This is a genomic window from Cytobacillus kochii (genome assembly GCF_020171845.1).
Lineage (GTDB): Bacteria > Bacillota > Bacilli > Bacillales > Cytobacillaceae > Cytobacillus > Cytobacillus kochii.
Genome location: NZ_JAIVAM010000007.1, coordinates 288,357 through 331,615, shown reverse-complemented (window position 1 = coordinate 331,615; position 43,259 = coordinate 288,357). Strand labels below are relative to the sequence as shown.

General features: G+C 37.6%; 43 protein-coding genes and 1 pseudogene (1 of these 44 only partly in view). 26 read left to right on the top strand and 18 right to left on the bottom strand.

Features of this window, described 5'->3' with window-relative positions; all coding sequences use genetic code 11:
- Positions 1-322 precede the first annotated feature (322 nt).
- Complete coding sequence (gene gabR / locus LCM23_RS12810) at positions 323-1,726, bottom strand: MocR-like transcriptional regulator GabR (protein ID WP_224937298.1); 1,404 nt, start codon at positions 1,724-1,726, stop codon at positions 323-325.
- Positions 1,727-1,847: 121 nt separating this feature from the next.
- On the opposite strand from gabR, the gene gabT reads away from it, so the two are divergent.
- The gene (gene gabT, locus LCM23_RS12805; RefSeq protein WP_224937297.1) at positions 1,848-3,158 is read left to right on the top strand and encodes a 4-aminobutyrate--2-oxoglutarate transaminase; all 1,311 of its coding nucleotides are present in this window, start codon (positions 1,848-1,850) and stop codon (positions 3,156-3,158) included.
- A 35-nt stretch (positions 3,159-3,193) separates the two neighbouring features.
- Positions 3,194-4,585: an NAD-dependent succinate-semialdehyde dehydrogenase gene (locus LCM23_RS12800; RefSeq protein WP_224937296.1), complete on the top strand. Its 1,392-nt coding sequence runs from the start codon at positions 3,194-3,196 to the stop codon at positions 4,583-4,585.
- Between the two features lie 384 nt (positions 4,586-4,969).
- On the opposite strand, the gene LCM23_RS12795 is transcribed toward LCM23_RS12800, so the two are convergent.
- The gene (locus tag LCM23_RS12795) at positions 4,970-6,373 is read right to left on the bottom strand and encodes a sigma-54 interaction domain-containing protein (protein ID WP_224937295.1); all 1,404 of its coding nucleotides are present in this window, start codon (positions 6,371-6,373) and stop codon (positions 4,970-4,972) included.
- 212 nt (positions 6,374-6,585) lie between these two features.
- On the opposite strand from LCM23_RS12795, the gene LCM23_RS12790 reads away from it, so the two are divergent.
- Genes LCM23_RS12790 through LCM23_RS12775 form a run of 4 tightly spaced genes read left to right on the top strand, consistent with a single transcriptional unit; the run spans position 6,586 to position 10,924 of the window.
- Positions 6,586-7,833 (top strand): M20 family metallo-hydrolase, encoded by a 1,248-nt coding sequence (locus LCM23_RS12790; protein WP_224937294.1) that lies wholly within the window; start codon positions 6,586-6,588, stop codon positions 7,831-7,833.
- A gap of 21 nt (positions 7,834-7,854) precedes the next feature.
- The gene (locus LCM23_RS12785; RefSeq protein ID WP_224937293.1) at positions 7,855-9,141 is read left to right on the top strand and encodes an ArgE/DapE family deacylase; all 1,287 of its coding nucleotides are present in this window, start codon (positions 7,855-7,857) and stop codon (positions 9,139-9,141) included.
- Positions 9,142-9,159: 18 nt separating this feature from the next.
- On the top strand, positions 9,160-9,330 hold the full coding sequence (locus LCM23_RS12780; protein WP_224937292.1) for a hypothetical protein: 171 nt from the start codon (positions 9,160-9,162) through the stop codon (positions 9,328-9,330).
- A 1-nt stretch (position 9,331) separates the two neighbouring features.
- Complete coding sequence (locus tag LCM23_RS12775) at positions 9,332-10,924, top strand: sodium:solute symporter family protein (protein WP_224937291.1); 1,593 nt, start codon at positions 9,332-9,334, stop codon at positions 10,922-10,924.
- A 91-nt stretch (positions 10,925-11,015) separates the two neighbouring features.
- Here LCM23_RS12775 and LCM23_RS12770 read toward each other — a convergent pair whose 3' ends face one another.
- The 4 genes from LCM23_RS12770 to LCM23_RS12755 all read right to left on the bottom strand — a co-directional run bounded on the left by LCM23_RS12770 (position 11,016) and on the right by LCM23_RS12755 (position 14,145).
- Positions 11,016-11,411 (bottom strand): 5-carboxymethyl-2-hydroxymuconate Delta-isomerase, encoded by a 396-nt coding sequence (locus tag LCM23_RS12770; RefSeq protein ID WP_224937290.1) that lies wholly within the window; start codon positions 11,409-11,411, stop codon positions 11,016-11,018.
- A gap of 13 nt (positions 11,412-11,424) precedes the next feature.
- The gene (locus LCM23_RS12765) at positions 11,425-12,177 is read right to left on the bottom strand and encodes a fumarylacetoacetate hydrolase family protein (protein WP_224937289.1); all 753 of its coding nucleotides are present in this window, start codon (positions 12,175-12,177) and stop codon (positions 11,425-11,427) included.
- Positions 12,174-12,962 (bottom strand): fumarylacetoacetate hydrolase family protein, encoded by a 789-nt coding sequence (locus tag LCM23_RS12760; protein ID WP_224937309.1) that lies wholly within the window; start codon positions 12,960-12,962, stop codon positions 12,174-12,176. The genes LCM23_RS12765 and LCM23_RS12760 overlap by 4 nt, the downstream gene beginning before the upstream one ends.
- Positions 12,963-13,257: 295 nt before the next feature.
- A complete protein-coding gene (locus tag LCM23_RS12755) occupies positions 13,258-14,145 on the bottom strand; it encodes a LysR family transcriptional regulator (RefSeq protein ID WP_224937288.1) in 888 nt (295 codons plus the stop codon).
- A 156-nt stretch (positions 14,146-14,301) separates the two neighbouring features.
- Here LCM23_RS12755 and hpaI point away from each other — a divergent pair, with 156 nt between their 5' ends.
- The 6 genes from hpaI (at position 14,302) to LCM23_RS12725 (ending at position 20,443) form a co-directional block, all read left to right on the top strand.
- On the top strand, positions 14,302-15,231 hold the full coding sequence (hpaI, locus tag LCM23_RS12750) for a 2,4-dihydroxyhept-2-ene-1,7-dioic acid aldolase (RefSeq protein WP_095371699.1): 930 nt from the start codon (positions 14,302-14,304) through the stop codon (positions 15,229-15,231).
- Between the two features lie 27 nt (positions 15,232-15,258).
- Complete coding sequence (gene hpaE / locus LCM23_RS12745) at positions 15,259-16,779, top strand: 5-carboxymethyl-2-hydroxymuconate semialdehyde dehydrogenase (protein WP_224937287.1); 1,521 nt, start codon at positions 15,259-15,261, stop codon at positions 16,777-16,779.
- Positions 16,780-16,791: 12 nt separating this feature from the next.
- Positions 16,792-18,264 (top strand): 4-hydroxyphenylacetate 3-monooxygenase, oxygenase component, encoded by a 1,473-nt coding sequence (hpaB, locus tag LCM23_RS12740; RefSeq protein WP_224937286.1) that lies wholly within the window; start codon positions 16,792-16,794, stop codon positions 18,262-18,264.
- Positions 18,265-18,277: 13 nt separating this feature from the next.
- Entirely contained in the window at positions 18,278-19,267 is a 990-nt protein-coding gene (gene hpaD, locus LCM23_RS12735) for a 3,4-dihydroxyphenylacetate 2,3-dioxygenase (RefSeq protein ID WP_224937285.1), read from the top strand.
- A 127-nt stretch (positions 19,268-19,394) separates the two neighbouring features.
- Entirely contained in the window at positions 19,395-19,712 is a 318-nt protein-coding gene (locus LCM23_RS12730) for a hypothetical protein (protein WP_224937284.1), read from the top strand.
- Between the two features lie 35 nt (positions 19,713-19,747).
- Entirely contained in the window at positions 19,748-20,443 is a 696-nt protein-coding gene (locus tag LCM23_RS12725) for a hypothetical protein (protein ID WP_224937283.1), read from the top strand.
- Positions 20,444-20,552: 109 nt separating this feature from the next.
- On the opposite strand, the gene LCM23_RS12720 is transcribed toward LCM23_RS12725, so the two are convergent.
- Positions 20,553-21,470, bottom strand: a complete 918-nt coding sequence (locus LCM23_RS12720; RefSeq protein WP_224937308.1) for a nuclease-related domain-containing protein — start codon at positions 21,468-21,470, stop codon at positions 20,553-20,555.
- 277 nt (positions 21,471-21,747) lie between these two features.
- Between LCM23_RS12720 and LCM23_RS12715 the strand changes: the two genes are divergently transcribed.
- Positions 21,748-23,058 carry a short-chain fatty acid transporter gene (locus LCM23_RS12715; RefSeq protein ID WP_224937282.1) on the top strand — a complete coding sequence of 437 codons (1,311 nt, stop codon included), beginning with the start codon at positions 21,748-21,750 and terminating at the stop codon, positions 23,056-23,058.
- 45 nt (positions 23,059-23,103) lie between these two features.
- Here the strand turns inward: LCM23_RS12715 and LCM23_RS26075 are convergent, their stop codons facing one another.
- Entirely contained in the window at positions 23,104-24,861 is a 1,758-nt protein-coding gene (locus LCM23_RS26075) for an ABC transporter ATP-binding protein (RefSeq protein WP_318247534.1), read from the bottom strand.
- Positions 24,862-24,981: 120 nt separating this feature from the next.
- Between LCM23_RS26075 and LCM23_RS12700 the strand changes: the two genes are divergently transcribed.
- Genes LCM23_RS12700 through LCM23_RS12690 form a run of 3 tightly spaced genes read left to right on the top strand, consistent with a single transcriptional unit; the run spans position 24,982 to position 29,785 of the window.
- Entirely contained in the window at positions 24,982-26,442 is a 1,461-nt protein-coding gene (locus LCM23_RS12700) for an ABC transporter permease subunit (protein WP_224937281.1), read from the top strand.
- Between the two features lie 13 nt (positions 26,443-26,455).
- Positions 26,456-27,955, top strand: coding sequence for an ABC transporter permease (locus LCM23_RS12695; protein ID WP_224937280.1), 1,500 nt, complete (start codon positions 26,456-26,458; stop codon positions 27,953-27,955).
- 30 nt (positions 27,956-27,985) lie between these two features.
- Entirely contained in the window at positions 27,986-29,785 is a 1,800-nt protein-coding gene (locus LCM23_RS12690) for an ABC transporter substrate-binding protein (protein ID WP_095371709.1), read from the top strand.
- 243 nt (positions 29,786-30,028) lie between these two features.
- Here LCM23_RS12690 and LCM23_RS12685 read toward each other — a convergent pair whose 3' ends face one another.
- The 3 genes from LCM23_RS12685 to LCM23_RS12675 all read right to left on the bottom strand — a co-directional run bounded on the left by LCM23_RS12685 (position 30,029) and on the right by LCM23_RS12675 (position 32,650).
- Entirely contained in the window at positions 30,029-30,697 is a 669-nt protein-coding gene (locus LCM23_RS12685; protein ID WP_224937279.1) for a DNA alkylation repair protein, read from the bottom strand.
- Between the two features lie 1,239 nt (positions 30,698-31,936).
- Positions 31,937-32,467: a ClbS/DfsB family four-helix bundle protein gene (locus tag LCM23_RS12680; protein ID WP_224937278.1), complete on the bottom strand. Its 531-nt coding sequence runs from the start codon at positions 32,465-32,467 to the stop codon at positions 31,937-31,939.
- Positions 32,468-32,494: 27 nt separating this feature from the next.
- Positions 32,495-32,650, bottom strand: coding sequence for a hypothetical protein (locus LCM23_RS12675; RefSeq protein WP_180316918.1), 156 nt, complete (start codon positions 32,648-32,650; stop codon positions 32,495-32,497).
- Between the two features lie 454 nt (positions 32,651-33,104).
- On the opposite strand from LCM23_RS12675, the gene LCM23_RS12670 reads away from it, so the two are divergent.
- The 7 genes from LCM23_RS12670 to LCM23_RS12640 all read left to right on the top strand — a co-directional run bounded on the left by LCM23_RS12670 (position 33,105) and on the right by LCM23_RS12640 (position 36,218).
- Positions 33,105-33,467, top strand: coding sequence for a PadR family transcriptional regulator (locus LCM23_RS12670; RefSeq protein ID WP_224937277.1), 363 nt, complete (start codon positions 33,105-33,107; stop codon positions 33,465-33,467).
- On the top strand, positions 33,428-34,204 hold the full coding sequence (locus LCM23_RS26070; protein WP_224937276.1) for a VanZ family protein: 777 nt from the start codon (positions 33,428-33,430) through the stop codon (positions 34,202-34,204). The genes LCM23_RS12670 and LCM23_RS26070 overlap by 40 nt, the downstream gene beginning before the upstream one ends.
- A 138-nt stretch (positions 34,205-34,342) precedes the next feature.
- Positions 34,343-34,630, top strand: a complete 288-nt coding sequence (locus LCM23_RS12660) for a hypothetical protein (protein ID WP_224937275.1) — start codon at positions 34,343-34,345, stop codon at positions 34,628-34,630.
- Between the two features lie 38 nt (positions 34,631-34,668).
- Entirely contained in the window at positions 34,669-35,118 is a 450-nt protein-coding gene (gene yiaA / locus LCM23_RS12655) for an inner membrane protein YiaA (RefSeq protein WP_373370931.1), read from the top strand.
- A 78-nt stretch (positions 35,119-35,196) separates the two neighbouring features.
- Complete coding sequence (locus tag LCM23_RS12650; protein WP_224937273.1) at positions 35,197-35,373, top strand: DUF6366 family protein; 177 nt, start codon at positions 35,197-35,199, stop codon at positions 35,371-35,373.
- A gap of 107 nt (positions 35,374-35,480) precedes the next feature.
- The gene (locus LCM23_RS12645; protein WP_224937272.1) at positions 35,481-35,813 is read left to right on the top strand and encodes a YxiJ-like family protein; all 333 of its coding nucleotides are present in this window, start codon (positions 35,481-35,483) and stop codon (positions 35,811-35,813) included.
- A 171-nt stretch (positions 35,814-35,984) separates the two neighbouring features.
- Positions 35,985-36,218: a hypothetical protein gene (locus tag LCM23_RS12640; protein ID WP_224937271.1), complete on the top strand. Its 234-nt coding sequence runs from the start codon at positions 35,985-35,987 to the stop codon at positions 36,216-36,218.
- Between the two features lie 37 nt (positions 36,219-36,255).
- Here the strand turns inward: LCM23_RS12640 and chrA are convergent, their stop codons facing one another.
- From chrA to LCM23_RS12610, 6 genes are all read right to left on the bottom strand, one after another.
- Positions 36,256-37,431: a chromate efflux transporter gene (gene chrA / locus LCM23_RS12635; protein WP_224937270.1), complete on the bottom strand. Its 1,176-nt coding sequence runs from the start codon at positions 37,429-37,431 to the stop codon at positions 36,256-36,258.
- An 11-nt stretch (positions 37,432-37,442) separates the two neighbouring features.
- The gene (locus LCM23_RS12630) at positions 37,443-37,754 is read right to left on the bottom strand and encodes a PadR family transcriptional regulator (RefSeq protein WP_180316920.1); all 312 of its coding nucleotides are present in this window, start codon (positions 37,752-37,754) and stop codon (positions 37,443-37,445) included.
- Between the two features lie 161 nt (positions 37,755-37,915).
- Entirely contained in the window at positions 37,916-38,602 is a 687-nt protein-coding gene (locus LCM23_RS12625) for an N-acetylmuramoyl-L-alanine amidase (protein ID WP_224937269.1), read from the bottom strand.
- Between the two features lie 272 nt (positions 38,603-38,874).
- Complete coding sequence (locus LCM23_RS12620) at positions 38,875-39,738, bottom strand: GAF domain-containing protein (protein ID WP_224937268.1); 864 nt, start codon at positions 39,736-39,738, stop codon at positions 38,875-38,877.
- Positions 39,739-39,813: 75 nt separating this feature from the next.
- Positions 39,814-39,990 (bottom strand): hypothetical protein, encoded by a 177-nt coding sequence (locus LCM23_RS12615; protein WP_224937267.1) that lies wholly within the window; start codon positions 39,988-39,990, stop codon positions 39,814-39,816.
- Positions 39,991-40,079: 89 nt separating this feature from the next.
- Positions 40,080-40,280: a cold-shock protein gene (locus LCM23_RS12610; RefSeq protein ID WP_095371726.1), complete on the bottom strand. Its 201-nt coding sequence runs from the start codon at positions 40,278-40,280 to the stop codon at positions 40,080-40,082.
- A 395-nt stretch (positions 40,281-40,675) separates the two neighbouring features.
- On the opposite strand from LCM23_RS12610, the gene LCM23_RS12605 reads away from it, so the two are divergent.
- The 3 genes and pseudogenes from LCM23_RS12605 to LCM23_RS12595 all read left to right on the top strand — a co-directional run bounded on the left by LCM23_RS12605 (position 40,676) and on the right by LCM23_RS12595 (position 42,668).
- Positions 40,676-41,119, top strand: a complete 444-nt coding sequence (locus LCM23_RS12605) for an SRPBCC family protein (RefSeq protein WP_224937266.1) — start codon at positions 40,676-40,678, stop codon at positions 41,117-41,119.
- A gap of 429 nt (positions 41,120-41,548) precedes the next feature.
- Positions 41,549-41,829: pseudogene (locus LCM23_RS12600) on the top strand (DUF6262 family protein); the annotation flags it as partial.
- A gap of 149 nt (positions 41,830-41,978) precedes the next feature.
- Positions 41,979-42,668 carry an alpha/beta fold hydrolase gene (locus tag LCM23_RS12595; RefSeq protein ID WP_224937265.1) on the top strand — a complete coding sequence of 230 codons (690 nt, stop codon included), beginning with the start codon at positions 41,979-41,981 and terminating at the stop codon, positions 42,666-42,668.
- A 304-nt stretch (positions 42,669-42,972) separates the two neighbouring features.
- On the opposite strand, the gene LCM23_RS12590 is transcribed toward LCM23_RS12595, so the two are convergent.
- On the bottom strand, positions 42,973-43,259 hold the end of the coding sequence (locus LCM23_RS12590; RefSeq protein WP_224937264.1) for a cysteine hydrolase family protein. It continues 289 nt past the right edge of the window; the window shows 287 of its 576 coding nt (coding positions 290-576); its start codon lies beyond the right edge, outside the window; it ends in the stop codon at positions 42,973-42,975.

Below are 43,259 nucleotides of genomic sequence, written 5' to 3'. Positions count from 1 at the left end.
GAATAACTATTAAAAGTTTGTCCTTTCTTTGCCATAGAAAAATCCCCTCCAAGTAGCATTCTTTCCTTCATGGTAACATGAAGGTTTTTTTGAATGTCTACTTAAAGGGGACATTAACAAATCCAAAGCTTTTTTGTGTACTAAATATTTTGTTACTTCACTTGATAATTGATGTGCGAAGTCATTTGCAATTTGGGTTGGGATATCAGCTCTTACTTAGAAAGGCATAGGTTCTCAACAGGTTCAGCCTCTCTCATTCTCGATTTCCATTTTAATAGGGCGCTACTGTAGTTAAAATAGTATAACGTGTCATATCTTATTCTTAATGAAAAACTTGAAATAAGCGATTGACAGCTTCTTTTATTTTATCCTCTGGCAAATTAGCAAAGCCAATTACAAGGTTAATCAACCCGCTTTTTTGTTTGTTTTCTGTTAATAGGAAACGTTTCATTGTATAGATTTCTAATCTTAGTTGTCGTGCTCTTTCCTCGATTTCCTCATAATCTTTATTACTCTTAATGTGAATGAAAATATGAAGTCCTGCTGGGATATTATCGATTTGGAGATTGTCTCCAAATCGATTGGCTAGCTCTTTTATTAATATTTTTCTCTTTGTTTCATAATAACTATTCATTCTCTTCACATGTTTTTGATATCCTCCACTTTCAATAAAATAATGCAAGGCAAATAGGTTAAGGGTGTTACTAGGCTGCATTAGATCGGCATATTTGTGGCGATAGATTCTTAAGAGTTTTGGTGGTAACACCATATAACTAATACGTAAGCCGGGTAGCATTGTTTTTGAAAATGTTCCTATATAAATTACGCGCTGATTTCTATCTAGGCTTTGTAGGGATGGGATATTATCTGTTTCATATTTGAACTCACTATCATAATCATCTTCAACGATATAACGATCCTCCCCTTCAGACGCCCAATTTAATAATTCAATTCGTCTAGAAATAGGCATGATGATACCTGTAGGGAATTGGTGGGATGGGGTGACAAAAACGAAATGAGAGGGTTGGATTTCCTTGATTTTAATTCCTTTATTATCCATGTTTACTGGAAGTACTTGAAATTTCATTCTTTCTAGTAATTTATATAATCGCTGATATCCTGGGTTTTCTATACTTATTACAGAATTTTTATTCTGAATATCCATTAATTGTCTAATTAAAGAAATTGTACCATCTCCAATCACGACCTGTTCAGGTTCACAAATAACTCCTCGGTTGAAGGCAACTAAGCGAGCAATTGTTTCTCTAACAATATAAGGACCTTGGGGATGAATAATTTCTGAAAGCTCATTTTGATGCACTAAGATGGCTTTTTGTTGACTTCTTATCCATTCTTTAAATGGAAAATCCGAAGTATTAGCTGTCATATGGGACAGTGAAATCCAACCGCTTTTATCGGTTACACTTTCTTTTAAATCTGCTAGTAAGGGGTTAAGTATTTCTTCTTGACTGACAAATGCCTGTATCCGTTCGGCAAAGTATCCCTTTCTTTCTAATGTGTATATGTATCCTTCTGCAAGTAATTGATCATAGGCGTTTATTACAGAGTTTAAGCTTACTTTTAGTTGATGAGCTAGAACTCTTTTAGGGAGCAATTTTTCATTTGGTTGAATTCGTCCGATTAGTATGTTTTTTTTTATTTCTTCATAAATCTGTTGATAGATGAACTTTTCTTTTACCTTCTTATCAATCGACAAATATATCATATGATCCTCCTTGAATATTTGGTACCATATTTTTTTCATTTTTGGTTCTTTTTATTATACCAGTAAGGTGTCAGACTATTGATATGATTTAATCAATTATTTAATAAAAAGGAGGATTTATATGAATTCGACTGATTCAATAACTAAAGAATTGCAAGATAAACGTATGAAGTATATTCCAAAAGGGGTAAGCAATGGGAACTTAAGTATTGCCCAAAAGGCCTCGAATGCCACGATTATTGATATGGATGAAAAGGAATGGATTGATTTTGCGGGGGCGATTGGCACGCTAAATGTTGGTCATTCACATCCGAAAGTGACAGCAGCGGTGAAAGAGCAAGTAGACAAATTTTTACATCCTGGTTTCAATGTTATGATGTATGAGGGATATATTCATCTTGCAGAAAAGCTCTGTAAACTCACTCCTGGAACCTTTGAAAAGCAAGCTATTTTATTTAATTCAGGTGCTGAAGCAGTTGAAAATGCAATCAAAATTTCACGTCGATATACTGGAAGGCAAGCTGTAGTGTCATTTGTTAGAGGTTATCATGGGAGAACAAACCTTACAATGGGCATGACAAGTAAAGTTAAACCCTATAAATTCGGTTTTGGACCTTTCGCACCTGAGATCTACCAAGCTCCATTTCCGTACATGTATCATAAGCCTAGTGAGATGACAGATGAAGCATATATTCAGAGGGTAATTGAAGAATTTAAAGACTTTTTCATTGCAACTGTTGCACCTGAAATGGTCGCTTGTATTGTGATGGAGCCAGTCCAAGGTGAAGGGGGATTTATTGTTCCACCAAAACAATTTGTACAAGCAGTATCTGACTTTTGTAAAGAACATGGCATCGTTTTTGTAGCAGATGAAATTCAGACGGGGTTCGGTCGTACAGGAAAATTATTTGCTATTGAACATTTTAATGTCACTCCAGATTTAATCACCGTTTCTAAATCTCTTGCAGGTGGACTCCCACTAAGTGGTGTAGTTGGTAGAAAAGAAATGCTAAATATTGCTGATCCAGGTGAATTGGGGGGGACTTATGCAGGAAGTCCGGTGGCTTGCGCAGCTGCGCTCGCTGTCATTGACATATTAGAAGAAGAGAACTTAGTTGTAAGAGCCGAAATATTAGGTCAAAAACTAGAAGCAACTAGTAGAGAGCTTGCTTTAAAGCATGAGTATATAGGAGATATCCGCCGTTTAGGAGCAATGGTTGCCATTGAAATTGTTGAGAACAGAAGGAGTAAAGTACCAAACAAAATAATAACAGCTGAAATTATAAATTATGCAAATCGAAATGGCTTATTACTTCTTTCGGCAGGATTAAAAAGCAATGTCATTCGCTTTTTAGCGCCATTAGTCATCACGGATGAAGAGTTAGAAAGAGGACTGTCTATTTTAAAAAGAGCTTTTCAATCAGTAGAGTAACGTTATATAAAAAATTTAAAATAAAGGTGAGCAAAGTGAAAAATACTTACAAAGTGAATAACCCTGCTACAGGAGAGTTCATATCAGAAATTGAAATGAATACAAAAGAAGAAATCAATCTCGCATTGAAAAAAGGACATAATGCCTTTAGAAAATGGTCACAGGTGAATGCTCATGAACGTTCAGATTTATTAAAGAAATGGATGGATAACATTCAAGCACATAAGGCGGAAATTGCAGAATTGATGACTCGTGAAAACGGTAAACCGATAAAAGAATCATTAGGTGAGGTAGATTATGCATCTAGTTACATCGCTTGGTATGCGGAGGAAGCAAAGCGCACATACGGACGTACGATTCCATCCCATAATGAATCCAAAAGAATTGTTGTGACGAAGCAGCCAGTAGGGTTAGTTGCTGCTATCACCCCTTGGAATTTCCCAGCGGCAATGATGACAAGAAAGGCGGCACCTGCTCTAGCTGCTGGGTGTACATTTATCGTCAAACCTGCAGAAGATACACCATTAACGACGATTCGACTAATCGAACTGGCTCATGAAGTTGGCATTCCTGTTGACGCTATACAATATGTCATCGGTGAAGGAAAAGAGATCGGTGAAATTTTCACAAATAGTGAATTTGTACGTAAGATTACTTTTACTGGCTCTACTCCTGTCGGGAAAACATTACTTAAAAATAGTTCGGATACAATAAAGCATGTGACGATGGAACTAGGTGGGCATGCGCCACTTATTATTGCCGAAGATGCTGATTTGGATTTTGCCGTTTCCCAAACCATCGCTTCTAAGTTTCGAAATGCTGGACAAACTTGCGTCTGTGCCAATCGAATCCTCGTGCATGAAAATGTAATGGATGAATTCGCAAATAAACTAACAACAGAAGTGACGAAGTTAAAAGTAGGTAACGGATTGGAAGAGGGCGTAGACATTGGGCCGATTATTAATGAAAAAGGCTATACAAAAATTATTGCTCAAGTGAATGATGCGATTAGTAAAGGTGCAGAGGTATTAGTGGGCAATGAATATAATGCTAATCATCAAATCAATACTTACTTTGTCTATCCAACTGTTCTCAAAAATGTACAATTAGATATGAAAATTACACAAGAAGAAACATTTGGCCCAGTAGCACCACTTATCTCGTTTAAAGAGCTTGAAGAAGCGATTGAAATCGCAAATAGTACACCATATGGTCTTGCTGCCTATTTCTTCACAAACAATTATAAAACGGGTATCTTTTTACATGAACGTTTGAACTTTGGCATCGTTGGCTGGAATGATGGTGCTCCTTCTGCAGCACATGTTCCTTTTGGTGGGATGAAAGAAAGCGGACTGGGGCGTGAAGGGGGCACTGAAGGGATTGAACCTTATTTAGAGACGAAGTATTTGTCTATCGGTGATTTATAGATTTTCTATCAGGAGAAGAAGTTGAAAGGTGTTTTTTGGCAGAATACGAAAACGAACAAAATTTTTTGAAGTGCCCCCTAAAAGTTAGAGACGGTTATTTCATTAAGGTAGCTCGGTAGAAAATGGGTTCGGTATTACACCGGACTCATTTTTCAATTGTTAGCTCAGGTATCTAACAATTGGAGTACAGTTCATTTTATTTTTGTTCGTTTTATTAGAGTGTTGGTGTGATTTTAAAAGAATCATCGTGAGGTATTTATGTCGTTTAGTTTAATTGGTTTTAGGCAATCCGTTTTCATTTGGTCAAGCCACTTCTTAATTTTGACACCCGATATAATGTCGCCGAATACCGCTCCTTTATAAACAGAATTCTCATACAAGTACCTATTTAAGTAATTTAATATTATATTTTCGTATACGTCTCATTAATAGAGATTGGGTAACACCTAATGCTTTTGCTGCTTTTCGAGTAGATTCTTCTTGATCTAATGCTTTAAGAAGGATATCTTTCTCAATCATTTCTAAATACTCAGGCATCGTTTGCCCTTTGACTGGATAAGTGAATGAAGTAGAATCTAAGGTTTTTTGCAACATTTTTCTTGGTAAATCATTCATAGTGATATTTTGTTCAGACAATACAACTAATTTTTCTATTAGGTTTTCCAATTCCCTCACGTTTCCGGGCCATTTATAGGAATGAAAAGTCTTTAAAACATCTGGCGAAAAAATCTTATTGGTATGATACTTTTCATTAAATTTCCTTAAATAATAGAAGGATAAATCTGTAATATGTTCTTTTCTACCACGGATAGGGGGGAGCTTAATTGTAAGGATATTTAGACGAAAGTATAAATCAGCTCGGAATTTTCCTTCTTCTACCATTTGGTCGAGTTTTCGATTAGTTGCAGCTATAATTCTCACATTTGCTCTTTTATATTGTCTTCCACCAATAGGTAAGTAAGTTTTGGTTTGTAAAAAATGTAATAGTTTGGCCTGGAGGTGGATGGGGAGTTCACCTATTTCGTCTAAAAATAATGTACCACCTTCTGCAGCTTGAATAAGGCCCTGTTGCCCAGTTTTGTTTGCCCCTGTAAAAGCTCCTCTCATGTACCCGAAAAGTTCTGACTCTAGCAAACTTTCAGGCATAGAAGCACAATTAATTTGTATAAATGGTTGACTATGTCGGTTACATAATAGGTGAATCCTCTCTGCTGTTACACTTTTTCCAGTCCCTGTTTCTCCAATAATTAAAGCAGTTGTATCTACTCTAGAAATTTTATTAATAATATTTTCAATCTCATTATCAATCATTTGTTCCTTTTGTTCAGGATTAGATTGTCTAGTAGATAGGTAGAGTTTCTTAATCTCTAAACTATATTTTTCTAGTAACTCTTCTGTCTCTTTTAATCGTGAGGAGGTCTTTACTGCTTCGGTTATGTCTCTGCAGTGAGCAACAACTGCAATGACTTGTCCATGCTCTTCCTTAACTAGATGTCCAGTTGCAATAAACTTTCGACCATCTCTCATCTCTTGAACAGTACTTATATTCTTTTTTGCTTCTAATGCAAGTCTGGTGACTGAAGGAGTGAAGACTTTCTCTTTCTCTAGTTCTTGTACACTTCTACCAATGAGCTTCTCTTTTGGAATATTACACATTTCTTCACTTGTAGAGTTTACCCATAAGGTCATACCGTTTTTATCTGTAATATAAACAGCGTCATTGATTGAGTTTAAAATTTCAGAGAAAAATTCAGGTCTCAATTGAGCAATTGCGTGAAGTCTCTTCAAATTGACCCTCCTTTAGTGAGTTGTATTCGAATCATCCCTTCAAAAGAAGGAATTCAAATGGTTTAAGTGAATTGAAATCAACTCAAAGCGAGTCGATATTAAAGAAATTATAACAAATATTTAAAATTTTCTCTATAAATAAAGGGTCAATTGTTACAATTACTTGGCATGCTAATTGCATCTTACTCATTAAAAGAGAAGGAGTGGCTAGGATGAGTCAGCAATTAGCAGAAATTAATATTCAGCGTTTAATGGGAACGATTGAGGAAAGTGCGGAAATTGGAAAGTTACCTAATGGAGGGATTTGTCGTTTGACTTTAACTGATGAAGATAAGGTCATGCGAGACTTATTTTATCAGTGGTTGTTAGATGCCGGTTTGGAGATCAGAATAGATGACTTCGGAAATATGTATGGGCGTCGTGAAGGAGAAAGGGATGAATTAGCGCCTGTCTTAATTGGTTCCCATTTAGATACACAGCCCAATGGTGGTAAGTTTGATGGGATATTAGGAGTTCTTGGTGCATTGGAAGTTATTCGAACTTTAAATGACCTGGAGTTAAAAACAATGAGGCCAATAGAAATTGTTAATTTTACGAATGAAGAAGGCGCACGTTTTGAGCCAGCAATGTTGGGTTCAGGTGCAATGACAAATGTTTTTCCTAAGCAAGCCGTTTTAAATAAGACCGATCAACAGGGGAAGGTTTTTGGTAGTGAATTACGGAGGATAGGTTATGAAGGGACTGAGGAAAATCGAGCTAAAGATATTTTTAGTTTTCTAGAGTTACATATTGAACAAGGTCCTATTTTGGAAGATAGTCATAAAGCAATCGGTATAGTGTCGGGTATCCAAGGCATGAACTGGATAGAAGTAACGGTGAAAGGTGAAACGGCACATACAGGCACAAGGCCGATGGTTAATCGAAAAGATGCCATTCTACATGCAGCAAAACTAATAACAAGAATCTATTCATTAGCAGCGGAGTATCCGGATTTATTAATTTCAGTAGGCCGGATAAATGCCTACCCGAATGTGATTAATTCTGTATCCAGTGAAGCTAAATTTTCAATTGATATTCGTCACCCTAATAACAAAACACGCAAACGATTTACTAACCAATTAAGAGAGACTTTAAGCATGATGACGTTAGTTGAAAATATGGAGATACAAATCACTGATATAGCTGACGTTGAAACAGAGCACTTTACTGATAGCATAATAGAAGTCATTCAAACGGCTGTTAAGAAATATGGTTACTCTTACTTAAACATGCAAAGTGGAGCTGCTCATGACGCGAAGTATTTAAACAAGGTAGCACCTACAGGAATGATATTTATCCCAAGCATTAATGGGGTAAGTCATTGTGAGGAAGAACTCAGTGAAGCAGTAGATATCGAAAGAGGTGTTCAAGTATTGCTTCATAGCGTTATCACACTCGCAAATAAAGAGAATCTAATATAAAAATTAAGGGGGCTAAGGTAAATGACTAAAAATACAAAAGATGTAGTGAACGAGGTTTTTGCAACAGTTGAAAGCTTATGGGATGAAGAAGTTGAATTTTTACAAAAATTAGGACGTTATCCTTCCACTTTAGGAAATGAGACAGCCATTCAAGAATACATCGCTACCTTTTTACAAAATGATTTACGTTTAGAGGTAGAAGAAATGATTCCTGATCCGAAGCAACTTGGTGCTCATCCAGGTTTTTCAACCCCTGAATGGTCGTATAAAGGCCGTCCAGTTGTTGTGGGTAAGTATGAAGCACCTGGTGAGAAAGATGGGAAAAGTATTATCTTACAGGGACATATTGATGTTGTAAGCCCAGAACCAATGACAAAGTGGAGTCATGACCCGTGGGGTTCTTCAATTGTTGGAAATAAAATGTATGGTCGTGGTATTGCAGATATGAAATCTGGTGTAGTTGCTATGATCTATGCCTTAAAAGCTGTACGGGAGGCAGGAATCATTCTTTCTAATGATGTCATTATAAAGACAGTAATTGAAGAGGAATGTACGGGAAATGGTGCATTGGCTGCTATAGAGGCTGGGTATCGAGCAGATGCTGCTTTAATTCCTGAACCTTTAGGGCAAAAAGGATTAATCGGTCAAGTGGGTGTAATATGGGTACGAATCAAAGTAACAGGGTTGGGAGCCCACACAGAAAGAGCAGAGCAATCAATCAATGCAATTGTTAAGTCCTATATAATGGTTCAGGCACTATTAGACTATGAAGAAGCCATTAATAGTAAAGAAAATCACCCCATATTCGCTGATCACCCTCATCCATTGAATGTAAATATAGGAAAAATACATTCAGGAGATTGGCCATCTACGGTACCGTCAGAATGTATTATAGAAGCAAGAGTAGGTTTTAATCCGGGTATCGACCCACAAGATGTGAAGGAAGAGTTGAAGACATTTTTATTAGCTGAAGCGAAGAAAGATCCTTGGTTGATGGAAAATTTGCCTGAAATTACATTCTATGGATTTCACGCAGGTGGGTTTGTCATAGACCCCGACCAGGAAATTTTTCAAATACTTGGTGAAGCACATGAAATTACTGAAAATAAAAAGCTAGAATTTAGTACATTTACGGCAACAACGGATGCTAGATTTTACAATTTGTATTATGATATCCCATCCACATGCTATGGTCCGACAGGAGGAAATTTGCATGCACCTGATGAATGGGTGGATTTAGAAAGTGTTAAAAGAGTAACCAAGACATATGCTGCTTTCTTGCTAAAGTGGTGTAAATATAAAGAATAATTTTATGGGGGGATAGTAATGTATATTGGTGCATGGCTGCTTTTCGGAAGTGCGATTTTTACAAGTGTGCTAGCTTCTGTCATTGTCATTAGAATATTAAGAAAAGAATATTTACCCGTTATTCAAAAATTAGAAAAAGAAGACGGTTCTACAACAAGTGAGAAAGATGACATAACAAAGGAGGCTTAGGATGGAAAAAATAATCTTTTTTATAGTTATAGCAGTTTACATTATTGCGGGTATTATTGTAACAAGATATGTAAAAAGTAAGGATGATTTTTATGTGATGGGTGAAAAGGGTTCAACACTTCTCATCGTAGGAACATTAGCAGCCACTTATCTAAGTGCTGTAACATTGTTAGGTCTTGCAGGAATGAATTATAGCGAAGGTCTTGTAGCACATGCAGGTTTTGGTTCTTTCGGTGCATGGTTGGGCACGTTATTTGCGGTCATTTATATAGGTAGAAAGATGAAAGCAATTGAATGCCAAACGCTTCCTGAGTTCTTTGAAAAAAGATTTAAAAATAAAACAGTTACGGTCATCTCAACAGTTATTATGATTATTGGTTTATTAGCTTACGGAGTCGTTCAGCTTATAGGTGCAGGGGTGGTCTTATCTGAAATATTAGATATTCCGTTCCCGATACTAATATTGCTATTCACTTTTGCCCTCTTAATCTTCAGCGCAATGGGTGGAATGTATGGTGTTGTTATAACAGACACATTGATGTTTTTTACAATGCTAGCTATTTCAATCATTATATCTCCGATTATTATAGGACAAGCTGGTCTCGATCAGATTAAGAACTTAGGAGAAGTAATTCCTAACTACTGGGGAGTTACTGGTGCGGAGAATCGTCCATTTGGATGGATATTCTCTCAATTTTTAATGTGGATATTATTTTTCACATGCACACCGTCACTTGTATCTAGAGTGTTCCCTGCGAAAAATGATTTTGTTATATTAAAAACAGCAGTTATTGGTGTGTTCTTTGCTCCTGTTATGCAATTACTTGTCTTTATTGCAGCAGCAGCCATGCAAGTACTTCAACCCGGAATTGAGCCTGCTGACCGTGTATTTATTGTTGGGATGATGGAATATATTCCTTCTGGTCTTGCGGGGATTGGCCTTGCAGGGTTAATGGCATCCATTATGTCTACGGCTTCAACACTTTTTGTTTTAACAGGTTTTGCATTAGCTAAAGACTTATTTGAAAATGTCTTACATAAGGAAATGAGTGATAAGCAAAGTTTAATTCTAGGGCGTGCTGCTCAAGTGTTTGTCGCTATTCTTGTTTGTATTATTGCCATTATTCAACCATCGTCAATATTCTGGATTTCCATATATGCAGGTTCGATTTTTGCTGTGGCATGGTTGCCAACAATTGTTGGGAGTCTTGAATGGAAGAGAATGAATAGTAAAGCAGCAACAGCTAGTATGACTGTGGGCATAATCTCTTATATCCTATTTGGGGAACTTATTCGCTGGAAAATAGTCTCATTCCCAACGGGTTTTGATAATTTCTATTTAGCTATTATACTTTCTATACTTACTTTGATGATGGTTGGATATTTAACCACACCATCAGAGTATGAGTTGCAATACTATCAAAAGCTAAAGAATGCAAAATTATCTACATTAACTATTCGGAATATACTTAAAAATCCGAATGGTTTAGCCCAACTCAAACGTGAATATAAGCAAACCTTTATCATTGCTATTTCTTTTATTGTGATTTCAGTTGTGCTATGGGGCTATTTCCTTGTAAAGCTAGGGATGTAATTCCTGTCTTAGCAGGCGAAGGTAATAGAAAAAGTCTCTCTCTACAAAAAACATTGATTGTGGAGAGAGATTATATAAAATATATTAATAACTAACGATTATTCTTCTTAAACCGACCATGAATATTATTCCACTTATACGTACCAGCTTCGCTAAATTCATACAGTTCCATTGATAAAGCAAAATAGCGTTGATCATATAGTTCCTTGAAGTGATCCTTCATCATAGTAAAGAGTTCGTCACATACAGCTGCCTTTACCTGCTCACTTCGTCCGGAGCCGATTTTGAGGGTTGCATGAACGAAGGCATCGTCTGCCTGACCATCTGCAATATAATAGTCTTCTAGCTCAATGGCTCTTGAACGGATTCCGCCTATCGGAAAAGTAGGCGATTTACTTATGAGGATTTTGTTCGCTTTCTCTAATAAGGCGGGAATATGTGCAGTGCTTTTGATGTTGCTCGTATATTCAATAATGAAATGTGGCATAAAAATCCTCCTTTCATTGATAGACAGGTTCGCTTATAATGGTGTTCTTGAGTCGGCCGATGCCTTCGATTTCAGTGAGGACCGTGTCTCCCACTTTCGTATCGACTGAACCTTTTGGTGTCCCAGTGAGAATGATATCGTTTTTATTGAGTGTCATGAAACTGCTTAAATAGGCGATGAGCTTTGGAATACTAAAAATCATATCTTTCGTTGTTCCTTCTTGGACGACACTGTCATTTACATAGGTGCGTAAAGTGAGATTCATTGGATTTTTTATCTCATCTGCACTGACAAACCAGGGGCCGATGGGTGTCAATGTATCACGATTTTTCACACGTAGGTTTGGGCGATAGTAGTTTTCTAAATAATCGCGGATGGCGTAATCATTGGCCACGGTATATCCAGCGACATAGTTATAAGCATCCTTTTCTTGTATATTTTTACCAGATTGACCAATGACTACTGCTAATTCACATTCATAATGCATATAGGTAACATCGGCAGGGCGGAAAGTTTCCCCGTTATGACCGATAAGTGTATTAGGTCCTTTTAAAAAAACGAGGGGCTCTTTCGGTGCGTTAAAAGAAAGCTCTGCCGCATGATCGGCGTAGTTGAGTCCTAATGCAAAAATCGTTTGTGGCACAATAGGAGGGAGCCAAACGACATCATCTTCTGAAACGATGGCGCCAGTATCTAATTGTAGCTTACCGTACCATTCTATTGCCTCGTGGATATTCCCTTTATAGGCGACACGTGCGGTTTTCATATCGTATTCTCCTTTACTGGTTGTTTTGTGATAATAAATTGGTTTTCAAGTGAGCCGATGCCAGCAATCGTTATTTTGACAACATCCCCATTACGGGCAAGCGGAGGGTTTTCTGGTACACCGACTAGTAATGTATCGCCTTCAAATAAGGTCATAAAGGAAGTAACCTCTGCGATCAGCTCAGCGACGGGGCGGATTAAGTTTCTAGTTGTTTGCTGTTGCTTTAACTCTCCGTTGATATGGATGGTAATATCTAAGTCGTCAGGGTTCGCCAGCTCTTTTCGATCAACAATCCATGGACCGATTGGACAGAATCCGTCTTGCGCTTTTTCCTTGATGGCAGGACGGTAAACACTGCTATGTGGAATACTGACATCATTAGCAATTGTGTAGCCCAAAATATAATTTTGTACTTCTTCTTTTGATACGTTGCTTGCTTTTTTACCGATGACTACTGCAAGGGTAGCGCCTATTTGTAAGGTATCTTCTTCTTTTGGCATAGGAATGCTCGCTTGATGGTAATTGATTGTATTGACTGGTTTGATATAAAGAATGGGTGCTTTCGGTGGTTGTTGGTAAGGGCTTTCACAAACAGCTGAACCAAGTGCTTCTAACTCACCTTTGTAATTAAGTAATGTTCCGTAAACCGTTCCAGATACTGGGGGATGGACGACAAGCTGTTCAATTGGGGTTGTCTCTTCTCCTCGGGTTATTAGTTGTTTAGTAGAATCGACATAAACCTCTTGTAAAAAGAATTGTCCATTATATCTCATCATTGCTTTCATCAATGTGATCAACACTCCTTTAACAAAATAATGATTAAATCATAATTTATTATTTTAAATATTTCAAATAATGTAAAATAAATTGCATCCTTTTCTACAAAATATCCAAGTGGAATCTTTACGGTACAATCTATCCTTTTTTATATTTGAAATCTCTGAAATTTGTATTTTGATTACTTCAAATCTAGTGGTAAGAGGGAATCGAGTCAGACATACAAAAAAACATAATATACTAAACTTCACTTTAGAAGGTGTCACTCTTCTACTTACTGATAGAAAACTTCCTAGTATTCAATCAAACGTTTGTTTGAAAGGTCTCTATCATTCGACGGGCACTTTTCGATAGGTAACGATTTTTTAACCAAATAATGGCCGATTCCGATTGAATGGTTGCATCTTCTAGCTCTATGACAATCGCTTTATCTGCATAATAAGATTGCAATGTAGACTTAGGTACTATTGTTGCACCAACCCCAGCAGTAACAAGAGATAAAAGCATAGAGGCATCGGGACATTCCAAAATCACTTTCGGTTCAAAGCCGTGACGACGGCATTCATTTGTGACGATTTCGAATTGACCTTTGCCATTGATGCGATGGAGTAAGAGTAATGGGAAGTTTTTGATATCTATCATTTTGATGGAAGTCTTGTTGTGGATATGTTGTTGCCATGATTCTGGAATGACTAGTACGTAAGGTTCTGTTGGAAAGCGAATCATCTCAATATCATCCATCTCTAGCGGAAGGCGAGTGACAGCTAGTTCGATTTCGCGATTTTTCAATAGCTCGCCAATGTAGTAAGTATCACCTTCTCTTAACTGAAAGGTAACAAGAGGGTATTTTTCACGAAACGCCCGTAAGCGGTCTGGTAAAAAGGCGAAACAAGATTTGCTCGCACCAATAGAAAGCTTTCCTTTCACGCCTTCATTTGTTTCTTTGACTTCGTTTTTAGCTTCATCTAACTCAGATAATATTTGTAAGGCACGTTCATAAAGGACGCTACCTGATTTGGTCAGTTCCATTTTCCTACCAATGCGATCGAATAATTTAACGTCTAGTTCTTCTTCTAGTTGTTTCAGTTGGTGGCTAAGTGGTGGCTGTGCCATATGTAACTTCTTTGCTGCACGTGTGATTTGCCCTTCCTGAACAATTGTACAAAAGTATTGCAGCTGCTTTATGTCCATCTTGCTCCTCCTTGAAACGATACTTTTTTTATATCCAAAACAAACAAAAACAATATTTTTTATATAATCTAACACATGTTAAACTGCAAATGAAAGAGCTTACAATAAAAATATTCAAAAATTTCAGAAATAAACTTAAAGAAGGAGTGTTTGTAAATGACGAAGTTTGCTGAAGTAAAACAAAGATTAAGAGGTTCGATTGCACCGATTATTACACCATTTCATGAAGATGAATCGATAGACTTTGACTCATTTAAAAAGCTCATCCATTGGCACATTGAAAGCGGAAGTCATGGTATTTCTGTTACAGGAACAACTGGAGAACCAAGTTCATTAACAATCGATGAACGATTGAAAGTGATGGAAGTGGCGAAAGAAACAATTAACGGAAGAGTACCATTTGTACCAGGTACAGGCTCAACAAACCATCAAGAAACATTGTACTTAACGAAAAAAGCAGCGGAGATGGGTGCAGATGCTGCCCTTATCATCGTTCCTTATTATAATAAACCTTCGCAACATGCGCTTTATAAGCACTTTAAACTTGTCGCTGAATCCGTACCAGATCTCCCCCTCATCGTTTATAACATTCCAGGTCGAACAGGCACAAATATGCATGTGGAAACACTTGCGAAGTTGAGTAAAGATTGCCCGAATATTATTGGTGTAAAAGAATCGAATAAGGACTTCGAACATGTGAACCGTGTACTACTGAATTGCGGTCGTGATTTCCTACTTTATTCAGGAATTGAACTGTTATGTTATCCGATGCTAGCCATTGGTGGCGCAGGACATATTAGCGCAACAGCAAATATTGTCCCAGATAAAGTGGCAGCGATTTATGATGCATGGAAAGCTGGCGATGTAGAACAATCACAAAACTTGCATTACGAACTCATGCAGTTGAATGATGTTTTGTTCAAAGATACGAATCCTGCACCATTAAAAGCAGCACTTGGTCAAATGGGCAAAATTAAGCCGGTACTTAGACTGCCGATGGATTTACCTACGCAGAGCTTGCAAGATGAAATTGCAGAAGTCTTAAAACATTATGTGGACCTTCCTGGCGGTGTCGTGCAGAAGTAAAGTGATTTAAACAAGGAGTGAAACAATATGACTAATCATGTGACCGAGACGAATCAATCAAAGCAAAATTTTGCAGTTGAGGATGTATCCCTATTTATCAATGGTGAATTTGTTGATAGTGTTTCAAAGAAAACATTTGCCAATCTAAGTCCCTTTTCAAATGAAACGATTAATCTTGTAGCTGAAGGCGATAAGGAAGATATTAATGTTGCAGTGGAGAGTGCGAAAACAGCTTTCGAGACAATTTGGAAAACGATGAAAATTTCAGAGCGGATGGTATATATTAACCGCATTGCTGACCTTATTGATGAAGAAGCGGAAGAGATTGCGAGATTAGAAGCGATTGATACAGGGTTGCCTATCAGCCAAACGAAAAAACAAGCGGCACGTGCAGCGATGAACTTCCGATTTTACGCGAAAATGGTTGAATCGACCTTGCATGGTGAAGCCTACCAAGTGGACGATGAATTTATCAATTATACGATCTATAAACCGCTTGGGGTTGTGGGGTTAATTACGCCATGGAATGCCCCATTTATGTTAGAGACATGGAAGGTGGCGCCGGCATTAGCGACTGGGAATACGGTCGTCCTTAAACCTGCGGAGCTATCTCCATTAACGGCGAATAAACTGGCTGAAGTGATTCAAAAAGCAGGTTTACCTAAAGGGGTATTCAATATTGTCCATGGCTTCGGGGAAACAGCAGGTGATGCCCTTGTTCGTCATCCTGATGTGGAAGCGATTTCATTTACGGGTGAAACAACGACTGGTTCAACCATTATTAAAAATGCTGCCGATACGTTGAAGAAAACCTCAATGGAATTAGGGGGGAAATCACCGTTGATTGTTTTTGAGGATGCCGATTTAGATCGCGCCCTTGATGCAGCTGTTTGGGGGATATTCTCTTTTAACGGTGAACGCTGTACATCGAACTCCCGCGTGTTTTTGCACAAAAATATTAAAGAAAAGTTCGTTGCAGCACTTAAAGATCGGGTGAAGAATATCGTCGTTGGTGATCCCATGGATAAGGCCACAGAACTTGGCCCGCTGATTGAAACAGCCCATTATAACAAAGTGAAAAAATATATTGAAATCGCGGGAGAAGAAGGCTGTGACGTTTTCCAAGGGGATGTGCCAGCAGCATTCTCTGCCGGTAATTATGTTCCACCAACTTTATTATTAAACGCGACGAATGATATGAAAGTTTGCCAGGAAGAAATCTTCGGACCAGTGATGGCAGTGATTGAATTTGAAACAGAAGAAGAGGTCATCCAAGTGGCAAACGACGTAAAATACGGCTTAGCTGGCTTCGTTTGGACGAATGATATTAAGCGTGGTCATCGTGTGGCCCAAGCTGTAGAGGCAGGAATGATTTGGATTAATTCGCAAAACACACGGGATTTACGAATTCCGTTTGGTGGAACGAAGGCGAGTGGTATCGGACGAGAAGGTGGACATTATGCCATTTTCGAATTTTATACAGAACCTAAGGTCATTCATGTCGCCATCAGTGATCACCATATTCCACAATTCGGTAAGAAAAAATAAGGAGGGGAATAGATGGGGGCAAAGAATGGAAAGCAATATATCGAGCGGCTAAAAAAGGCGAGCAATAACATTTATTTGCACGGCGAAAGAGTGCAAGACGTAACAGCACATCCTGGTTTAAAAGGTGTCGTGAAATCAATGGCAGATCTATATGATTTGCAGTTTGAAAAACCGGAAAAAATGCTTTACACGTCACCAACAACAGGTGAACAAGTAGGAATGACATGGCTGCAACCAAAAACGATTGAAGATGTAATAAAAAGACGAGAAGCCATTCAAGAGTGGGCCCTTACATCAGGTGGTATGATGGGCCGCTCACCCGATTACTTGAATGCAGAAGTGATGGCTATGGGTGTATCAAATGAATTATTTGCTGAAGCAGATCCGATGTTCGCAGAAAACGCACGTAAGTATTACGAATTTGCTAGGGAAAATGATATTAGTTTGACACATACATTGATTCATCCACAAGTGAACAGGGCTAAGGCACAACATGAACAGAAGGATGCCAATGTCGCTCTCCATTTAGTGAAGAAAACAGATGAAGGAATATATGTGGATGGTATCCGTTTATTAGCAACGCAAGGCGGTATCACTGATGAAATTCTTGTATTTCCATCGACTGTGAAAAAAGCAGGTGAATTGGATGATCCGTATTCTTTAGCGTTTGCCATTCCGAATAATACCCCAGGATTGAAGTTCATTAGTAGGGAATCATTCGATTATGGGAGGAATAGTTATGACCATCCACTTAGCTCCCGTTTTGAAGAAGGAGATGCAATTGTATCATTTGAAAATGTATTTGTTCCGTGGGAGCGTGTATTTGTGTGCGGGAATTCATCAATTTGTAACCGCACCTTCCGCGAAACAAATGCGGTCGTGCATATGTCGCACCAAGTCGTTTCAAAAAATATCATTAAGACAGAATTTATACTCGGAGTAGCTTTGTCGATGATGGATGCCATTGGTATTGATAGTTTCCAACATGTGAAGGACAAAGGAACAGAAATCATGTTGGCACTTGAAACGATGAAATCTCATATGTACCGTGCTGAACATAATGCAAAGCTCGATAAGTGGGGGACCATGACACCTGATTACGAGGCACTCGATGCTGCACGCAACTGGTACCCAAGAGTTTATCCTCGTCTCATAGAAATTCTACGTGTACTAGGTGCATCTGGATTAATGGGAATTCCGACACAAGCTGATTTTCAAAATGAAGAAATTGGTGATATTATTCACCGTGGTTTACAAGGGAAGAATCTAGAAGGTTACGAGAGAGTTCAACTATTTAGGTTGGCTTGGGATATCACGATGAGTGCATTTGGCAGCAGGCAAATGCATTATGAATACTACTTCTTCGGCGATCCTATCCGTATGGGGATGACCTACTTTGATCATTATCAAGCAAAGGATGAGCTAAAGGCCAGAGTACAAGACTTTTTAGGCAAAGCGTCCAATTCAAAGTTTTTAAACGTATAAGGGGGAGCGCGTGATGAGTGTAGATTTTGATATTATTCGCACGGCTAGAGCGATTTTACATGTGACCGATTTAGAGCGTTCTCGTGATTTTTATATCAAAGGACTTGGTTTAGTAGAAACCGAATCGGATGAAAATACGATTTATTTAAGAGGCTTAGAGGAACATGTTCATCATAGTCTAGTGTTGAAGAAAGCAGACGCACCACATGTTGAAGTCACTAGCTATAAGGTAAGATCAGATGCCGATTTAGATGCATTGGCAGCTATGTTTGAAAAGCACGGTATGAAGACAAAGTGGTTAGAAGAGGGTAGCCAGCATGCCATTGGCAGGGCTTTACGGGTACAGGATGTCTCAGGAATCCCGTTAGAATTTTTTGCGAAAATGGATACAGTTGAGCGCCTATTACAACGCTACGATTTATATCAAGGAGCAAAGGCCCAACGGATTGACCATTTCAATAATATGGTCTCTGATGTGGAAGCCGCTTATGGTTTTTATACAAAAGAACTCGGTTTCTCTTGTTCAGAATACACGGCAACTGAAGAGGATAAAATCTGGGCAGCCTGGATTCATCGAAAACCATCCGTCCATGATGTCGCCTTTATGAATGGAGAAGGCCCACGTGTACACCACGTCGCTTATTGGCTCAGCGATCCGATGAGTTTAATTCATGGTTGTGATGTGCTAGCAGCACTGGGTTATGCAGAAAATATTGAACGTGGCCCAGCAAGACACGGCTTATCCAATGCCTTTTTCCTCTATTTAAGAGACCCAGATGGCCACCGTATCGAGCTATATAATGGCGATTATTTAACGAGCGATCCCGACTTCAAACCAATCCGTTGGGAGCTCAACGACAAACGCCGCCAAACATTCTGGGGTGCAGCAGCACCGGACTGTTGGTTTAATGAAGCATCAACCGTTCTAGATGTACACACTGGCAAACCACTTGAAACTGTGGCAGCGAAATTGAAGCAGGCTAAACCGATATTTATTGTGTAATGGGAGAGAGGGAGTGAGTCTTCATTGGAAGCACTCCCTCTATTTCTAGTAAGAAAGCTAATTTTTTTGAAAATAGAATGACTGCGAGTCGTTTCATCTAAAAAAGGGATAGTCGCGACTGATCTGGATGGGAAAGAAAAGTAGAGGAAAAGAGAGAATCGCGACTAATCTAGTTGTGAAGGAAAAGATAAGTAGAGAAAAAGAGAAGGTCGCGATTAATCTCGTTGTGAAAGAAAAGATAAGTGGGGCAAAGGGAAGAATCGCGACTAATCTCGTTGTGAAAGAAAAGATAAGTAGGGTAAAAGGAAGAATCGCGACTAATCTGGCAGTGAAAGAAAAGATAAGTAGGGCAAAGGGAAGAATCGCGACTAATCTCGTTGTGAAAGAAAAGATAAGTAGGGTAAAAGGAAGAATCGCGACTAATCTGGCAGTGAAGAAAAGATAAGTAGGGAAAAAGAAAGAACCGCGACTAATCTCGTTGTGAAGGAAAAGATAAGTAGGGAAAAAGAAAGAATCGCGACTAATCTCGTTGTGAAAGAAAAGATAAGTAGGGTAAAGGGAAGAATCGCGACTAATCTCGTTGGGAAGGAAAAGATAAGTAGGGTAAAAGGAAGAATCGCGACTAATCTGGCAGTGAAAGAAAAGATAAGTAGGGCAAAAGGAAGAATCGCGACTAATCTGGCAGTGAAAGAAAAGATAAGTAGGGAAAAAGAAAGAATCGCGACTAATCTGGAAGAGAAGGAAAAGATAAGTAGGGCAAAGGGAAGAATCGCGACTAATCTCGTTGTGAAAGAAAAGATAAGTAGGGTAAAAGGAAGAATCGCGACTAATCTCGTTGTGAAGGAAAAGATAAGTAGGGTAAAAGAAAGAATCGCGACTAATCTCGTTGTGAAAGAAAAGATAAGTAGGGCAAAAGGAAGAATCACGACTAATCTCGTTGGGAAAGAAAAGATAAGTAGGGTAAAGGGAAGAATCGCGACTAATCTGGCAGTGAAAGAAAAGATAAGTAGGGCAAAGGGAAGAATCGCGACTAATCTAGTTGGGAAGGAAAAGATAAGTAGGGTAAAAGGAAGAATCACGACTAATCTCGTTGTGAAGGAAAAGATAAGTAGGGTAAAAGAAAGAATCGCGACTAATCTCGTTGTGAAGGAAAAGATAAGTAGGGAAAAAAGGTAAGGCCACGACTTTTCCTCCTTCCGGTCATTTGTTTATGGCTTTGCCCTAAATCGTCAAAAAAGTGTTTAGCCTCTTGTTTAATCAAGGACTTTCATGACCTGAGCTACGCTTAAAAATTGCTATTTATGAGTTCATAATAGGTTGCTCGGCCATTTCCGAGTCTTTTAGCGTTTTTCTGCAATATTCTATGAATAATAGCAGTGCTTACTTGCTTCCCAATCCACTCGTATATATCTAATGTTTTAATTTTCCTCTCAGGAAATAGGATTGAATAGTCTTTAATATTGTTGAAGATGATGTCATTTACAAATCCCGAATGGGAGCATTTCTTGCATTTAAACCTTTTTTTACTCAATCGCTCCATCCTCCCACAACACTTACTACAAAACACGCCCTTCGCTAATTCTTCATAATGATATTCTGGTTTGACAAGCATGTTTAGTTTGTTTTTGTGGTTGTCTAATAATGTCTCGATGATTTTAGTGTGAAGTAATGTTGGAGAGACAGTTTGTTTTTTTAATGAGTCAAGGTATTGTGGGATTTGTCCAGGAAAAATGATATTTCCATTTGGTTTTGCACCATATAAAATAAATTGGGGATTAACGAATATGAGGTGGTATTCAAAGGGAATGGGGAGCTGGTACCTCTTAAGAAACTGGTGAATGAGCGGTTCATTTCGTTTGATTTGGATGAGTGGACTTTTCATTTCTTTTTTTGAAGGACTAAGCCATTGGTCACCAACCAGTGTATAATTACCACTGTAATTTTTGATTTCAAAAATAACTATTTTATTCTGCAGAATACAAAGAGCATCTAATTGAATAATGGATTGGTTAATCTCAAAATTGAGATCATAAAGAATGGGAATGTCATCTGGCAGTTCGCTTAAGAGGGTTGTCCAACGTATTTCACCATCTGCTCCTTTTTTCATTGCTTGTAGGTGATGAAGGTGGTCTGAAGATAATTCCTTTCGAGCATGGAGTGCAAGAAGAAAACGGAGTTGTTGGGGAGGGTATAGCGGTTTCATAATGGGCAATCAAAATCATCCTTTCCTACTTTTTCTTATATTATAAAGGAGAAAGTTCGCCATGTTAACTATTACATTGGAGCAAGTGAGAGATTCTTAAGTGCTATATGATTTAGATTTTACTATAGGTAGTAATGAACTTTTGTATTGATGACCACTCAATTACTTTCTTTATTCCGGACAAACTTTTTGAGAAAATAAAGCGTATATCCCTTTTCCCTCGTTCATACCATGTACTACAGCCTAGTGCTGACGAGCATGTTAGGGGGAGTAGGGAATGAATCGATTAGCACACCGTTTTTCAAAAATGGTTGAGAGATTTTTACCGGATGCCTTTGTCATTGCTGTTATCCTGATGTTACTCATGATGGGCCTTGCTTTAATCATGAATCCAAGTGAGCCATTGATGATTGTGGAGTCTTTCGGTGATGGCTTTTGGACTTATTTAACCTTTACTATGCAAATGGTTTTATTATTAATGACGGGAATGGCATTAGCTAAAGTCCCTTTTATCCAACGTTTTCTCAGCCGTGTAGCATCATTAGCCAAAAGTGCAAATCAAGCTTATATTCTCACCTTTCTCGTATCCTCATTTGCCTATTATATTAACTGGGGATTGGCGGTCATTGTCGGTGCAATCATCGCCCGAGAGGTTGGTAAAAGAAATCAGCAGGCGCATTTTCCATTACTGGTAGCAGCTGCATATGCACCCACGGTATTGTACACAGCTGGTTTATCGAGTTCAATTGGATTATCAGTGGCAACAGAAGGTCATTTTCTTCAAAGTGCTATTGGTGTCATTCCTACTTCCGAGACAATATTCCATCCAGGTACAATGACGATTCTTATTGCCTTAGTGATAACGATGCCACTATTCATCATATTAATGGCACCAAAAAAAGACATTATTCCTTTTGTAGAAAAAGAAAAAAAGGTAACTTCTCGACAAAAGGAACAGAAAATAGATAGTCCGGCTATGAAGTTAGAGCGATCGAAGGTTTGGGGAACGGTAACAGGTTTGATTGGACTTATTTATTTACTGGTTTCATTTTGGAATGGTAGAGATTTAGATTTAAATATTATTAATCTTGCGTTTCTATCTTTAGGTTTATTATTTCATCAGTCGCTTACTCAATATGCAGAAGCTTTTAAGGATGCGGCCTCATCGATATCACCGATTATTTTGCAATTTCCTTTCTATGCTGGCATTATTGCGGTACTTGGTAGCTCAGGGATAGCTGAGTCTATTATCAATTGGATAACCAATGTGGCCACATCAGATACTTTTGGTGTTTTTACTTATTGGACTGCAGGCGTGGTGAACCTACTCGCCCCGTCTGGTGGAGGACAATGGGCATTACAAGGTCCATTACAAGTAGCGGCAGGAGCACAGCTAGGAGTAAATCATGCCATCACGGCAATGGCTGTCGGTTGGGGAGATGGTTGGACGAATCTCATTCAACCCTTTTGGGCTCTACCTATTTTAAGTGTTGTTGGTCTGCATATTCGCCATATAATGGGGTATTGCATTTTGTTGAGTGTTTGGGTCGGGGTGATTACTACTATTCTTATCTATTTTGTCTACTAGAGAATTTATAAAAGAAAAGCCGACCGAAAATGGCCGGCTTTTCTTTTATATTTCCACTGTTACCTTCGGCTGAGCAACCCAATGCCCAGGCGTTACTTCCACAAGTTCAGCATTATCGAGTTGATATTCCTCACGTCGCTCTTCTTGTGCGGACAAAGTTTCGCGTTTTTTCTGCCGTTCAATCGCTGGGTCAGGGATTGGGATGGCAGCGAGTAGTGATTTTGTATATGGGTGCTGCGGGTTAGCATAGAGTTCTTCACTTTCTGCGAGTTCGACGATTTTTCCCCCGAACATAACGGCTACACGGTCACTAATATGTTTAACCATGGAGAGGTCGTGGGCAATAAATAGGTAGGTCAATCCAAGCTTTTGCTGTAAGTCTTCAAGTAATTTAACGATTTGCGCTTGGATGGATACGTCTAGTGCAGAGAGTGGCTCATCACAGACGATGAATTTTGGTTCGACGGCAAGTGCGCGGGCAATCCCAATTCGCTGTCTTTGTCCCCCAGAAAATTCATGGGGATAACGCATTGCATGTTCCTTCTCCAAACCCACCATTTCTAGTAATTCTTCTACGCGTTTCCGGCGTTCTTGCTTATTTTTTACGAGCTTATGAATATCTAGTGCTTGACCGATAATATCAATTACTTTAAAGCGCGGGTTTAATGAAGCATAAGGATCTTGAAAAATCATTTGCATATGTCTGCGCATCATCTTCATTTCCTTTGCTGTTAGTTGATTCACAGGAATACCCTGGTACAACACTTCACCAGCAGTTGGTTCATTTAATCTTAAAATCGCACGCCCGGTGGTGGACTTTCCTGAACCAGACTCCCCGACAAGACCAAGTGTTTCACCAGGTTTAATAAAGAAGCTAATATCATCAACAGCCTTCAACACTTGGCCTTTGCCTAAATCGAAGTGTTGTTTCAATGCTTTTACTTCGAGAAGGGGTTCTTTTGCATTGATATCTTCACTAATACGCGGTGCTGGTTTTGCTTTCTTTTTTTCATGAAGCTTTGGTAAAGCGTTGAGTAATCGTAATGTATAAGGGTGAGTGGCATGCTCAAAGATTTCTTCGGTTGTGCCTTTTTCAACGATTTCCCCGTCCTTCATTACGACAACACGGTCACACATGCCAGCAACAACGCCAAGGTCATGGGTGATTAAAATGATCGCAGTACCGAATTTTTCCTGCATATGCTTCATTAGGTTCAGTATTTGCGCTTGTATGGTTACATCAAGTGCTGTTGTTGGTTCGTCAGCGATGAGTAGCTTAGGACGACAAGCAAGAGCGATAGCAATCATTGCCCGTTGCCGCATCCCGCCAGAAAACTCATGTGGGTATTGGGCAAAACGAACTTCTGGCTTTGGAATCCCTACTAATCTTAAAAGCTCAATGGCTTCAGCCTTTGCTTGAGTTTTACCTAATCCTTTTGTATGTTTTAGCATTGTTTCAGTTAATTGTTGACCAATACGCATCGTTGGATTCAACGAGGTCATTGGATCTTGGAAGATCATGCTCATATCTTTCCCTCTGATCGCTTCCAATTCTTGATCACTTGCATTGACCAGATCTTTACCGAGAAACATAATCTCGCCGTCTTTTAAAAGGGAAGGAGGAGACGGGAGCAGTCTCATAATCGAGCGGGCAGTGACACTCTTGCCACTGCCTGATTCACCGACAATGCCTAATGTTTCTCCTTTATTGACAGTAAAGCTGACACCTTTGACAGCTTCAAATTCCTTCTCTCGAGACATAAAGGATACTTGTAAATTTTCTATTTTTAATAACGGTTCCACATTCTCCACCTACCAAACTTTGATGTTTACTCTCGAACAATATTGACAGTCATATTATACTAGAATTAAAATATAGTATACAACTAGGAATTATCGGGACTAAAGGGGGTGAACGGATGAATGAATACAGTCAATAATGCGCCACAGATACATTCATCTAGCGTTCCTAATGTGCTTTCGACACTCAGTCAAACCTTTGGGAAAATGAACCAATACCCATTTTTAAAATGGGCGATGTTGATTATAGGTTTACCAGTTTATGTGATTAGCTTCATTATTTACCTCATAAAGAGAAAAGATGACGCTTATCAGCGGTTATGGCGTGAGCTCCATCAAGCATGCACAGAAGCCGGTTTAAAGGAAAAATTAATTACGAAACATATAGAACAGCAAAGGCGAAAGCAAACGTTCTTTCAGCAAAAGATAGATGAGTTGAAAATGAAACAAGTGGCTGAAAAGAGAGCAGAGGATGAGTTTCTTCAGGTAGTAGAGGATAAAGTTCAGGAGGAATTAGCACAGCGAGGAGAAGATCAATTAACTTTTGCAAGTATCATGCGATCATTATTAGAACATCCAGTATTTGTTGTTCTAACGTTCATACCTGGATTATTGTTCTATACCCTCCTTTTCTTGTATATGAATCCGTATATAAAGTATATTTTTGAAAGGCTTGTTTCCACCCTATTTGTTATTGTTGGGGTCGCTTTTTTTGTGTTTACGATTTTGTATATTTCACCGTTTGATCCAGCTGCCAATATTTTAGGAGTAACGGCTACTAAGGAACAGATCGCGACATTTAACCAAATTTATGGGTTAGATCAACCGTATTGGGTTCAATTATGGCAAGCAATTCAAGGTATTTTCACATTTGATTTAGGTGCTTCTTTTGCCGGAAATGAAAATGTTGTGGATGCCATCGCTAGAAAAATTCCAATCACACTATTACTAACGTTTATTGCCTTAATTTTAGCGATTGTTATTGCCATTCCTATTGGAATCATTTCTGCTACAAGGTCTAATACCTTTTTAGATTATACCCTTATGTTCGTAGCTTTAATTGGGTTATCGATTCCGAATTTTTGGCAAGGTTTAATCTTTATTTTAACATTTTCGATTGAGTTACAGTGGCTGCCGGCTACTTTTACACCAGGTAATTTGCTTTCGATTATCATGCCAGCGGTTGTCCTGGGAACCGGTTTAATGGCTTCCATTGCTCGGATGACTCGCTCATCTACGCTAGAAGTCATCCATGAAGATTATATTATTACTGCAAGAGCAAAAGGTCTTAATGAACGCCGCATACTTTGGCGCCATGCTTTTGGAAATGCTTTGATACCAATTATTACTGTCATTGGTTTAATGTTTGGCGGTATGCTCGGTGGAGCTGCTGTTACAGAAAAAGTTTTTAATATTAGTGGAATTGGAAGTTATATTGTTGATAAACAATTTATCCCTGATATTCCCGCTATTATGGGCGGTGTTGTATATATTGCCATTACAATCTCATTAGTGAACTTATTGATTGATATTTTATATGCATTTATCGATCCAAGAATTCGTTCAAAAATGAAACAATATTAAAAGTAGGTGCAGCATGTCTACTCATAAAGATAGCTTGTTAAAAAAATTCGCCTTAAAGGCGACATCTGAATATGCGCAGGCCAACTTTGCCCTTGTTGTCTCTATTGCCTTAACGCTGATCTTTTTGCTTGCAGGTATTGATTTTTCAACAGGGGCAATCAAGCCAGTTTTCTTTTCATTATTTATTGCTTATGCCGTTTTCTCTATCATTCAATCTTTTATTGCTTATCAAGTGAAGCGGGATTTGAAAAGAGATGGCGTTATACGCTCGTCGACAAGAATGTGGGGTTATTTCCAACTATTAAGTGTATTGGTGGGTAATATTTTCACAACCGCTTTTGCATTTGGTCTTATTAAAAAGAAAAAAAGCCCACAATACTTATTTACTATGTTTATGTTGATGACGCAATTCTACGTGATTGCGGTATCTTCATTAAACTTGTTTAAACCTTACGTAGCGAATACATTCCTCATGGGTATGTTTTTGTTACTGGCCATTTTCGTTTTTCAGTTGGTTGTACTCCTTTTAGTAATAAAAGATAACGGACAATTATCGAAATGGAAGTTGTCTGTAGGAATCCTATTAATACTTACTTCTTTAACCGGTAATTTATTTGCCCTTGCCTTAGGTTTATTTATGCTATTAGAAGTGTTCAGCAAAACGCCATCTACTGTTGCTAAATGGTATGCGATGTGGGAGAAAATTGCGAGTAATATGACAGCGATGCTAGGATTATTTTTCATTCTGTTTATTTTCTCTTTATCGATTTGCAGTTATTGGACCTTCGATTATGGTATGGCGGTTGATAATAATTATGGTGCTACATTACAAATGCCAAGTCTTGCCTATCCTTTAGGTACAGATAATTTTGGTCGCGATGTGTTCTCGCGCATTGTCTTTGGGGCCAGGATCTCTCTGATTGTAGGGGTTTTATCGACCTTCATTCCGTTTGTGGTTGGTGGGATTCTAGGTGCTATTTCTGGTTATTATGGGAAACGCACGGATAATATTTTAATGCGATTATTAGATGTATTATATGCTATTCCAGGTATTTTACTTGCGATCGTCATCATCGCAGCTTTCGGGGCAAGCACAACGACACTAGTGATTGCCTTAAGTGTTGGTTCAATTCCAACGTATGCAAGAACGATGCGAGCAAATGTGCTGATGATTTCCAATATGGAATATGTTATGTCGGCTCGTGCGCTCGGAGCAAGTAATCTATCGATTATTTTTAAACAAATTGTCCCAAATAGTATGGCGCCAATGATTGTAAAGGCTACGTTAACAATCGGAGGAGCAGTAATTGCCACAAGTAGTTTAAGTTATTTAGGATTAGGAATTGAGCCGCATATACCGGAATGGGGTAATATCTTAAAAGTAGGTAGTGCTTATCTAGAATCACATTCCTACTTAGCTATTTATCCTGGTATTGCTATTATTGCACTTGTTTTATCGTTTAACTTTCTTGGGGACGGGTTGCGTGATGCACTTGACCCTAAGCTTGATTAATAAATAAAAGACTTTCAGGGGGGAAAGCAGATGAAAAAGGCGGTACTATCATTCTTGTTAATATTTACATTGATTCTAACAGGATGTGTGAATACAAAATCTGATGTTGAGAATGAAGGTTCAGGTAGTGGTGATGGCTCTAAGCCATCAATAGAGATTCTTGGCATGAGCAGTAGTGAAGAGGACATGAACATTGTTCGTGACCAATTAACGAAGAATGGTTTTGATGTAAAATTAAACATCCAACCTGACTATGGTAGCTTTAAAGCACAACAAGATGCAGGAAACTATGATGTTGCTTTATCAAGTTGGACGACTGTAACAGGAAATCCAGATTACGCTGTGCGTTCATTGTTTATTAGCGGTGGAGATTACAGCATTATGGCTGATAAAGAGATTGATGAGTTGATAGATAAAGCAAGTACTGAAACACCAGAAGAATACGCAAAAACATATAAGGAATTCGAGGAAAAACTTGTATTTGATAAAGCTTATATTGCACCATTATATAGCTCTTACAAAACACAAGCATTGAATAAAGATGTGTTAGTACCAGATTCTGTTCGCCTTTCTAAATCGCGCTCTTTAGCATGGGAAACGATTGATTTCCAAGATGAAGCGAAGAGAGAATCAGATCCACTCGTATTATCGCAAACACTTTCAACACTGACTTCCCTTGACCCAATTAAAGGGAACGATGGTTCTATTAATATGTTGAATTCGAATATGTATATTCGCCTTGTAAACTTAACAGATGATGATGTTGTGACGGCTGATGGTTCCCTATCTCGTAATTTTAGTATTGCAGATGGCAATTCTGAGTATTATTTCTTATTAAGAGATGACGTTAATTTTGCCAAAGTTACTGATAAAAAAGCAGAAGAAACAGATGACCTTGTTGGTGCAGAGGATGTTGTCTTCTCACTAGAACGTGCGAAGGATAAAAATTCTGTACCAGATCACCGCACATATAGCTTACATGAGCATATTGAGACAGCTGAAGTTGTGACAGATGTTTCAGAATTAGAGAAAGTACAAACTTCAGGTGGCGAGGGTACGGTTAAAGCAGCACTTGAAGAAGGATTAGATACAGAGATTGCCGAGTTAGTTGCTGAAGATGATGCAGCAGATAACGCAGCAGGTAAATACCAAGTGGTGAAAGTAACAACTACAGAACCATTCCCACAAGTATTAAACTACCTTGCGCACCAATCTGCAGGTATTGTATCAAAAGAACAAGTCGAATCAATCAACACGTATAAAGTGGAAGACTTTGATGTAAACAAGGACATCGCTTATGGTGACCAAAACACAGTAACTGAAGGCGATAGCTATGACAATACGTTATATGCTAGTGGCCCATACATCTTATCTCATAAAAATGATTATGAAGCTGTATTCTACAAAAACCCAGGTTATATGACGGATACTGAAAATGAACCAAATATTAATCAAGTAAATGTTCGTTTCATTGCCGATATTGATAGCTCACTTTCTGCCTTACGTAACGGAGAAACACATATTCAATACAGCGTACCAGAAAATAAATATGAGACGGTAGAAGGCGATAGCAAACTACAATTACAAAGCATTCCAAGTAATGCTGTATCATACCTTCTATTTAATACAGAAGGTCGTGCCGTTTCTGAAAGTGCCGATCTAAGAAGAGCCGTACTTTACTCTATCAACCAAGAGGAAATCATCGACTACTACCAAGGTAATAAAATCAAAGCCTCATCTACAGTAAGTCCACTAGTAGATACTGGCAATGAACTAAAAGCCGATGCTGATAAAGTGAAGGAATTCTTAGGTAAGTATCAAGCTGAATAAAGGATAGAAATGAAAGATACCCCTCACAGGAATTTGTGGGGGGTTTTTGTATGGAGCTATCGTTCTAGTTGAGTGATGGGGTCAGTAAAAGGAGGAGAACAATTTTCAGTGTGGCATTTCGCACTAGCAAGAGTCATCATTGCTTTCGATATAAAATGCTGATTGGTTACGTGATAAGTGATTTAATATTGAAGCAACAAATTTGTATTACACCGTGCACAAATACAGTAACCCCTGAGGTAACTAGTTATTTTGCCGTTTGTCCACTTCAATCGCAATGAACTCTGGCAAATAGCTGGGAGTACAACCTTTTGCTACTTTTTCATCTTTGTAAAGACCCGTTTTCTCACCAAGATTCATACAACGTGTACGATTCTTTTCATCATAAACGCCTATCCAGCCTGCGGTGAAATTCATAGCCCATTGAACTTCCGGTTCCTCCTGCATAATATTAGCTTCTAATCTAGATAGCAAGTCTGCGGTGTTATCAGGCGGTGTTTGTCCAGTCCATCTCAATCGCCCTTGATAATACCAGAAAGCTCGCCTTTGAAGAGCAGAAGGACTATTTTCCCATGACTCCATCAATGCAATTTTCTTCTTGTCTTTGGTGAGTTGATTAGCCATTAACCAATCCATTAAGTTATTTCGCTCATCAAGAGTGTGAGTCTGCATATCCTTATCAAGCTTATTTAGCACATCTTGAGAAAGAAGTTTTTTGTCCATAATTAAGATTGCTAATAGTCTAGGCAAAAACTCTTCAGTTGACCAAAGTTCCATAGCTAGTTCGTGATCTTTTTTAATATCCTTCGCGATTTTTCGTAAGTCGCCTAGCTTCGTTTTACTATTGATCTGAAGTAGAATGTGTTCTGCTTTTGAAGATCGCTTTATTTCTGTATCTTTGTTTTTATCCATTTTATCCAACTCCTTTTTAAAAGCACTGTTTCACAATATGTCCGTGATGGTCTATATAATTTTAATCCGTGGTGGTGTGCCTCCAAAGTTCCTCGTATTTATAGTGTAGCATATATCGAATTAAAGCTTTCTCTACATATAATAGAAGAAAAACCATCTCTAATATAATACAAACATTCAATTCCTTTTAATTGGCTACGAAAAGAGCATCTCTTTTTAAAGAAATGCCTCGTTTGTTTAAGAACATCTATTCACAAAATAATTTATTAAGTAAACTCACTTTTATTTAGTTTGCCGCCATACTCATCATTTCAATCCCCTGACATTGAGAAGGCGTCCCTTTTATGAGTGTAAAGGAATTTCCGACCTTTTAAAAAGACAGGCCAATGACTAATGTAAGTCGTTTGAAGAGGAAAGTGATAATTTAAAAGCAGTATCCAAAGCTGGTTAAAGAGGAGGAAACATATCCAGAAGAAATCTCCAACAACGAGGAAACCCTAAACTTATGAACTGTTTATATTTCATGCCCACAAAGTTAGGTTTAAAGGTATTCGTAGAAAAATACTAGATAGACTGCTGGTCTTTGCCATTTGTAATGCTATTGGTTATAAATGAGTGATATGATTCAGAACAGATGAAAGTGTATCTTCTGTTAATAATCACTAATAATCATCAACAAAGCATTTCCCAGATAAATGATTTCATTTGTATATATTACCTGATATATTTGAAACGATTTCTTATTTTATTCCGTTTACATACCTTACTGATATTTACCATCAGGCATTGTTTGATTTCGATGGAAAGTTGCCAATAGTAGGGGATATATCGATTATACTTGGCTTAAGTATTGTTTTTTATTTAATGACAATTAAAACATTTAGGTGGCTCTAAAGAAAAAAATTTCGTTTTGAAATCAACTAATTGTATAAAATAATATTATTTCACATCCTTAGAGGACCTTATTCAACAGTAATAGTGGGTCATAATAGAAACAATAGCTAATTAAATAAAAATGGTTTACGGCTAAGAATGTACCCTATAGGTAAAAGTCTACCTATAGGGTACTTTTTGTGAAGTTATGGTCTCGTCGTTGGAGAAGAAGAACAGTACTTCTAACTTAGGAAACCAACATTGTCTATCAAAAAGTGGAGATGAGAGCAATTCAAAAGTAATCCCCGAATCCGAGAAAGAAACAAGAACCGCAAGCGGGATACTGAGAGTAATCCACATCCAAAACTATTTGTTCCTATCACTAACCATATTCATTGAATTGATTTCAACAATAATCTTTTCGCATTTCCCCATTGCCCACAAGTAGTGCTTGGATGTATTCGCAGCAAAATAGCTATATAGATTGCTTGTTTTTGTCCATTTGTAATGCTTTTTGGTGATGATTTCTTCAGTGGTATGGGACTTGATAATGTTCATGATTCGCTCATGGCTTAATTTACATTTCTTGATTGCTTGGTTGAGTTTCATATCTTGGTAGTTTTCCCAAATTTGTTGATTAAGCTGTTGAATCTCTCGCCACTTATACCCGGGTGCCGGCATGGATGGTGTATCTCCGGCCATGCCTTCTCTATACCAGCGTTCCAACATCGCATGCCATTCATATAGGTGCATAAGAATATCGCGGAAATTTTTATCCCGGTCAGCTGTCTCGATGGAAAGGCTTCTTTTTCTTACAGGAACAGATTCAATTAGTTTCATTAATGAGTGGAAATGTTGTTCACTCTCCAGTAAGAGGCGTTCCTTTGTATCATCCATTTCGGCCATATCCCTCCATTTTCAAATCTATTGTTGCACCCCGTAAATAATAATGCTTAAAAAAACACTAATAAATAAAGTAATCAGCCAGTCTCTTTTTCTTGTCATTTTCAACAGAATATTAAGCACAGCACTAATGAGAAATAGAATAAGAAAAATAATAAAAACGTATATTAATTCCATAGTATACCCCTATAAACGATATTTTGTATGAAAACAATCATATATATGAACATCACAATGGCGCAAAATAAAGCGATCCCTTTATGACCTTGTTGAAATAGAGTAATAGTCATAATAAGTAACATCAACCCTAATAGCAGTAACGACAATGGCTGCAATGTGAAATCTTCCGTTATGAAAATATATGTGATGGTAATTAAAGCGGGAAAAGATAAGATCATTTGTAGGATTTTAAGCACACTTTCTCTCCATTCTTAAATTCTTATTGAGGCAGAATAAAATATTCTTCTACTACAAAAATAATAACAAAAATTTCCTTGTTTTACATGGGGATATTCTTAAATTTGGAAAAAAACCGTGTATGTTCATTGTATAAAGACAACAATTACCTTGTAATACGATGTACATCGCATTACAATATAGTTAGCGACTTTCCAAATAAAGGAGAAACAGAATGGATAAAGAAATCATGAAGGGTAGTATTGATATTTTATTGCTTTCATTATTATCTAAAAAAGATATGTACGGATATGAGATGGTGAAGAGCTTAAAGGAAAACAGTCATGAGTTGTATAACATGAGTGAAGGGACATTGTATCCGGCTTTAAAGAGGTTGGAGAAGAATGGCTGGATTGAAGCGTATTGGGAAGATTCACAGTTTGGTGGTCGAAGGAAGTATTATCAATTAACAAACGGTGGAAAAACAGAATTAAGTAGGAAACTAGGCGAGTGGCAAAAAGTGAATGATTTGATTAACGTAACAACGGAGGGGCTCAAGTGGACAAAGAGGTTGAATCCTATATCAAACAAATTGTAAATACAATTGATTGTGACCATGTTGAAAAGCAAGAGATCATTGATGAAATGACAGACCATATTTTACTACTGAAACAAGAACATAGGCAAAATGGCAAGAGTGAAAAAGAGGCCGTACAGCTGGCTCTAGCTGATTTTGGCAATCAGAAAAGCATTGCACATGGTTATAATCAATCTATCTCCCCATTCTATCAGCTCTATAAGGTGAGTAGCTGGTTGCTGTTTTCATTGTTTGCACTAGTCGTCTTATGGCAGTTAATTATTGGTCGGCTCTTGGAGAGAATAATGAATTATGCTAATGGTTATACAGGTAATTTTTATTTTTTATCAAGAGAAGAACAAATGAGCTTTTTTAACTTTAATTTATCTGAATGGGGCATGAATGTAAATATTATCCCTTTTAAAACGACAATCACCTATCTTTTAGGTGCTGATCGCTTTAATTTGGATATTATTATCACTAACACAATTGGAAATATCCTTATTTTTCTGCCATTAGGAATATTACTTCCGGTGCTTTTTAAACATTGTCGACTTTTTTCAGTCGTAACCATCACTGCCATTACTGCGAGTTTTTCTATTGAGCTTCTACAGTTTTTCTTGCAGATTGGGCAGTTTGATATTGATGATATTATCCTTAATACGATGGGTGCAATGGTAGGTTACTTGATGTATAAAACGATCTTTAAGGTGAATTTGTTCATAAAGGAAGCTCATTTAAAATTGAATAAAGGATAAAAGAAGAGTTGGTTCGCGTTTTCGAACTAACTCTTTTTAGGTATTTATTCTCAAAAATTACATTTTTCATAAATAAACGTTTCTAAACGAATTTACAAAGTGTATAATTACACTAAATTAAACAAAATGAGGTATAAGATGATTGTGATCATTTGTTTACTCCTTGGCTCGGTATTTGCCATTTTTGGTCAAGATTTTGCTTATTCCCTTCATGCTATTTTGCCTAATGTTTATCCAATCACTTTTTTAACCATTGTAACGATAAGCAGTTATTTATTTTATATGCTAGCGATTGCGATAACATTTTACCGAGTAATTAAACATAGAATGAAGGTAAAATACTTGGAAACCCTTGTAGTGGTAGTTATGATAAGCTTCATCATGTCAATCTGGTCAACTTTTGTATTAGCCATGTGGTGGGGTTGAGAAAGGTGGAGGTTATATTGTCGAGTGATGAAGAGTTGATGGTAGAGAAGGCGAAAAAGACTAGTAATAAAGTGAAAGAAGAAAGAAAAGAAGGGGAACCATCAGCAGCTTTTAAAGGTGCTTCATGGGCAGCCCTATTAGTAGGTGTGACGGCTTATATCATCGGTCTATTTAATGCTGCGATGGAACTCAATGAGAAGGGCTATTATTTTGCTGTTCTAATATTTGGATTGTATGCCGCTGTTTCTTTACAAAAGGCGGTAAGAGACAAGGAAGATGGTATTTCTGTGACGGGTATTTATTACGGGATCAGTTGGTTCGCTTTAATTGTCGCCGTTTCATTAATGGCCATTGGGTTATATAACGCTGGTAGTATTATTCTAAGTGAAAAGGGATTTTATGCGATGGCTTTTGTCCTTAGCTTATTTGCAAGTGTCGCAGTGCAAAAGAATATTCGTGATACGCAAGCTGCGAGGGAACGAGAATAATAGAGGAGAAAGGGAAAATGCAGTAAATATAGCTATCTATTGCTTTTCCCTAAAGTGTGAAACAAAAGGGGTGTAGGAATGCCATCAGAAGATAGAAAGAAGCAGGAGGAGAATCCTCCCACAGTTACGCTAAATGATAGCATTAATAAAAGTCAGAGTCCGTCACCTGATGTAAGTGGGATGGGCTGGAACGATTTACTCTTACTCGTAATTATTGTTATTGGGGGTTTTTTCTTTTATCAGTGGTTCTTTTGATACTGGGAAAAGTAGCTCTCGATAGAAACCTTTATTATCCCTGTGTTAACAAATAGCGTCTAAGCGGTGGTGGGCATATCAATAAACAAACAATATTCGAACAGTTAATGGAAAAAAAGGAAAATCTATATCATCCCATGCCATTTGAAGACTTAACAAAGATCGATAATGATTTTGGTGATTCGTATCCATTAGAGGATTTAACTGTAGATTTACATACATACTGGATGAATATAGCAGGTAGTCTAAGTTACGTTGCCAACAACCGCCAAGATCAGCTTTCACAAAGGCAAGTATCATTATTGACATCCGACTTTTTTGAGCAGTTCCCTACATATGAGTTTTTAAAACGGGTAATGAGAGATTATCCTCATTTTTTAGATGAATATATGCTGTACGATGAGGTACGTGTGTTACTGTTAACGTATTTGGTGGAATAGAAGTTAATGAATATGGTAACAAATTTTTATTAGCTGAAGTTTCAGTTTATGCTATTAGTTGTTTCTTATATATTAATAACATATTTGTGGAAAATAAAGAGTGGCTATATGAAAATGTGTCCTATATACTAATTAAGCAATAAGATTTTCATTTAGTTGGGAGTAGGAGCCATGGGGTTTGGGGATATGTTTTCATTGGTGAATGGAATCATAATATTGACATTTGTTCTTATCATTCCTACCTTACTTATCATTGTATTTGTAGCCACGAGTAAGGTCATAAAAAGGTATTTAAAAAACGGAGAATTGATGGAGGAAAAATTAAGAATGGAGCTTGATGAAAGGCAGAAACTAGAGCATCGTGTAACGGAGCTAGAAAATCAATTGAAGATGAAGCAAAAATAAAGTAAACCGTTATTTTATAATAACGGCTTAAAGGTGTTCAAGTCATTTCTATCAATACTCCCCCTAGTGCGCCAGCTAAAACAATGAGCCACGGGGGGAGTTTCCAATAAACCAACATAAAGAATAATATAGCTGCTAAGGAAAAATCTAATGGCGTAATAATAGCACTCGTCCATATGGGCATATAAAAGGCTGATATTAGTATTCCAACAACAGCAGCGTTAATGGCAATAAATGCTCCTCTTATGTGATGATTCTTCCTTAATGCATGCCAAAAGGGTAAGACACCAAAGATAAGCAGTATGGCAGGTAAAAAGATAGAAAATGTTGCAATCATGCCTCCTAACCACCCATTCATATCAGCGCCAATAAATGCTGCAAAGGTAAATAGTGGACCAGGCACAGCCTGCGCAGCGGCATAACCAGATAAAAAGGCTTCTTCACTAATAAATCCAGTAGGAACAAATTCTCTTTCTAATAAGGGAAGAACTACATGCCCTCCTCCAAATACCAATGCACCAGCCCGGTAGAAACTGTCAACCATACTTAGCCAAGTATTTGAAATTAAACTGCTTAAAATTGGAAGGATGGTTAAAAGCCCGAAAAATAAGCTTAAACAAACCAATCCTATCTTCTTTGATAACGGTACTTGTAATGATAAACCGTCATGCTCCTCTTTTTTACTAAACATAAAATAACCAAGCAATCCAGCTACCAAAATGACCCCAATCTGCGATAGGTTATGGGGAATAAGTAAGGTGATCAAAAGCGCGAATAAAGCGATTGATTTTCTAGTTAAGTCAGGGGTTAAACTCTTAGCCATCCCTAAAATGGCATGAGCGACAATGACTACAGCAACTATTTTCAACCCTTGGATGATGCCAAATTCCATTAGACCAAGCTGTTGAGCAAAGTAAGCGAATAAAATAAGAGCAATGACTGAGGGCATTGTAAAGCCAATAAAAGATACAATCCCACCTAAAACGCCACCTCTCATGACACCAATGCCAATTCCGACTTGACTGCTTGCTGGGCCAGGTAGAAATTGACTTAATGCTACGAGGTCAGCATAACTTTTTTCGTCCATCCATTTTCTTTTTCGAACATATTCCTGATGAAAATAACCTAAATGTGCGACTGGTCCTCCAAAAGAAGTGAAACCAAGTCTTGTTGATACAATGAAAATCTCAAGTAGTTTTTTAAAGTATTGCATGCAGGACTCCTTTACTCTTTAATTTCTTTGAATAATTCATAGGCCTTTGCTCTTGCTTCAATTAAAATAGCTTCACCTTTTTCAGTAATGCGATAATACTTTCTTATTTTTCCATCTACCAATTGGTCTTCTTTTAACAATAAACCATCAGCTTCCATTCCGTGGAATATAGGGTATAGTGTACCTGCGCTAATGGTATAACCATGTTCTCTTAATTCGTCTAACATCCAGCTTCCATATATGGGATGCTCTTTGGCATGATGTAAAATATGAATGTGGATAAAGCCCAAAAATAACTTTCTTAATATCTTATTGTTTTCCAACCATAAGGACTCCCTTTTGTTTTCCAATACCGATATCGGTTTTCGATAACAATATTAATATAAATCATTTTATATGTAAAGGTTTTTATATGTTCAATTAAAGGAATCTATTTTGAAAGTATAAAAGAATGGACCCCTATCAATGGGGTCCATTCTTTCTTTTATTTCACCCGCAAAATTTGACCCGGATAAATCGTATAATTTGCATCTAATCCATTCCAGTTACGGATTTGCTGTATAGTGCTACCATATCTATTGGCGAGAGCATATACAGTATCTCCGCTGACAACTGTATGATAGATAGCTCCTCCTGATGGAACCAGGTTGAAGGCACGTACGAGTCCATTTACATGTCCTTGGGCAATAGCTTGAATAAATGACGCTTGTTTTAATTTGTTGGCATCAGCAACTGTGTCAATAAAACCGTTCTCTGTTAAAATAGCAGGCATATTGCTTTCTCTTAATACGTGAAAATTGGCTTGCTTTCTCCCACGATCGGCGAAGTTAACGACTTTCATTATTTCTTCATGGATGATATTTTGATAGGTTGTTGTAGGTGTGCCGGATCCAGGATAGATATAATCCTCATAGCCAGTACTGCCACCGGCATTAATATGAATGGATAAGAAGTAATTGGCCCCCCAAGCGTTGGCATCGTTTGTTCTTTGGGCAAGAGAAACGGTTTGGTCACCTGTTCGACTCATTCGTACCTCAGCATTACTATATCCTAATAATAAATCTCTTACCTTTGTAGCTATTTGTAGTGTAAGGTTCTTTTCCTGTAAACCATTACCTACTGCTCCAGGGTCAGTACCACCATGACCAGGATCGATATATATTTTTACCATATGAAAATACCTCCTTTTCTAATAGTTTTATGCAAAGGATGTATTTAGTGCTTGTACACTTAAACTACTTTTTAACCATTTGATTGATTCGCACAAGGAAGGTTAGTAGGAAGAGGTAGATTCTAAACAAGGTCATTAAAGAGGTATGGAGATATTTAGCTTATAAAAGCGGGAATGACTATGATGGTCTTGCTGTCGATAAAGAGGGGAGCGGAGGCTTTCTTCTAATAGGAAGGTTAAGACACGGGGAAATTGCTGAAGAGCAGTAGGAGTTACTGCTCTTCTTCACGTTCCACAATTTGATAACCTAATTTTTTTAGTCCGCCTTCAATACTTCTGACAAATGTCACTTCTAAATCTTGGAATTGGTCTCTCATTCTTGTTGAGCTAGCAAGTGCGGTTGGAATACCCGAAAGCATTACCTTCACGCCCATAAGTTTAAGAGCAGAGACTAATCGATTAAGTGCGTCGGAAAATTCATAATTAGAGATTTGCATTTCAGATAAGTCGATGAGAAAAGAAGAAATTTTATGGCTTAATGTATAATTTAATGTATCCTCAAGAATTTTTCTTTCCCTTTTATCGTTGACGTTGCCTTGTAGTGCCAAGATAGCAATCCCTTTTGATATCGGAATGATGGGTACGCTGAGTAAATCGATATCTTCATAAAGGTCATCGAGTTCAATAATATAGGAGAGGACATCGGCAATGGACTGGACCATTTCCACTTGTTCATTGGTAAAGGTTTTTTCATCTTTATCCATTAAACAGAGCGTGCCGAAGTTTGATCCATCTGTGCGATTTAACGGAACACCAATAAAGGCTTTCACCCCAAGCTCATCGGTGATTTTTCGCTTTTTTGTTTCTTCATCAGCCATTAAATTCATCACGGTTTTCGCAGGTTCATTATTTTCTAATACAAGTTTGCAATTCGATTCTTGATAATCAACAGCAATATCGTCTGGTATGATAAATTCCACTTTATTATAGGAATTAATAACAGTCATTTTATTGCCTACTTTTTTGGCTATATATGCAGAATTGACATCTAATTTTTTAGTTAACAACGCAAATAATTTAGTAGACGTATCCACTAGTGATTGGTAAACTGTTTTATCCTTTACTTTACTGATCATCGAACATCTCTCCAAAATTGATTGATACTATAATTTTAGCATAAAAATAGAATCACTGATTACAGATGCAAGAACTTAATTCTTTTCGCGCTTCATCAATTCTTCTTCAAAGAAAAATGTACCAGGATATTTATTAACGACATAAGAGTATCTTTTCATATTTTTTACATACTGGCTTTTTGATATAATCACTTGCTCTTTCGTCCTTTTTATATTTACCATTTCCCCGATACGAAACATTTCTACGCTCATAATCTCAATCCCTTTCATTAGTGAAGATAATGTGTCCTTACCGTTAATGAAAAAAAGACTCCTAGATGGAGTCTTTTTTTCTATAGTAATTATGCTTTGTTAACGTTAGCTGCTTGAAGACCACGTTGACCTTGTTCGATGTCAAATGTTACTTTTTGACCTTCGTCTAAAGATTTGAAGCCTTCGCTTTGAATTGCGCTGAAATGTACGAATACATCTTCTCCGCCTTCTTGCTCGATAAATCCAAAACCTTTTTCTGCGTTAAACCATTTTACTGTACCTGTTTCCATGTTATCGTCTCCTGTTGTGGGGTTACCACAAATGTATTACTACCCTTGTTCAAACATACGATTTTAAGACAAAAAAATCCTTAGAAGAGATTTCCTCTCTCTCAATTTTACACCGAACAAAAATAATTATATTCATCATACCATTTATCAATGATATTAGCAAATACAGGAAGGTGTTATTTAATGTAAAAAAAGATAAGACTAGCAAGGGGCTGGATTTCAAAAGTCAGTTTAATGTTTTAGGTATGCAGGATTTAAAGAATAGGACTTTGCTTGATGATATACTTAAAGTAAAGATGCAGTTTAGTTAAATAAGAAGCATTAATGTAAAGAAAGAGTACCGTAAAATATAATAGAAAAAGTATTAAATATTCTGAAAGAGAGTTGATTTTGTTATGGATACCCAAGTAACTACGAAATTTAAAATATATAAGCAAGCAAATGAGGTTTTTGAAGCCATAGTAGACCCTTTCAAAATCGGAAACTTTTGGTTCTCATCGAGTTCTGAAAGATGGGAACAGGGCAAGACTATTACATTAAGATATGATGAATACGAAGCAGAAGGTATTATACATGTATTAGAAATCGAAAAAAATAAGAAAATCGTGTTTTCATGGGGCGGAGAATCTGATGAAGAAACAGTTGTTATAATTACACTGAAAGAGTTGGATAATGCGAGAACAATTATTGAGGTGAACGAATCAGGTCTTAATGAAGATGACCCTGAAATAGTAAACAAAATGCTAGGACAAAAAGAAGGTTGGGTTTATATGCTAACTTGTTTAAAGTGCTATTTGGAAAATGGTGTTAGTGATTTGAGAGCTTCATTAATCCATTAATAAAAAACCGACTATTATTATTTTGTGCATTCTTATTGAACTAAACCAGCTTATAGTTTGTCAAAATTTTTCATTAAAATATTTCAAACAACAATGACATATTAAAATAGATCATGCCAAATAACCTTCCACTTTCTCACTTTTGGAGGGTTTTGTTGTATATAGATAGATATAGTTCCTAATCTATATCCTTGAAAGTAGTTCTGTTTTTTAGTAAGGAGTAACCAATTTAAAAGCTTATTTACACAGGCAATAATTGCTATTCTGAAGGGTTTTCCTACTTCACGTTTTTTATCATATGACTTATCTAACAACCAGAAAAATCTGGCTAACCTTATATTACGATCGGATGCTTTACTTTAAGAAGAGTATTTTTTTAGCATGTTTTGAGATTAAATCAAACATACTTCAATAAAACGCCTTATATAGGCCAAAGAAAGCTTGAATTTTAACAGTGTTGCTCAAGAGGCAGGAGTTAGTAAAGCGGCACTATACAATAACACAGAAATTAGAGAGCGAATCGAAATCATTACGTATGCAACAAGCACAAGTCCCAACTGCAAAGCAAATCTAACGTGAAATGGATAAAAAAACACCAAAGAAGCTATGATTGCTTCAATAAAACGTAAGGTTAAGAAGTTAGAGGAAGAAAAAAAGGAATTACGTGAGCAGTTAAAATTTCCTATGAAGAAGTTTATAAAAAAATCTGAGGGAACTCCGTTTCCTATCTTGTTCAATTAAAGGACCATACTGTTGAAGATGAGCAGGGAATATTCACACACTCGCTGAAATATATAGGTATGGACATTAAATAAATCGGGTTTCATATGACGAAACCCACCATAGGAGATGATCGGAGATGGAAACCCTAGTAAATCAAATTGAATTGAATGGGCTCACTTTTCAATATCGCGAGAGTGGAGAACCTTCCGCACCACCGCTTGTTGCACTTCACGCGCTGGGAAAAAGTGCAGAATCATGGGATCAAGTGGCTGCTGTATTAGGAGAAAAATATCGCGTTTTAGCTTTAGATCAACGGGGTCACGGTGGGAGTGCGAGAACTAGTACATATTCTTTTGAACTGATGTCCGATGACTTGTTTCATTTTGCGAATGCTATGAATTTAGAACGATTTGCGCTAATTGGTCATTCCATGGGGGGAACAGTATCCTATCTTTTCTCGGAAACATTTCCGTCAAGGATAGAACGGTTGATTATTGAAGACACTCCTCCTCCTTTTCCGGATAAGCCGATCGAAGTTCCTTCCAAACCTTCTGATCCCCTACCGTTTGATTGGCTTGTTGTGTCTTCGATTCTACAGCAACTTAATGAACCCAATCCCGAATGGTGGGCGCGTCTTACCGACATTATCATGCCGACTCTAATTATAGGCGGTGAGTCCAGTCACATTCCTCAAAACAAATTACAGGAAGTTTCTGAACGCATCCCGAATTGCGAATTGGTGACGATAGAAGATGCTGGGCACTTTGTGCATGATGCTAATTTACCAGCCTTCTTAGCTGCTGTAAAAAGTTTTCTTAATTCATGAGTTTCAGTACACTTTTACCGTTATCCTAATTTTTATTAAACAATCGACGCTTATCTGAAATAAGGTAAACGTCCTTTTTCACAGAAAAAAGATTGAGTTGAGCGAATGATTTTGAAATAATTGGTAATGAGCAATAGGGCCATATTGTTGAGGAATTAAGGACAGTAGATATCCTGATTAAAGATTATTTGTGGGAAGTTACACTTAAGCTAACGGTTGCAGTTGAAGAAGGATACCTTATTAATTAGTTTAAACAACAGCAAAAAGGGAGATTCTTTTTAAACAACCCCCCATTTGTATTGAATTATTTGTTCTTCAAGATTGTGTTAGCTTCTTGTTGCAGGAAATCCTCAGTTGATATAACGTTGGCATACATACCATTAAGTGCACTGACAAACGCAAAATGAACCTGTTCAGCTGGCACGGCCTTATCTTGATAAGATAATCCCCTTGTCGCACATGCATCTTCAATAAGAGTAGTTTCAAAGCCTATCTCTACAGCACCTCTGACTGTGGCATCAATACACATATGCGTCATCATACCTACAATCACTAGCTTGGTCACTCTTTTTTCTCTTAATTTGCGCTCTA

Coding starts and splice junctions, on each gene's coding strand:
- gabR (WP_224937298.1), bottom strand. CDS start 1,726: ATGATATATTTGTCGATTGATAAGAAGGTAAAAGAAAAGTTCATCTAT.
- gabT (WP_224937297.1), top strand. CDS start 1,848: ATGAATTCGACTGATTCAATAACTAAAGAATTGCAAGATAAACGTATG.
- LCM23_RS12790 (WP_224937294.1), top strand. CDS start 6,586: ATGAGTCAGCAATTAGCAGAAATTAATATTCAGCGTTTAATGGGAACG.
- LCM23_RS12785 (WP_224937293.1), top strand. CDS start 7,855: ATGACTAAAAATACAAAAGATGTAGTGAACGAGGTTTTTGCAACAGTT.
- LCM23_RS12780 (WP_224937292.1), top strand. CDS start 9,160: ATGTATATTGGTGCATGGCTGCTTTTCGGAAGTGCGATTTTTACAAGT.
- LCM23_RS12775 (WP_224937291.1), top strand. CDS start 9,332: ATGGAAAAAATAATCTTTTTTATAGTTATAGCAGTTTACATTATTGCG.
- LCM23_RS12770 (WP_224937290.1), bottom strand. CDS start 11,411: ATGCCACATTTCATTATTGAATATACGAGCAACATCAAAAGCACTGCA.
- LCM23_RS12765 (WP_224937289.1), bottom strand. CDS start 12,177: ATGAAAACCGCACGTGTCGCCTATAAAGGGAATATCCACGAGGCAATA.
- LCM23_RS12760 (WP_224937309.1), bottom strand. CDS start 12,962: ATGAAAGCAATGATGAGATATAATGGACAATTCTTTTTACAAGAGGTT.
- LCM23_RS12755 (WP_224937288.1), bottom strand. CDS start 14,145: ATGGACATAAAGCAGCTGCAATACTTTTGTACAATTGTTCAGGAAGGG.
- hpaI (WP_095371699.1), top strand. CDS start 14,302: ATGACGAAGTTTGCTGAAGTAAAACAAAGATTAAGAGGTTCGATTGCA.
- hpaE (WP_224937287.1), top strand. CDS start 15,259: ATGACTAATCATGTGACCGAGACGAATCAATCAAAGCAAAATTTTGCA.
- hpaB (WP_224937286.1), top strand. CDS start 16,792: ATGGGGGCAAAGAATGGAAAGCAATATATCGAGCGGCTAAAAAAGGCG.
- hpaD (WP_224937285.1), top strand. CDS start 18,278: ATGAGTGTAGATTTTGATATTATTCGCACGGCTAGAGCGATTTTACAT.
- LCM23_RS12730 (WP_224937284.1), top strand. CDS start 19,395: ATGGGAAAGAAAAGTAGAGGAAAAGAGAGAATCGCGACTAATCTAGTT.
- LCM23_RS12720 (WP_224937308.1), bottom strand. CDS start 21,470: ATGAAACCGCTATACCCTCCCCAACAACTCCGTTTTCTTCTTGCACTC.
- LCM23_RS12715 (WP_224937282.1), top strand. CDS start 21,748: ATGAATCGATTAGCACACCGTTTTTCAAAAATGGTTGAGAGATTTTTA.
- LCM23_RS12700 (WP_224937281.1), top strand. CDS start 24,982: ATGAATACAGTCAATAATGCGCCACAGATACATTCATCTAGCGTTCCT.
- LCM23_RS12695 (WP_224937280.1), top strand. CDS start 26,456: ATGTCTACTCATAAAGATAGCTTGTTAAAAAAATTCGCCTTAAAGGCG.
- LCM23_RS12690 (WP_095371709.1), top strand. CDS start 27,986: ATGAAAAAGGCGGTACTATCATTCTTGTTAATATTTACATTGATTCTA.
- LCM23_RS12685 (WP_224937279.1), bottom strand. CDS start 30,697: ATGGATAAAAACAAAGATACAGAAATAAAGCGATCTTCAAAAGCAGAA.
- LCM23_RS12680 (WP_224937278.1), bottom strand. CDS start 32,467: ATGGATGATACAAAGGAACGCCTCTTACTGGAGAGTGAACAACATTTC.
- LCM23_RS12675 (WP_180316918.1), bottom strand. CDS start 32,650: ATGGAATTAATATACGTTTTTATTATTTTTCTTATTCTATTTCTCATT.
- LCM23_RS12670 (WP_224937277.1), top strand. CDS start 33,105: ATGGATAAAGAAATCATGAAGGGTAGTATTGATATTTTATTGCTTTCA.
- LCM23_RS12660 (WP_224937275.1), top strand. CDS start 34,343: ATGATTGTGATCATTTGTTTACTCCTTGGCTCGGTATTTGCCATTTTT.
- yiaA (WP_373370931.1), top strand. CDS start 34,669: ATGGTAGAGAAGGCGAAAAAGACTAGTAATAAAGTGAAAGAAGAAAGA.
- LCM23_RS12650 (WP_224937273.1), top strand. CDS start 35,197: ATGCCATCAGAAGATAGAAAGAAGCAGGAGGAGAATCCTCCCACAGTT.
- LCM23_RS12645 (WP_224937272.1), top strand. CDS start 35,481: ATGGAAAAAAAGGAAAATCTATATCATCCCATGCCATTTGAAGACTTA.
- LCM23_RS12640 (WP_224937271.1), top strand. CDS start 35,985: ATGGGGTTTGGGGATATGTTTTCATTGGTGAATGGAATCATAATATTG.
- chrA (WP_224937270.1), bottom strand. CDS start 37,431: ATGCAATACTTTAAAAAACTACTTGAGATTTTCATTGTATCAACAAGA.
- LCM23_RS12625 (WP_224937269.1), bottom strand. CDS start 38,602: ATGGTAAAAATATATATCGATCCTGGTCATGGTGGTACTGACCCTGGA.
- LCM23_RS12620 (WP_224937268.1), bottom strand. CDS start 39,738: ATGATCAGTAAAGTAAAGGATAAAACAGTTTACCAATCACTAGTGGAT.
- LCM23_RS12615 (WP_224937267.1), bottom strand. CDS start 39,990: ATGAGCGTAGAAATGTTTCGTATCGGGGAAATGGTAAATATAAAAAGG.
- LCM23_RS12610 (WP_095371726.1), bottom strand. CDS start 40,280: ATGGAAACAGGTACAGTAAAATGGTTTAACGCAGAAAAAGGTTTTGGA.
- LCM23_RS12605 (WP_224937266.1), top strand. CDS start 40,676: ATGGATACCCAAGTAACTACGAAATTTAAAATATATAAGCAAGCAAAT.
- LCM23_RS12595 (WP_224937265.1), top strand. CDS start 41,979: ATGGAAACCCTAGTAAATCAAATTGAATTGAATGGGCTCACTTTTCAA.